Origin of the sequence: Chromobacterium alticapitis (assembly GCF_002924365.1) — a bacterium.
Classification (GTDB): Bacteria; Pseudomonadota; Gammaproteobacteria; order Burkholderiales; family Chromobacteriaceae; genus Chromobacterium; species Chromobacterium alticapitis.
In genome coordinates this window covers 1-55,816 of the sequence record NZ_PQWB01000189.1, presented here as the reverse complement: position 1 = coordinate 55,816, position 55,816 = coordinate 1, and the positions used below count along the sequence as shown (strand labels likewise).

The 55,816-nt window shown below is 63.6% G+C and carries 53 protein-coding genes (1 of these 53 cut by a window edge); 17 read left to right on the top strand and 36 right to left on the bottom strand.

Annotation, left to right across the window (positions count from 1 at the left end):
• Positions 1-32, top strand: partial view of a hypothetical protein gene (locus C2I19_RS21190; RefSeq protein ID WP_103904553.1) — the final stretch only. Its footprint begins 1,048 nt before the window's first position; only the last 32 of its 1,080 coding nucleotides appear in the window; its start codon lies beyond the left edge, outside the window; it ends in the stop codon at positions 30-32.
• Positions 33-82: 50 nt separating this feature from the next.
• On the opposite strand, the gene C2I19_RS21185 is transcribed toward C2I19_RS21190, so the two are convergent.
• Entirely contained in the window at positions 83-1,003 is a 921-nt protein-coding gene (locus C2I19_RS21185; RefSeq protein ID WP_103904552.1) for a LysR family transcriptional regulator, read from the bottom strand.
• Between the two features lie 171 nt (positions 1,004-1,174).
• On the opposite strand from C2I19_RS21185, the gene C2I19_RS21180 reads away from it, so the two are divergent.
• Both C2I19_RS21180 and glyA read left to right on the top strand, forming a co-directional pair.
• Positions 1,175-1,876: a pirin family protein gene (locus C2I19_RS21180; RefSeq protein WP_103904551.1), complete on the top strand. Its 702-nt coding sequence runs from the start codon at positions 1,175-1,177 to the stop codon at positions 1,874-1,876.
• A gap of 103 nt (positions 1,877-1,979) precedes the next feature.
• Positions 1,980-3,227, top strand: a complete 1,248-nt coding sequence (glyA, locus tag C2I19_RS21175) for a serine hydroxymethyltransferase (protein WP_103904550.1) — start codon at positions 1,980-1,982, stop codon at positions 3,225-3,227.
• A 275-nt stretch (positions 3,228-3,502) separates the two neighbouring features.
• Here glyA and C2I19_RS21170 read toward each other — a convergent pair whose 3' ends face one another.
• Together C2I19_RS21170 and C2I19_RS21165 are read right to left on the bottom strand one after the other, a co-directional pair.
• Positions 3,503-4,633, bottom strand: coding sequence for a M14 family metallopeptidase (locus tag C2I19_RS21170; protein ID WP_103904549.1), 1,131 nt, complete (start codon positions 4,631-4,633; stop codon positions 3,503-3,505).
• Positions 4,634-4,762: 129 nt separating this feature from the next.
• Entirely contained in the window at positions 4,763-5,317 is a 555-nt protein-coding gene (locus tag C2I19_RS21165) for a phasin family protein (protein WP_103904548.1), read from the bottom strand.
• A 187-nt stretch (positions 5,318-5,504) separates the two neighbouring features.
• Between C2I19_RS21165 and phaR the strand changes: the two genes are divergently transcribed.
• From phaR to C2I19_RS21150, 3 genes are all read left to right on the top strand, one after another.
• Positions 5,505-6,068 carry a polyhydroxyalkanoate synthesis repressor PhaR gene (gene phaR, locus C2I19_RS21160; protein WP_103904547.1) on the top strand — a complete coding sequence of 188 codons (564 nt, stop codon included), beginning with the start codon at positions 5,505-5,507 and terminating at the stop codon, positions 6,066-6,068.
• Between the two features lie 86 nt (positions 6,069-6,154).
• Positions 6,155-7,480, top strand: a complete 1,326-nt coding sequence (locus C2I19_RS21155; RefSeq protein WP_103904546.1) for a methyltransferase domain-containing protein — start codon at positions 6,155-6,157, stop codon at positions 7,478-7,480.
• Positions 7,481-7,599: 119 nt separating this feature from the next.
• Positions 7,600-8,682 carry an RICIN domain-containing protein gene (locus C2I19_RS21150; RefSeq protein WP_103904545.1) on the top strand — a complete coding sequence of 361 codons (1,083 nt, stop codon included), beginning with the start codon at positions 7,600-7,602 and terminating at the stop codon, positions 8,680-8,682.
• A gap of 22 nt (positions 8,683-8,704) precedes the next feature.
• Here the strand turns inward: C2I19_RS21150 and C2I19_RS21145 are convergent, their stop codons facing one another.
• From C2I19_RS21145 to C2I19_RS21125, 5 genes are all read right to left on the bottom strand, one after another.
• Positions 8,705-9,604, bottom strand: coding sequence for a hypothetical protein (locus tag C2I19_RS21145; RefSeq protein ID WP_103904544.1), 900 nt, complete (start codon positions 9,602-9,604; stop codon positions 8,705-8,707).
• Positions 9,605-9,628: 24 nt separating this feature from the next.
• Positions 9,629-10,201, bottom strand: coding sequence for a LemA family protein (locus C2I19_RS21140; RefSeq protein WP_103904543.1), 573 nt, complete (start codon positions 10,199-10,201; stop codon positions 9,629-9,631).
• 179 nt (positions 10,202-10,380) lie between these two features.
• Positions 10,381-11,442 (bottom strand): DUF475 domain-containing protein, encoded by a 1,062-nt coding sequence (locus C2I19_RS21135; RefSeq protein WP_103904542.1) that lies wholly within the window; start codon positions 11,440-11,442, stop codon positions 10,381-10,383.
• Between the two features lie 108 nt (positions 11,443-11,550).
• Complete coding sequence (locus tag C2I19_RS21130; RefSeq protein ID WP_103904541.1) at positions 11,551-12,741, bottom strand: DUF1615 domain-containing protein; 1,191 nt, start codon at positions 12,739-12,741, stop codon at positions 11,551-11,553.
• Between the two features lie 88 nt (positions 12,742-12,829).
• Entirely contained in the window at positions 12,830-13,534 is a 705-nt protein-coding gene (locus C2I19_RS21125; protein WP_103904540.1) for a peptidoglycan DD-metalloendopeptidase family protein, read from the bottom strand.
• 56 nt (positions 13,535-13,590) lie between these two features.
• Between C2I19_RS21125 and C2I19_RS21120 the strand changes: the two genes are divergently transcribed.
• Positions 13,591-14,319 carry a substrate-binding periplasmic protein gene (locus tag C2I19_RS21120; protein WP_103904539.1) on the top strand — a complete coding sequence of 243 codons (729 nt, stop codon included), beginning with the start codon at positions 13,591-13,593 and terminating at the stop codon, positions 14,317-14,319.
• 55 nt (positions 14,320-14,374) lie between these two features.
• Here C2I19_RS21120 and ettA read toward each other — a convergent pair whose 3' ends face one another.
• The 8 genes from ettA to gpmI form a co-directional block, all read right to left on the bottom strand.
• Positions 14,375-16,042: an energy-dependent translational throttle protein EttA gene (gene ettA / locus C2I19_RS21115; protein ID WP_103904564.1), complete on the bottom strand. Its 1,668-nt coding sequence runs from the start codon at positions 16,040-16,042 to the stop codon at positions 14,375-14,377.
• A 110-nt stretch (positions 16,043-16,152) separates the two neighbouring features.
• Positions 16,153-16,632, bottom strand: a complete 480-nt coding sequence (locus C2I19_RS21110) for a DUF456 domain-containing protein (RefSeq protein ID WP_103904538.1) — start codon at positions 16,630-16,632, stop codon at positions 16,153-16,155.
• A gap of 3 nt (positions 16,633-16,635) precedes the next feature.
• Positions 16,636-18,714: a polyphosphate kinase 1 gene (gene ppk1, locus C2I19_RS21105; RefSeq protein ID WP_103904537.1), complete on the bottom strand. Its 2,079-nt coding sequence runs from the start codon at positions 18,712-18,714 to the stop codon at positions 16,636-16,638.
• A gap of 68 nt (positions 18,715-18,782) precedes the next feature.
• On the bottom strand, positions 18,783-19,055 hold the full coding sequence (locus C2I19_RS21100) for an oxidative damage protection protein (RefSeq protein ID WP_103904536.1): 273 nt from the start codon (positions 19,053-19,055) through the stop codon (positions 18,783-18,785).
• A 96-nt stretch (positions 19,056-19,151) separates the two neighbouring features.
• Positions 19,152-20,459, bottom strand: coding sequence for an amino-acid N-acetyltransferase (argA, locus tag C2I19_RS21095; protein ID WP_103904535.1), 1,308 nt, complete (start codon positions 20,457-20,459; stop codon positions 19,152-19,154).
• Positions 20,460-20,601: 142 nt separating this feature from the next.
• The gene (locus C2I19_RS21090) at positions 20,602-22,014 is read right to left on the bottom strand and encodes a S41 family peptidase (RefSeq protein WP_103904534.1); all 1,413 of its coding nucleotides are present in this window, start codon (positions 22,012-22,014) and stop codon (positions 20,602-20,604) included.
• Positions 22,015-22,057: 43 nt separating this feature from the next.
• Positions 22,058-23,395: a murein hydrolase activator EnvC family protein gene (locus C2I19_RS21085; RefSeq protein WP_103904533.1), complete on the bottom strand. Its 1,338-nt coding sequence runs from the start codon at positions 23,393-23,395 to the stop codon at positions 22,058-22,060.
• 73 nt (positions 23,396-23,468) lie between these two features.
• The gene (gpmI, locus tag C2I19_RS21080) at positions 23,469-24,992 is read right to left on the bottom strand and encodes a 2,3-bisphosphoglycerate-independent phosphoglycerate mutase (RefSeq protein ID WP_103904532.1); all 1,524 of its coding nucleotides are present in this window, start codon (positions 24,990-24,992) and stop codon (positions 23,469-23,471) included.
• Positions 24,993-25,099: 107 nt separating this feature from the next.
• Here gpmI and C2I19_RS21075 point away from each other — a divergent pair, with 107 nt between their 5' ends.
• Positions 25,100-25,396 (top strand): ArsR/SmtB family transcription factor, encoded by a 297-nt coding sequence (locus C2I19_RS21075; RefSeq protein ID WP_043620752.1) that lies wholly within the window; start codon positions 25,100-25,102, stop codon positions 25,394-25,396.
• A gap of 66 nt (positions 25,397-25,462) precedes the next feature.
• Here the strand turns inward: C2I19_RS21075 and C2I19_RS21070 are convergent, their stop codons facing one another.
• Entirely contained in the window at positions 25,463-25,921 is a 459-nt protein-coding gene (locus C2I19_RS21070) for a DUF4442 domain-containing protein (RefSeq protein ID WP_103904531.1), read from the bottom strand.
• 276 nt (positions 25,922-26,197) lie between these two features.
• Here C2I19_RS21070 and C2I19_RS21065 point away from each other — a divergent pair, with 276 nt between their 5' ends.
• The 7 genes from C2I19_RS21065 (at position 26,198) to trhA (ending at position 30,673) form a co-directional block, all read left to right on the top strand.
• Positions 26,198-26,812, top strand: coding sequence for a MotA/TolQ/ExbB proton channel family protein (locus tag C2I19_RS21065; RefSeq protein WP_103904530.1), 615 nt, complete (start codon positions 26,198-26,200; stop codon positions 26,810-26,812).
• A 2-nt stretch (positions 26,813-26,814) separates the two neighbouring features.
• A complete protein-coding gene (locus C2I19_RS21060) occupies positions 26,815-27,231 on the top strand; it encodes an ExbD/TolR family protein (protein WP_103904529.1) in 417 nt (138 codons plus the stop codon).
• A 12-nt stretch (positions 27,232-27,243) separates the two neighbouring features.
• The gene (gene lpxK, locus C2I19_RS21055; protein WP_103904528.1) at positions 27,244-28,263 is read left to right on the top strand and encodes a tetraacyldisaccharide 4'-kinase; all 1,020 of its coding nucleotides are present in this window, start codon (positions 27,244-27,246) and stop codon (positions 28,261-28,263) included.
• Positions 28,253-28,435 (top strand): Trm112 family protein, encoded by a 183-nt coding sequence (locus tag C2I19_RS21050; RefSeq protein ID WP_103904527.1) that lies wholly within the window; start codon positions 28,253-28,255, stop codon positions 28,433-28,435. Before lpxK ends, C2I19_RS21050 begins: the two co-directional genes overlap by 11 nt.
• Positions 28,432-29,190: a 3-deoxy-manno-octulosonate cytidylyltransferase gene (gene kdsB, locus C2I19_RS21045; protein WP_103904526.1), complete on the top strand. Its 759-nt coding sequence runs from the start codon at positions 28,432-28,434 to the stop codon at positions 29,188-29,190. Before C2I19_RS21050 ends, kdsB begins: the two co-directional genes overlap by 4 nt.
• A gap of 39 nt (positions 29,191-29,229) precedes the next feature.
• Complete coding sequence (adk, locus tag C2I19_RS21040) at positions 29,230-29,886, top strand: adenylate kinase (protein ID WP_103904525.1); 657 nt, start codon at positions 29,230-29,232, stop codon at positions 29,884-29,886.
• A gap of 169 nt (positions 29,887-30,055) precedes the next feature.
• A complete protein-coding gene (trhA, locus tag C2I19_RS21035) occupies positions 30,056-30,673 on the top strand; it encodes a PAQR family membrane homeostasis protein TrhA (protein WP_103904524.1) in 618 nt (205 codons plus the stop codon).
• Positions 30,674-30,738: 65 nt separating this feature from the next.
• Here the strand turns inward: trhA and C2I19_RS21030 are convergent, their stop codons facing one another.
• From C2I19_RS21030 to C2I19_RS20960, 15 genes are all read right to left on the bottom strand, one after another.
• Positions 30,739-32,328 (bottom strand): DUF3369 domain-containing protein, encoded by a 1,590-nt coding sequence (locus tag C2I19_RS21030; protein WP_103904523.1) that lies wholly within the window; start codon positions 32,326-32,328, stop codon positions 30,739-30,741.
• On the bottom strand, positions 32,325-33,848 hold the full coding sequence (locus C2I19_RS21025) for a sensor histidine kinase (protein ID WP_158253797.1): 1,524 nt from the start codon (positions 33,846-33,848) through the stop codon (positions 32,325-32,327). Before C2I19_RS21025 ends, C2I19_RS21030 begins: the two co-directional genes overlap by 4 nt.
• A 109-nt stretch (positions 33,849-33,957) precedes the next feature.
• Complete coding sequence (locus C2I19_RS21020; RefSeq protein WP_103904521.1) at positions 33,958-34,881, bottom strand: DMT family transporter; 924 nt, start codon at positions 34,879-34,881, stop codon at positions 33,958-33,960.
• A gap of 71 nt (positions 34,882-34,952) precedes the next feature.
• Positions 34,953-36,419, bottom strand: a complete 1,467-nt coding sequence (locus tag C2I19_RS21015) for an NAD(P)H-hydrate dehydratase (RefSeq protein WP_103904520.1) — start codon at positions 36,417-36,419, stop codon at positions 34,953-34,955.
• 2 nt (positions 36,420-36,421) lie between these two features.
• Positions 36,422-37,030 (bottom strand): flavin prenyltransferase UbiX, encoded by a 609-nt coding sequence (locus C2I19_RS21010; protein WP_103904519.1) that lies wholly within the window; start codon positions 37,028-37,030, stop codon positions 36,422-36,424.
• A gap of 44 nt (positions 37,031-37,074) precedes the next feature.
• Entirely contained in the window at positions 37,075-37,917 is an 843-nt protein-coding gene (rapZ, locus tag C2I19_RS21005; protein WP_103904518.1) for an RNase adapter RapZ, read from the bottom strand.
• Positions 37,898-38,854 (bottom strand): HPr(Ser) kinase/phosphatase, encoded by a 957-nt coding sequence (gene hprK, locus C2I19_RS21000; protein ID WP_103904517.1) that lies wholly within the window; start codon positions 38,852-38,854, stop codon positions 37,898-37,900. Before hprK ends, rapZ begins: the two co-directional genes overlap by 20 nt.
• Complete coding sequence (gene ptsN / locus C2I19_RS20995; RefSeq protein WP_103904516.1) at positions 38,847-39,308, bottom strand: PTS IIA-like nitrogen regulatory protein PtsN; 462 nt, start codon at positions 39,306-39,308, stop codon at positions 38,847-38,849. The genes hprK and ptsN overlap by 8 nt, the downstream gene beginning before the upstream one ends.
• A 122-nt stretch (positions 39,309-39,430) precedes the next feature.
• Positions 39,431-39,757: a ribosome hibernation-promoting factor, HPF/YfiA family gene (hpf, locus tag C2I19_RS20990; protein ID WP_103904515.1), complete on the bottom strand. Its 327-nt coding sequence runs from the start codon at positions 39,755-39,757 to the stop codon at positions 39,431-39,433.
• 70 nt (positions 39,758-39,827) lie between these two features.
• Positions 39,828-41,231, bottom strand: a complete 1,404-nt coding sequence (locus tag C2I19_RS20985) for an RNA polymerase factor sigma-54 (protein WP_103904514.1) — start codon at positions 41,229-41,231, stop codon at positions 39,828-39,830.
• A gap of 3 nt (positions 41,232-41,234) precedes the next feature.
• Positions 41,235-41,963 carry an LPS export ABC transporter ATP-binding protein gene (lptB, locus tag C2I19_RS20980; protein WP_103904513.1) on the bottom strand — a complete coding sequence of 243 codons (729 nt, stop codon included), beginning with the start codon at positions 41,961-41,963 and terminating at the stop codon, positions 41,235-41,237.
• Entirely contained in the window at positions 41,960-42,502 is a 543-nt protein-coding gene (lptA, locus tag C2I19_RS20975; protein ID WP_103904512.1) for a lipopolysaccharide transport periplasmic protein LptA, read from the bottom strand. Before lptA ends, lptB begins: the two co-directional genes overlap by 4 nt.
• Positions 42,492-43,061, bottom strand: a complete 570-nt coding sequence (gene lptC / locus C2I19_RS20970) for an LPS export ABC transporter periplasmic protein LptC (RefSeq protein WP_103904511.1) — start codon at positions 43,059-43,061, stop codon at positions 42,492-42,494. Before lptC ends, lptA begins: the two co-directional genes overlap by 11 nt.
• A complete protein-coding gene (locus tag C2I19_RS20965; RefSeq protein WP_103904510.1) occupies positions 43,058-43,582 on the bottom strand; it encodes a KdsC family phosphatase in 525 nt (174 codons plus the stop codon). Before C2I19_RS20965 ends, lptC begins: the two co-directional genes overlap by 4 nt.
• A gap of 43 nt (positions 43,583-43,625) precedes the next feature.
• A complete protein-coding gene (locus C2I19_RS20960; RefSeq protein WP_103904509.1) occupies positions 43,626-44,606 on the bottom strand; it encodes a KpsF/GutQ family sugar-phosphate isomerase in 981 nt (326 codons plus the stop codon).
• A gap of 116 nt (positions 44,607-44,722) precedes the next feature.
• On the opposite strand from C2I19_RS20960, the gene C2I19_RS20955 reads away from it, so the two are divergent.
• Complete coding sequence (locus C2I19_RS20955) at positions 44,723-46,690, top strand: monovalent cation:proton antiporter family protein (protein WP_103904508.1); 1,968 nt, start codon at positions 44,723-44,725, stop codon at positions 46,688-46,690.
• Positions 46,691-46,765: 75 nt separating this feature from the next.
• Here the strand turns inward: C2I19_RS20955 and C2I19_RS20950 are convergent, their stop codons facing one another.
• Positions 46,766-47,779 (bottom strand): MBL fold metallo-hydrolase, encoded by a 1,014-nt coding sequence (locus C2I19_RS20950; RefSeq protein WP_199181321.1) that lies wholly within the window; start codon positions 47,777-47,779, stop codon positions 46,766-46,768.
• Between the two features lie 95 nt (positions 47,780-47,874).
• On the opposite strand from C2I19_RS20950, the gene C2I19_RS20945 reads away from it, so the two are divergent.
• Positions 47,875-48,807: a LysR family transcriptional regulator gene (locus C2I19_RS20945; RefSeq protein ID WP_103904507.1), complete on the top strand. Its 933-nt coding sequence runs from the start codon at positions 47,875-47,877 to the stop codon at positions 48,805-48,807.
• 533 nt (positions 48,808-49,340) lie between these two features.
• On the opposite strand, the gene C2I19_RS20940 is transcribed toward C2I19_RS20945, so the two are convergent.
• The 3 genes from C2I19_RS20940 to C2I19_RS20930 all read right to left on the bottom strand — a co-directional run.
• The gene (locus C2I19_RS20940; protein WP_103904506.1) at positions 49,341-50,117 is read right to left on the bottom strand and encodes a GNAT family N-acetyltransferase; all 777 of its coding nucleotides are present in this window, start codon (positions 50,115-50,117) and stop codon (positions 49,341-49,343) included.
• 911 nt (positions 50,118-51,028) lie between these two features.
• Positions 51,029-53,881: an adenosylcobalamin-dependent ribonucleoside-diphosphate reductase gene (locus C2I19_RS20935; RefSeq protein WP_103904505.1), complete on the bottom strand. Its 2,853-nt coding sequence runs from the start codon at positions 53,879-53,881 to the stop codon at positions 51,029-51,031.
• Between the two features lie 164 nt (positions 53,882-54,045).
• Positions 54,046-55,816, bottom strand: a 1,771-nt coding sequence (locus C2I19_RS20930) for a DUF748 domain-containing protein (RefSeq protein WP_146056915.1), incomplete at its 5' end; no start/stop codon positions are given.

Below are 55,816 nucleotides of genomic sequence, written 5' to 3'. Positions count from 1 at the left end.
TGCCTCTGTTCTTCACCGCTGACGATCTCTAAGTTTCTTCGCCGTTTCGTTTACAGCCCCGCCTTGCGCGGGGCTTTGTATTTCAGCCAGCCGAGCGGGCCCACGGCGAGCCGGCCAGCCGCTGAGCCAGGTAATCCATCAGCGCCTGTGCCCGCGCCGGGCGGCCGCGGCCCGGCGGCGTCAGAATGTAGAGTGCCACCGGATCGACCTGCCACTCCGGCATCGCCGTTTCCAGCAGGCCGTCCTGCAAGTCCTGCCAAGCCAGGAATTCCGGCTGCAGGGCCAGCCCCAGGCCTGCTCGCAGTGCCGGGGCCAGCGCGTCGGCGTTGTTGACGCGCAGCGGCGCGCTCATCTCCAGCGCAAATTCGCCCTCACTCGCATGGCGGAAGCGCCAGTAGCGGCCGCCTTGCGCATTGCTGTACTGCAAGGCGCGGTGCCGCGCCAGTTCCGCCGGGTGGCTCGGCTTGCCGTGGCGCGCGAAGTAGGATGGCGCGCCCACCAGCAGGATGCGCACCGCGCACAGCCGGCGCGCCAGCAGGCTGGAGTCGGCCGGAGAGGCGATGCGCAGCGCCAGGTCCATCCGGTCCGCGACCAAATCCACTTGTTCGTCGCTGAAATGCAGATCCAGCTCCACTTCCGGATGTCGCGCCATGAAATCCGGCAGCAGCGGCGCCAGGTGGGATAGGCCAAAAGACATGGGGGCGGCTACGCGTATCCGTCCGCGCAAAACGCTGGATTGCTCCGCGATGTCCGCCTCTACCGCCTCTCCCTCGGCCAAGATGCGGGAAGCCCGCTCCAGCGCCGCGGCGCCGGCCTCGGTCAGCGTCAATTGGCGCGAGGTGCGATGCAGCAGGGTGGTTTTCATTCGGGCCTCCAGCCGCGACACGGCTTTGGACACCGTGGCTTGGGACAGCCCCAGCTCTTCGGCGGCGCGGGCGAAGGCGCCGCATTCGGCCACTTTGGCGAAAATGGCCCAGGCTTCCAGATCGGGCAGTCGTTTCATGAAGCATCCATTAGCATGTCGGCTTGAGGGGCTATCTCATCGTTCCAACAGAGTGAAGGCCGCTCAATTATCTAAAAAATGGAAAGCATGATATTCCATATATTCCATTAATGTTGGATTGGCGTTTGTTTATAGTGGCTACATCCTTATAGCGCCAAACAGGAGCCTGCCATGATAGAACGCCGTCCCTTCGCCAGCCTGGGCGCCGCCCAGCACGGCTGGCTTGACGCCAAGCACCATTTTTCCTTCGCCGACTACCGCGATCCCGAGCGCATGCGCTGGGGCAGACTGCGGGTATGGAACGACGACACCATTGCCGCTGGCACCGGTTTCGATCCGCATTCTCATTCCGATATGGAAATCATCACCTATGTCCGAGAAGGCGCGATCAGCCACGAGGACAGCCTGGGCAACCGCGGCCGCACCGAGGCCGGCGACGTGCAGGTGATGAGCGCCGGCAACGGCATCGTTCACTCGGAATTCAATCTGGAGCCGGTGGCCACCCGTATTTTCCAGATCTGGATCTATCCGGACCATCATGGCGGCGAACCATCCTGGGGCAGCAAGCCGTTTCCCAAGATCGACCGCTCCGGCGCCTTCATCGCGCTGGCCAGCGGCATGGATGGCGACGCCGACGCCCTGCCGATTCGCGCCGACGCCCGCGTGCTGGGCGCGGTATTGCAGGCCGGGGAGGAGGCCGCCTACCGTTTGGCTGAGGGCCGGCGAGCCTACTTGGTGCTGTCCGGCGGGGAGGCGCAAGTGAACGGCGTCGCCTTGCAAGCGGGCGATGGCGCGGCGATTCGCGGCGAGGAATGGATACGCGTTTCGGCGAGCCGGGAGGCCGAGCTGATCCTGGTGGACACGCGGGAATGAGCGGCGGCGCATGCTCCGGCGGGCTTGCTTCACGTTAAGGTTTCGCTTGAAGCATTTCGTGTAGAATGGCCGAATCGTTAACCCTTTGATGGATGAGTCAAAGATGTTCGCTGCTGACCAGACGATCGCCAAATTCGACCCAGAACTCGCCGCCGCCATTGCCGCGGAATGCCAACGCCAGGAAGATCACATCGAGCTGATCGCCTCGGAAAACTACACCAGCCCGGCGGTCATGGAAGCCCAAGGCTCCCAGCTGACCAACAAGTACGCCGAAGGCTACCCGGGCAAGCGCTTCTACGGCGGTTGCGAGCATGTGGATGTCGTCGAGCAGCTGGCCATCGACCGCGTCAAGCAGCTGTTCGGCGCCGAGTACGCCAACGTGCAGCCGCACTCCGGTTCCCAGGCCAATCAGGCGGTGTACTTCTCCATCCTGAAGCCGGGCGACACCGTGATGGGCATGAACTTGGGCCACGGCGGCCACCTGACCCACGGCTCCCCGGCCAACCTGTCCGGCAAGATGTTCAACATCGTCGCCTATGGTCTGAACGATAAGGAAGAAATCGACTACGACGACATGGAGCGCGTGGCGATGGAAACCAAGCCGAAGCTGATCATCGGCGGCGCATCCGCTTACGCTCTGCGCTTCGACTTCGAGCGCATGGGCCAGATCGCCAAGAAGGTGGGCGCTTACTTCATGGTGGACATGGCTCACTACGCCGGCCTGGTGGCCGCGGGCCTGTATCCGAACCCGGTGCCGCACGCCGACTTTGTGACCTCGACCACCCACAAAACCCTGCGCGGCCCGCGCGGCGGCATCATCCTGGCCAAGGCCGAGTTCGAGAAGAGCATCAACAGCAATGTGTTCCCGACGCTGCAAGGCGGCCCGCTGGAGCATGTGATCGCCGCCAAGGCCGTGGCCTTCAAGGAAGCGCTGCAGCCGGAGTTCAAGGCTTATCAGGAACAAGTGATCAAGAACGCCGCCATCATGGCCAAGACCCTGGCCGAGCGCGGCTTGCGCATCGTGTCCGGCCGCACCGAGAGCCACGTGTTCCTGGTCGATCTGCGCCCCAAGGGCCTGACCGGCAAACAAGCCGACGCGCTGCTGGGCCGCGCCCACATCACGGTCAACAAGAACTCGATCCCGAACGATCCGGAAACCCCGTTCGTCACCTCGGGCGTCCGTATCGGCTCCCCGGCCATCACCACCCGCGGCTTCAAGGAAGCCGAGGCCATCGAAGTGGCCAATATGGTCGCCGACGTGCTGGATAACCCGAACGACGACGCGCTGATCGCCCGCATCGCCGAGAAGGCCACCGCGCTGTGCCACCGTTTCCCGGTGTACGCCAAGTAAGCCTGCTCTTCCAGATGCAAGCCAGCCGCCCTTGACCGGGGATGCCGTTCGCTTATGCAAGCGAGCGGCATGCTTGTTGCTCAGTCCGATTTCAACAGCCCTGCCGGCGTAAGCTGGCAGGGCTGTTTCCTTTGGTAGCGTGCGCTAGCGAATGAATTGGCGCGGATGGAGCGGGCGATCCTCGCCCAGGGCGGTCAGCGCCGCCCGCATTTTCGCGCCGCAACGTAAAAACCGCCGGGAGATGACCCGGCGGTAGGTGCAGGCCTGCTTTTGAGTTAGCGGCCCAGCGCGTTGAGGATGGCGTAGATGGGCGACAGGGCGGCTTCGCCCAGACGCAGACTGCGCTGGCCGCTCCAGCCGAAGTCGTCGTCCGGCAGATTGTTATTGTCCTTGAACGGCATTTCCAGCGTGAAGGCGAGGCAGCCGAACTGCTCGCATACCCAGTTGGTGGCGATGCCCATATTGGCCTTGCCCGGCTCGTTGCGCGGGTAGCCGTGCTCGGTCTGGAAGTCCGGGCTGGCCAGCAGGAAGTGGTGGCGGAAGCTGTCGGCCAGGCTTTCCAGCTTTTCGTTCCAGGACGGCGCGCCCTCGGTGCCGGCCAGGAACACATAGGGGATGTTCTCGTCGCCGTGGATGTCCAGGAACAGGTCCACGCCGGTTTCCAGCATTTTTTCGCGCACCGCCAGCACTTCCGGGCTGTTTTCCGGGCTGGGGTTGGACCATTCGCGGTTCAGATTGGCGCCGGCGGCGTTGGTGCGCAGATTGCCCAGCACGGAGCCGTCAGGGTTCATGTTCGGCACCACGTAGAAGGTGGCGCGGTCCAGCAGCGCGCGGCTGGTCGGATCCTGCGGGTCCAGCAGGCGGTTCAGCAGGCCTTCGACGAACCACTCGGCCATGGTCTCGCCCGGATGCTGGCGCGCGGTGATCCAGATCTTCAGATCGGATTCCACTTCATGGCCTATGGTCAGCAGGTTCATGTCGCGGCCCTGCACGGTGGAGCCGAGATCCGATACCTGGCACAGGCCGGAGCCTTGCGCCTGGCCGATCAGGTTCAGGTGCTGTTCGTAGGAATAGGGCTCGAAATAAGCGTAATAGATGCTGCCGGACAGCGGCACGTGCTCTATCACCATCACACCGTCCTCGTAGCGCGTAGGCACGCGGAACCAGTTGATGCGGTCGTAGGAGGCCATGGCCTGGTAGTCCACCCAGCCTTGCGGATAGGCGCACTCGGCGGCATTGAGGAAACGGAAGGAGCAGTGTTGGTAGGCGGCCCCTTGCACGCGGAAGTAGAACCATTGCGCGATTTCGGCCGCGTTGTCGCGGCGGATGCGCAGTTGGATGTCGTCAAGGTTGTCGGCGGAGACGATCTCTATGCTGCCGGCGTCGAAGTTGCTGCTGATCTTCATGAGGGGAACCCGTGGTGCTTGCTCAATCTCTTAAAGCGCGATTGTAACCCCGTAGCGGTCGGACGCGCATCCGTTAAAGCGAAACCCCGCCGGTTTAGGGCGGGGTTGGGGACGGATTCAGCGCATGGCTCAGACAGTGGTGCCGCGCTTGGCCGAATTTTTCACGGCGTCTGCGGTGGCGCTGGTGGCGGCCTTGACGCTGCTGTCGGTGAATTCCGCTACTTGCTGGGCCGCCTTGCTGAAGGTGTTGACGGCTGCGGCTGCGGCTGCGACGGAGGTCTTCACCGCGTTCAGGGTGGCGTCGGAGCCGGCCGGCGCGTTCTTGGCGAACGATTCGATGGAGCTGATCAGCGACTTGTTGTACAGGCCGACGCTCTCTTCCACCAGCTTGTTCAGTTCGCTCTGCACGCCGGACACCACTTCGTATACATTGCGCGAGTGGTTCACTGCCTTGTCTACGGCCTGGGTGGCCACCTTGCTCAGATGGTTGACGGCTTCCTGAGCGTCTTTGAAGCCGGCCAGTTGCTTGGCGGCCTGGGTTTGCTCTTCCAGCGACTGCTTGGACGCATCCAGTTGCAGCTTGACCAGGCGCTCGGTGCTGTCGAGAGCGATCTGGGCGAAGCGCAGCGAGGATTCGATGCCGGTCAGAGCCAGTTTGTTCAGTTGTTCATTGTTTAAGGACATGGTGTAAAACCTCCATTACGTGGAAAATGGGGTCAAACGAAAGTCTTGCGTGATTAATTGTGCATTGCACAATGACGTCGAAATGTAGCACGCGAGGTGGGGTATTGGTAGTAGATTTGCTCTACTCTGTTGTATTTATGTTAGATTGCCAGCGCACAACACCACGACAATAAACCAGGAGTGTTAAATGAGTGTTGAGAAACGGGTCATCAAGAAGTACCCGAACCGTAGACTGTACGATACCGCCACCAGTTCCTACATCACGCTGGGCGACGTCAAGCAGCTGGTTCTGGACAATGTGGACATCCAGGTGGTGGATGCCAAGACGCAGGAAGACATTACCCGCAGCGTGTTGCTGCAGATCATTCTGGAAGAAGAAAACGGCGGCATGCCGATGTTCAGCTACGAGGTGCTGACGCAATTCATCCGTTATTACGGCCAGGCGATGCAAGGCATGATGGGGCCCTTCCTGGAGAAGAACCTGCAGCTGTTCTCGCAGTTACAGCAAAAAATGCAGGAGCAGACCCGCGCGATGTATGGCGACAACGCCATGCTGAACAGTTCGCTGTGGGGCGAGTTCATGAAGCTGCAGGGGCCGGCCATCCAGAACATGATGGCCAACTATATGGAGCAGAGCACCGGCATGTTTCTGGAAATGCAGAACCGCATGCAGGAGCAGACCAAGCAGTTGTTCGGCGGCTTCGGCTTCCCCGGCTATCCCGGCGGCGAAGACGACAAGAACAAGCCCTGAGGCGGCGGTTCGGGGCATCAGCAAAAAGCCGGAGGCAGCATGCCTTCGGCTTTGTTTTTATGCGGCGCGGCCGCGAGTGAAACGATATGACGACGAGCGAACGGGATTTACGGGACGCGCAACGTTTGCATTTGGCTGGCGAGGCGGAGGCGGCGGAAGCGGCCTATCGACGCTTGCTGGACGATGCGCAGCTGGGGCACGCCGCGCGGCACTGGCTGGGTTTTCTGCTGTTGCAGCGGGACCGGCCGGCAGAGGCGAAGCGCGAGCTGGCGCTGGCCGTCGCCGGCGAGAGTGGCCACGCGGAATGGCATTTTAACTTGGGCATGGCCTGCGCGCGCCTGGGAGAGGCGGCCGAGTCCATCGCGGCCTGGCGCGCCGCCGCGGCGCTTGATCCCGGGCGTTACGTCTATTGGAGCCAGCTGGGCGCGCAATTGGCGCGGGCGGGGATGGACGAGGAAGCCGAGCGCGCGCTGCGGCGCGCCATCTCGCTTGACCCGGGCTGCCCGGAAGCATTTTATCTGCTGACGGAATTGCTGTTGCGGCAAGGGCGTTACGCCGAGGCGCGGCGCTGCAACGCGCAGGGCGTGTTGGCGGAGCCTGCGGGCCGGATGGACGCCATCGCGGTGGCGCAGGCCTTGTGCGAATTGGATCGTTTCGATGAGGCCAAGGCATTGGCGCGGGACTGGCTGGCGCTGCGCCCAGGCGATCCGGTGGCCGCGCACATGCTGGCGGCGTTCGGCGGCGCGGGCGCGCCGCAGGCCTGCCCGGACGACTACGTCAGCCAGGCGTTCGACGCGGCGGCGGCAGGCTTCGACCGGGCGTTGGCGCGGCTGCGCTACCTGGGGCCGCAATGGCTGGCGGGTTGCCTAGCCGGCCGCGGCCTGGCCGAACGCTCGCTGCGCGCGCTGGATGTGGGCTGCGGCACCGGCTTGGCCGGCGCGGCCTTGCGCCGCTATGCCCGCCGGCTGGAGGGCGTGGATTTGAGCGCGGGCATGCTGGAACAGGCGCAAGCCAAGCTGGTGTACGACGACTTGCATCAGGCGGACATTCTCAGTCATCTGCGCGAACGGACGGACCGTTGGGATTTGATCGCCTGCATGGATACGCTGCCCTATATCGGCCGGCTGGAGCCCTTGTTCGAAGCGTTCGGCGCGGCGCTGCCGGCCGGCGGCCTGTTGTTGTTCAGCACTGAGCGGCTGGAGGAGGCTGGCGAGGATTTTCGCTTGCACCACAGCGGGCGCTATCGCCATGCCGCGAGCTATCTCGACGGCTTGCTGGCGAAAGGGTGGCGCGTGTTGTCGCGGGAGCGGCTGCCGGTGCGGGACGAGGCGGGCTGTCCGCTGGAGGGCGAGTTCGTTTGCGCGCTCCGCGTGGAGGGGGATAATATTTTTAATCATTTAAATGGCAAATAACGGTTTATTTGTAAATATTACGTATTGATAACCGGCGCGGAGGCAGCTATTCCTATTGCTGTCCCGCCAGGCCGGCCGCTCCGGCGCGGGCATTCTCCAATCGATGCAAGGATGCCGAAATGAAAGCCAAAGCCGCGCTCCCCCTGTTGTGGATGCTGGCGCTGTCCCCGCTGCTGCATGCGGCGGGCAAAACGCCGGGCACCTATACCAACTATCGTTTCCCCGCCGGCGTGGCAGGCTTGGACGCCGTGGACTTCGCCATCACGGTCAACAGCGATCCCGGCCATGCCGCCAATGTCTACTGGGCCAACCAGTTCGATCTGGTGGGCACGTCCGGCGCGTATGCCGGCATGCAGAGCAATGGCGGCAGCCCGCGCACTTTCCTGTTCTCCGCCTGGAACACCACGGACGCCAAGACCGGCAGCCCAGGCAGCTATTGCCTCACGTTTTCCGGCGAAGGCACCGGCCGTAGCTGCCGCATCCACGTGGACTGGAAGCAGGGCCACCGCTATCGCTTCCATATCGCCTACGAGGCGGACAACTGGCTGGGCGTAACCGTGGTGGACCAGACCGATGGCAGCTCGTTCAAGCTGGGCAGCATCAGGACGGCGGCCAGCAAGATTTCTCCCAATAATATGGTGAACTGGACGGAATACTTCGAGTGGAATAATGACAGAGCAACCTGCCTTGGCCAGCCGTATAGCCAGGCCACGTTCGGTTTGCCGGTCGGCATGGCTAACGGCCGGCAGGTTTCGGCCAGCGTCAGCGGCACTTCGGTCAGCCAGGCTTGCCCGGACTTCTCCAAAGTCAGCCGCGTGGCCAGCGGCAGCGCGCAGGAAAACGGCATCGGCAATAGCGCGCGCGGCCCCATCGTCAATGGCGGCCAATGTCTCGATGCCAGCGGCGGCATCCAGGAGGGCGCGGCCGCCATCGCCTACGGATGCACGGGCGGCGCCAACCAGGCCTGGGTGAAGGCGCGAGACGGCTCGCTGCAACTGCAAAACGACTACTGTCTGGAGGAGAACGGCGGAGGCGTGGATGTGCGGACTTGCAGCGGCAAGTCCCGCTGGAAGTTGGACGGCGGCGCGCTGCGCAGCGCGGCTAGCGGCTTATGCCTGAGCGCCAACCAATCGGGACAGCCGGTCAGCTTGCTGAAATGCGACGGCACGGCCCGCCAAAGGTGGACGCTGTCGGCGCGCTGAGCGCGTTGGTCGAGCGCCTTGCCTAGTGCTGAAAGTATTTCTGCCACAGCAGCAGAAACAGGAGCGCGAGGCCTGCGTGCAGCCAGGCGCGCAGGCGGAAGCCGCGCGCGCACTGGGCGGCGCTCAGCGTGGAAATCAGCATGGGCAGGCCATCCTGGGCGCGCTGCAGGATGAGGCCGGGGCCTGCGGCGGCGGTTTCGCTGTCGCTCACTTCGCGCTTCGCCGCCTGCACCACCTGCTCCCATTCCTCGGTTGAGAACGGACCGTCGTCGGGAAGCTGGAACCTGAGCCGCAGCGCCTTGGGGTCTTGTTTCCACTGCGCCAGCTTGGCGCCTACATCGATGATGAAGGCCGCGCCGCCGGCCGGCCCGCCCAAGGCGCTCAACTGGCCGGATATATACAGCGCCTCGCCTTCTTCTATCCAGGATTCGGTGAATTCATAGCCGTCCTCCACCCATTTCCGGCTATGGCTGGCCTGCACTTCCGCGGCCTCAGGGAGCACCAGCGCTTCCGCCGCGCCATCGCGCAGCAGGAAGCTGTCGTCGCTGGTCTGGCGCTCCCGCTCGGTTTCTGTTTCGAGCAGGCGACGCCAATCCCAGTCCGGCGAGCGTTCCATCCGGCGCTGGCTGCAGCTGTACCAAACGCAGCGGCGGCCGGACAGCGGGCTGATGTTGGGCGCGCCGGGGTGGCAGAAGGCGCGGCCGGACAGTTCCACCCTGCCCAGGGCGGCGGAGGCGATGCGGGAGCTGGGGGTGTCGGCCACCAGGCGGTAGCGGCGGTAATTGAGCCACCAGGCCAGCATGCCGAACAGCGCTAGCGTGGGCAGGGCATAGCGCCAGAAATGGCCTGTTTTCAGCTCAGCCCACGCGGCGATGGCGAGCAGATAAGGCAGGAAAAACAGTTTGTCCGTGCGGCTGAGCATCAGGCGAGCGAGGCAACTGCCATCTTACGGCTGGCGAAACAGCGAGGAAACGTCCACATCGCATGTTTCGTGGCTTTCGAAACGCAGGGGATGGGCGCCGGCGAAGCCGAACAGGCGGGCGATCAGCAGATCGGGGAATTGCTCGATCCGCATATTGTTGAGGTTGACGGCTTCGTTATACAGCTCGCGCCTGTCTGCTATGCTGTCCTCCAGCGCGCTGATGCGGCGAGACAATTGGCTGAACTGCTCATTGGCTTTCAATTCAGGATAGGCCTCCGCCACGGCGTTCAATTGCGCGATGCCGCGGCGCAGCAGGCCCTCCGAAGCGCCCAGGCGAGCGGCGTCATGGGCGGCGGAGCTGCTGGCGACGGCATTGCGGGCCTCCATCACCTTGAGCAACGTTTGTTGCTCGAACTGGGCGTATTGTTTGCAGACTTCGACCAATTTGGGGATTTCGTCATGCCGCTGCTTGAGCAGCACGTCGATATTGGCCCAGGCCTTGGCGACCGAATGCTTCAGACCGACCAGGCCGTTGTACAGGACGATGAAATAAAGCGTAAGCGCCAGAGCGGCGCCTATGAGAAGTGGCGAGCGCATGTCGAACCTTCCGCACGTCCTGTGCTGATATCAGACAGCCAGTATATCGACAGGCCGGACGGGGGCATCAAATTTGTCGCGCGGCGCCTTTTCCAGACAGTGCGCCTGTTGCATGAGCCTCCGCGTAAGCGCCGCGCGCACGATGTTCCGCTTTTTTCAGGCGGTTTGGGCCCGAACGTTTAACCGGTGCTGTCGGTTCTATCTCCGCGCTGTTGAGGCTTGGCGCGCGAGGGCAGGCTGGTCAGCACGCCCAGACCGATGATGGCGACGCTGATCAGGCCGGTGGCCACTTCGCCCAGCTCAACGTGCAGCGCGGCGGCGTACATGATGGCAACCAGCGCGGCGATAGCCCAGAATGCCGATACCTCCAGATAGCGGAATTGGCCTATCACGTCGCGCTCCACTAGGTATAGCGTCAGCGAGCGCACGAACATCGCGCCAATGCCTAGACCGGCGGCGATCAGCCAGAAGTCGCCGGTGATGGCGAAGGCGGCGATCACGCCATCCATGGAGAAGCTGGCATCCAGCACTTCCAGATACGCGAAGCCGATCAGGCCATTTTTGGCCGCCGCGGTCTTGATGTCCATGCCGCCGAACAGCTGCTTGAACATATGCAGCGCCATGAACACCACATAGCCCCAGAAGCAGCTGCTGATGAAGGCCAGCTTCTGTCCCGCAGGCACGAAGGCGGCCACGGCCGCCGCCGCCAGAATGACGAGCAGCGATTGCGCGTTCTCCACGCTGCCCAGCCGGGCCAGCAGCGGCTCTATGCCGGGCAGCCAGTGCTCGTCCTTCTCATGCTGCACGAAGTATTCGATCACCACCATCAACAAAAAGGTGGCGCCGAAGCCCATGATCATCAGATGGCTGTCATGCATGATTTGCCGGTAGCGCAGCGGCTGCTCCGTCGCCACGATGAAAGATTCGCCCAGCGGCACGCCGCCGGCGGTGGAAACGATCAGCAGCGGAAACAGGATGCGCATGCCGAACACAGCCACCGCGATGCCTACGGTCATGAAAACCCGGCGCCAGCGCGGGCTCATCGCTTTCAGAATGCCGGCGTTGACTACCGCGTTGTCGAAAGAGACGCTGGTTTCCAGCACCGCCAGCACCAAGGCGGTGAGCAGGAAGGAGCCGGCGCTCTCGGCGCCGCCGGCCTGGAAGCCGTACCAGGCGACGGCGGCCAGCGCGGCGACGCTGAAGGCCAGCGAGCCGCGGAAATACGAAAAAGTGGAAGACATGGGATAACCTGAGCAAGTGCGGCGTCGCCGCTGTATTTTTGGTATGGGCGGACAGCCGGGAAACCGGCTGTCGCAGCGGAATTATATGACGATGTCAGGCTGCGCGCATCAAGCGGCGGCCGCCACTCGGGACAGGCATTGGCGATAACGGCCATCTACCCGGTCGGCGAACCATTGCGTGGTCAGCTTGCGGGTGATCTTGGGGCTTTGCAGATTGATTTGCGGCATGACGGCGCGCGGCAGCGGCTTGCCGTCGCGGCGTTCCGCCAGCGCGAAGACCTGGCGGTGCAACTCGCTTTGGCCGAAGGCCGACGTCTTTTCCTGCTTCAGGTCGCGCAGGATGGCTTCCCGGCTCATGGCCAACTGGCCGGCAATGGCCAGCGCCGCCTGCTGGCTGCCGGAGGGCTGGCCGCCTTGATAATTCAGCAAGTCGCCGTCCAGCGCCAGCTTGCGGCCGCTCAGCCGCGTCAGCGCGGCCTGGAACGCCGCGTTGCGGCTGCTGTAGCGGCCGGCGTTGAAGTCGGCGAAGCGGTAGCGCATCTCTTGGTACGGCGCCGGGTATTGCAGCAGGATGGCCGCGCCGAAATAGACGCCGCCGCGCCGGGTAAACACCTCGTGGCGGATGCTGTCGCGGCGCGGGTAAGGATAGGGCCAGGCCTTGACGTGGGATTCGGCGAACTCCACGCTGACTTGCATGGGGCCGCCGGTCCGTATCGGATTCTTCATTTCCATGGGCAGTCCCATCTGCTTGGCCTCGCGCGCCATGTCTTCGAACAGCAGATTCATTTCGCGCTCGGTGCGCAGCGTATCTATCCGCGCCTTGTAGCTGCGGCCGTTGGGCGAGGTTTTCATCAAGGCTGCCTGGACCACGGGCAACGGCACCAAGTAGCGATGGGCTTTCTCTTCTATTTTGCCCCAGACGATCTTGGGCAGGCCCGGCACGACCGGGTCGCTCTGCCAGCTGGATTCCTGTTTGATCACAGCGGCCAACGCGCAAGCGTTCTCTGCTGTGGGCGGAATCCGCAAGTGGCGGAAGGCGCTGTCTATGTCGGCTATCCAGCCCTGGCGCTCGCGCACGCCGGCCGGCAGCGAGGCGGCGACGTAATTGCGCGGCGGCGCGGCGGTTGGCGCGACGACTGGCGGCGCGGCCACGGCTGGCGCGGGCTTTGCCGGCGCCTCCTGCGGCGCAGGGAGGGCCGAGGCGGGCGCTGTAGGAACGGTCTGCTCGGCCTGCCGCGGTTGGGCGGCGCAGCCTGCCAGCAGCGCCGCCGTGATGGCGAAGAGAAAGGTGCGGTTCATATTGTTATCGGATAGAGAAAGCGTGCGCCACAGAGTAGGGCGAACGCGGAACGGCCGCAAGCCGCGGCTTATGGCGCCGAGCGAACGTTCAGCGAGGCGGCAGATAGGCGGCCGGATTGACCACCTGAGTGCCCAGGCGCAGTTCGAAATGCAGCTTGACGCGGTTGGCGCCGGAGTCGCCCATGGTGGCGATCTGCTGGCCCGCGGAGACTTGCTCGCCTTCCTGCGCCAGCAGCTTCTGGTTGTGGGCGTAGACGGTCAAGGTGCTTTCATTGTGCTTGATGATCAGCAGGTTGCCGTAGGCGCGTATGCCCTTGCCCGAATAAACCACCTTGCCGGCCGCCGCGGCGCGCACAGGGTCGCCGGCGCTGCCAGCGATGTCCAGGCCCTTGTTGCGATTGCCGTCGAAGCCGGCGATGACGGGGCCAGAGGCGGGCCATTGCAGCGCGATGGTCAGTTTGGCCGGCGGTTGCGGCGGCTTCTCGGCCGGCTTGGCCGGCGCGGGTTTGGGCTTCGCCGCCGCGGATTTCCCCGCGTTGGCCGAGGGCTTGCCGGCGGAAGCTGCCGGCTGCACGCGCAGCAACTGGCCGGCCTGGATGACGGCGCTGTCCGCCAATTGGTTCCAGCGCGTCAGATTGCCCACGCTCTGCTTTTGCTGGCGAGCGATGCGGTACAGCGTATCGCCGGGCTGCACCCGATAATAGCCGGGCGGCGCCGGGGCATCGGTCTGCGGTGGCGTGGCGCAGGCAGCCAGCGCTAAACTGCTACAAAGAATCAGGGCTCGCAAAGACATGGCCGGAGTTTACACTGTCTGGACAATGCTGAGGGAGCGAGTCTGCTGGAGACGCAATGAAGAAATGGTTTTGGCTGGCATTGGCCTGCCTCTTGTCCACGCCGTCATGGGCGGCGCCGGAGCGGATGGTCATCAATCTGTATGGTCTGGATTATCCGCCATTCGTCATGAAGGTCGATGGCGGCGAGCGCGGCATCGCGCTGGAGGCGGTGGATAAGGTATTGGCGCGAGCGGGCATGCGCGGGCAACTGGTGATGCTGCCATGGAAGCGCGCGCAACTGCAGGCGCAGGGCGAGGAGTACGCCTGCCTGCTGCCGCTGACCCGCTCGCCCAAGCGCGAGGCTTTGTATCGCTGGATAGGCCTGTTGGACAACAGCGATCAAACCTTGTTCGTGTTGGCGGGCAAACCATCGCGCATCCATTCTCTGGAAGACCTGAAAGGCAAGCGGGTGGTGGCGCTGCTGGGATCGTCCATGTCGGATTGGCTGCGCATGCATCAGGTGGAGTTTGCCGAGTTGCCGACAACGGAAGACGCCTACCGAGAATTGAGTCTGGGCGTGGCGGATGCCTGGGCCGTGCATGCGCCGGTGGCGCGCTATCTGGTCAAGCAGCAAGGACGCAATGCGGTGCCCATCCAGCCCGCGCTGCGCTTGCAGGAAACCCATTTGTACCTGGCGTGCAGCAAGCGCATGCCGGAAGCCGTGGCGCAGAGGCTGTCCGAGGCCTTCAAGCAAGTGCGGGAAAGCGGCGAACTGGAGCGGATCACCGCGCGCTATCTGGAGTGAAAGATAGAAAAAGCCCCCGCCGAGGCGGGGGCTTGGCATGGGATGGGCGAGCGGATCAGCGGGTGATCGGCTTGTAGCGCAGGCGCTTGGGCTTGGCGCCTTCCTCGCCCAGGCGCTTCTTCTTGTCGGCTTCGTATTCCTGGTAGTTGCCGTCGAAGAAGGTCCATTGCGATTCGCCTTCCGCCGCCAGGATGTGGGTGGCGATACGGTCCAGGAACCAGCGGTCGTGCGAGATCACGAACACGGTGCCGGCGTATTCCAAGAGCGCGTCTTCCAGCGCGCGCAGGGTTTCCACGTCGAGGTCGTTGGACGGTTCGTCAAGCAGCAGCACATTGCCGCCCTTGAGCAGCGTCTTGGCCAGGTGCAGGCGGCCGCGTTCGCCGCCGGACAGCATGCCGACCTTCTTCTGCTGGTCCGCGCCCTTGAAGTTGAAGCGGCCCAGGTAGGCGCGGCTGGACATCTCGAACTTGCCTACGGTGAGGATGTCGGCGCCGGCGGCCACGTCTTCGAACACGGTCTTGTCGCCGTCCAGGCCTTCGCGGCTCTGCTCGACGAAGGCCATCTGCACGGTCTGGCCGATTTTCACGCTGCCGCTGTCCGGTTGTTCCTTGCCGGCTATCATTTTGAACAGCGTGGACTTACCGGCGCCGTTGGGGCCGATGATGCCGACGATGGCGCCCGGCGGGGCCTTGAACGACAGATTGTCGATCAGCAGGCGGTCGCCGAAGGCCTTGGACACGCCTTCGAATTCGATCACTTCATTGCCCAGGCGCTCGGCCACCGGGATGAAGATTTCCTGGGTCTCGTTGCGCTTCTGGGTTTCAAAGCTGGACAGTTCCTCGAAGCGGGCGATACGCGCCTTGGACTTGGCCTGGCGGCCCTTGGGGTTTTGGCGCACCCATTCCAGCTCCTGCTTCATCGCCTTCTGGCGTGCGGCTTCGCCCTTGGCCTCCTGCGCCAGGCGCGCTTCCTTCTGCTCCAGCCAGCCGGAGTAGTTGCCCTTCCACGGGATGCCTTCGCCGCGGTCCAGTTCCAGAATCCATTCGGCGGCGTTGTCCAGGAAGTAACGGTCGTGGGTCACGGCCACCACGGTGCCGGGGAAGCGCACCAGGAATTGCTCCAGCCATTCCACGGACTCGGCGTCCAGGTGGTTGGTCGGCTCGTCCAGCAGCAGCATGTCCGGCTTGGACAGCAGCAGCTTGCACAGCGCCACGCGGCGCTTCTCGCCGCCGGACAGCGGGCCGATCTTGGCGTCCCACGGCGGCAGGCGCAGCGCGTCGGCGGCGATTTCCAGCTGGTGTTCGACGTTGTCGTTGGCGCCGGCGGCGATGATGGCCTCCAGCTTGGCTTGTTCTTCAGCCAGCGCGTCGAAGTCCGCGTCCGGGTCGGCGTAGGCGGCGTAGACTTCTTCCAGGCGTTTTTGCGCGCCCATCACTTCGCCCATGCCGCTTTCCACCTCCTCGCGCACGGTCTTGTCCGCATCGAGCTGCGGCTCTTGCGGCAGGTAGCCGATGTTCAGCTTGGGCTGCCATTGCACTTCGCCGTCGTATTCCTTTTCCACGCCGGCCATGATTTTCAGCACGGTGGATTTGCCCGCGCCGTTCAGGCCCAGCAGGCCGATCTTGGCGCCGGGGAAGAAGGACAGCGAGATGTCCTTGATGATTTGCCGCTTGGGCGGGACGATCTTGCTCACGCGGAGCATCGACATCACGTATTGGGCCATGGATTCGTTCACATTGGTTGCTATGACTAGACGCCGATTCTACCAAAATAGGCGATCAAAACCAGATAGCCGAACGGCCGGCATAGGCCGGCCGTGAAACGGGAAGGGGATCAGAATGCCAGCGCCAGCGCGGCGGTGGCCAGCATGGCGAAGGCGCAGGCCACTTTGGCCACGGCGCCGACGATAAAACCGATGAAAGTGCCTACACCGACCTTGCCGGCCTGCAGGGCATCCTTGCGAGCCAGGAACTCGCCTATCACCGCGCCGACCAGGGGACCGAGGATGACGCCGGCCAGGCCCAGAAACATGCCGACCAGGCTGCCGATGAAGGCGCCCCACAGGGCCTGGCGGCTGGCGCCGGTGGCCTTGGCGCCCAAGAGGCCGGCGACGAAGTCTATCAACAGGCCCAGCGCGGCCAGCACTGCGAGTATGCTCAGGCTGATGGCGCCCAGGTGCTGGAAGTTGTCCAGCCACGAGGCCAGCAGCAGGCCGCCGAACAGCAGCGGCAGGCCGGGAATGGCCGGCAGGATGGTGCCGGCGAGGCCGGCGACCATCATCAGCGCGGCCGCCAGATAGCCCAGTATCGTCATCGGCTACTCCGCCTGCGGCCCGGTGTACAGCGCCAGCAGCTCAAGCTGCGCGCAGTGAGGCTTGCCGCGGCCGCCGCGGCGCTTGTAGCCGCCGTCCGGCTGCATTTCCCAGCTGTTGACGTTGTCGTCCAGATAAAGCCGCAGCGCTTCCTTGATGATGCGGCGTTTCAGCTTGCTGTCCAGAATGGGCACGCAGGTTTCGATGCGGCGGAAGAAGTTGCGGCCCATCCAGTCGGCGCTGGACATCAGCAGGTCTTCCTTGTGGTCGTTGTAGAAATAGAACACGCGCGGGTGTTCCAGGAAACGGCCGACGATGGAACGGACCGAGATGTTGTCGGACAGGCCCGGCACGCCCGGACGCAGCGCGCACACCCCGCGCACGATGAGCTGAATCTTCACGCCGGCCTGGCTGGCGCGGTATAGCGCGTGGATGACTTGCGGTTCCAGCAGCGAGTTCATCTTGGCGATGATCTGCGCCGGCTTGCCGGCCTGGGCGTGCTCGATCTCGCGCTCGATGGACTGCATGATCATGCTGTGCAGCGTGAACGGACTCTGGAACAGGTGCTTCAGGCTGCTGGCGCGGCCCAGGCCGGTCAGCTGGACGAAGATGTCGTTGACGTCGCTGGCGATTTCCTCGTTGCAGGTCAACAGGCCGAAGTCCGTGTACAGCCGCGCGGTGCGCGGGTGGTAGTTGCCGGTGCCCAGGTGCACGTAGCGGCGCAGGCCGTGCGCTTCGCGGCGCACCACCATCAGCATTTTGGCGTGAACCTTGTAGCCGATCACGCCGTACACCACGTGGGCGCCGGCGTCCTCCAACCGGCTGGCCCAGCTGATGTTCGCTTCCTCGTCGAAGCGCGCCATCAGCTCCACTACCACCGTCACTTGCTTGCCGGCGCGGGCGGCGGCGATCAGCGACTCCATCAGAACGGAGTCGGTGCCGGTGCGGTACACCGTCATCTTGATCGCCACCACGTGCGGGTCGGTCGCCGCCTGGGTCAGGAAGTCGATCACCGGCTGGAAGCTCTGGTAGGGGTGGTGCAGCAGCACATCGCCCTTGCGTATGGCCTCGAACAGAGCGGGAGACTTCGGTTTCTTCTGCAGCAGAGTCGGCAGCGAGGGGGAGAAGGTCGCAAACTTCAGGTCCGCGCGGTCCACCAGATCCGGCACTTGCATCAGCCGCACCAGGTTAACCGGACCATTGACGCGGTAGACATCGCGCGGCTGCAGGTTGAACTGGGTCAGCAGGAAGGATTCCATATGCTGCGGGCAGGTGTCGGCGATTTCCAGCCGCACGGCGTCGCCGAACTGGCGCTGGCGCAACTCGCCCTGCAGCGCGGTGCGCAGGTTCTTGAAATCGTCGTCTTCCACCGACAGCTCGCTGTCGCGCGTGACGCGGAACTGGTAGCAGCCCTTGACCGTCATGCCCGGGAACAGTTCGTGCACGTGGGAGTGCAGGATGGAGGACAGGAAGACGAAGCAATGGGAATGGCCATCGCAGACTTCGGCCGGCAGCTTGATCACGCGCGGCAGGATGCGCGGCGCCTGCACGATGGCGGTGCCGGAGGCGCGGCCGAAGGCATCGCGGCCTTCCAGCTCCACCGCGAAGTTCAGCGATTTGTTCAGCACCTTGGGAAACGGGTGCGAGGGATCAAGCCCGATAGGCGTCAGGATGGGCATCAACTCGCGGAAGAAATAGTTCTGTACCCATTCCTGCTGTTGTTCGGTCCACTCGCTGCGGCGCAGGAAAATAATGCCCTGCTCGCGCAGCGCCGGGAACAGCACCTCGCTCATCACCGCGTATTGCTCGCGCACCAGCTGGTGGCTGGCGCGGGACACTTTAGCCAGAGCCTGCCCCGGCGTGGAGCCGTCCGCCAGGATGCGTTCCGGCGTGGCATGGGCCGCTTCCTGCAGCCAGGCCACGCGGACTTCGAAGAATTCGTCGAGGTTGGAAGAGACGATGCACAGGAACTTCAGCCGTTCCAGCAGCGGCAGGTTCGGGTCTTCCGCCTGGGCCAGCACGCGGCGGTTGAATTCTATCAGTCCCAGTTCACGGTTCAGCAGCAGGTCTTGCGGTTGTGACATACGGTGTGTGAGCCAAATTCGAAAGGTGGAGACAATAAAGCCCTCGCTTGGAGGGCTGGATTTCGCAATTAGTTCTGCGGCGGCGTGTAGCCTGCCGGCGCATCGGCGCCGGCGCCGAAGAAGTAGGCCTCCAATTGGGCGGCCAGATATTGGCGGGCGCGGGCATCGGCCAGGCTGAGACGGTTTTCGTTGATCAGCATGGTCTGGTAGCGCAGCCAGCCTTGCCAGGCTTCCTTGGAAACGCTCTCGAAAACGCGCTTGCCCAGTTCGCCCGGCAGCGGCGGAAAGTCGAGGCCTTCGGCTTCGCGGCCCAGCTTGACGCAATTGACGGTTCTGCTCATCGCTTAATCCTTGCTTGTATTCTGATTGGCACAGCGGACTATTGTGTCACAGCGGCCGCGCGCTTCCAACCGTGGCGGCATCATGGCTTCAATCTGTTACAGCTGTTTTACAAACACCTTGGAGCGGCGCTGGTAATTGTAGAACTGCTGGCGCGCCAGCGGCAGCGAGCTCTTGTCCGCCTCGGCGAAGCCGCGCTCGACGAACCAGTGAGAGGTCTGGGTGGTCAGCACGAACAGCGACAGCAGGCCGCGGGTGCGCGCCTGGTATTCCACGTGCCTGAGCAGCATCTCGCCGAAGCCGCCGTCGCGCTTTTCCTGGGACACGGCCAGGCAGGCCAGCTCAGCGGTTTCGGCCTCGGGAAACGGATGCATGGCCACGCAGCCGTAGATCTTGCCGTCGTGCTCCAGCACCGAGTATTCGCCTATCTCCACTTCCAGCCGCTCGCGGCTGCGCCGGACCAGAATGCCTTGTTCTTCCAGCGGGCGGATCAAGCCGAGGATGTCGCCCACGTCTTCTATGCTGGCGTTGCGCACCCGCACCAGCGGCTCGCGCGCGATCATGGTGCCGTTGCCGCCTCGGGTGAAGTGCTCCAGCAGCAGCGCGCCGTCCTGGTGGCGGCTGACCAAGTGGGCGCGCGGAATGCCTTCGCGCGTGGCGCGGATGCAGTAGGGCAGGTAGGCGGCCACGTCTTCCGGCAGGCTGCCGGATTCCAGCATCTCCTCGGCCTGGTGCGAGGTCAGCGAGCTGATCAACTGGCCGTCGCGCTCCACCACGCCGCGTCCTTCTACCACATAGATCAGCTTTTCTGCCTTCAGCGAGATGGCGACGTGGGTGGCCAGCTCTTCCATGGTCAGGTTGAAGCTCTCGCCGGTCAGCGAATAGCCCACTGGCGTCAGCAGCACCAGCTCGCCGGCGTCCAGCCGTTGGCGGATGCCGGCGGCGTCCACGCGGCGCACCTGGCCGGTGTATTGCATGTCCACGCCGTCCAGCACGCCCAGCGGCTGGGCGGTGACGAAGTTGCCGCCGGCCACCCTGAGGTGGGAGCCGTGCATCGGAGAGTGCGGCATGCCCATGGACAGCCTCGCCTCGACGTCGTGGCGGGTGGCGCCGGCGGCTTGCTTGACCGCTTCCATGGTTGCGGCATCGGTGACGCGGCGGTCTCGGTGGAACAGGCGGGCGATGCCGTGGCGCTTCAGCAACGCCTCGATCTGCGGCCGGATGCCATGCACCAGCACGATGCGCACGCCCAGGCTGACCAGCAGATTGATGTCCTGCGCCATGCTGGAGAAGTCGCCGTCTATCAGGCTTTCGCCGCCCAGGGCCAACACGAAGGTCTTGCCGCGGTAGGCGTTGATGTAGGGCGCGGCTTCGCGGAAGGTGAGAACGAAATCGTTGTTGAGCATGGCGGCGGCCTCCTGCGTAGAACAACCAACAAGCATATCAGGATTGTCGGCGAGGCGTGTGTCGGAACGTACGAGGCGGGGAGGGATGGAAAAATGAAAACGCCGCCCCAGCGGGGCGGCGTTAGGCGAGGCGCGGCCAGCGTCAGTTGGCGCGCTTCTCCAGGATTTGCTGCACTTTCAGCACGTTCAAGGCTTGCGACAATTGGTAGTCGTTCTTGACGCTTGGCTCGCGCGGACCGAACTGGCCGCCTTCTTCCGGCTTGGCCGGCTCGGCGCCCTTGTCGGTCTGCGGCGGCGTAATCAGTTTGGGCGCGGGCTTGGCGGCCTTGGCCGGCTTATCGTCGCCGTTGGGGTTGGCCAGGTGGTTCTCCAGGTCCGCTTCGCGGACGCGCAACGCCTGGTCGGCCGCGGTCAGCGTGGCGTCTTCCACTACCACGTCCGGCGTGATGCCTTTGGCCTGGATGGAGCGGCCGCTAGGCGTGAAGTAACGCGCCGTAGTCAGTTTGATGCCGCCCTGGCTGCCCAGCGGCAGGATGGACTGCACCGAGCCCTTGCCGAAAGTCTGGGTGCCGACCAGCACCGCGCGCTTCTGGTCCTGCAGCGCGCCGGCGACGATTTCCGAGGCCGATGCGGAGCCGCCGTTGACCAGCACCACCATGGGCACGTTGCGCGACTGCGCAGGCAACGCAGCCAGCGGATCGGTGCCGTTCTGGCGCGCGTAGTTCTGCAAGGTGGCGGTCAGGCGCATCTTGGCGTCCGGCGTGCGGCCTTCGGTGTAGACCACCAGCTTGTCCTTGGGCAGGAAGGCCGCGGCCACGCCGACGGCGCCGTTCAGCAGGCCGCCCGGATCGTCGCGCAGGTCCAGCACCAGGCCCTTCAGCGGCTGCTTGTTGTCCTGGTACAGCTTGTGCAGGCCGGCGGCCAGGTCCTCGGCGGTGTGCTCCTGGAACTGGGCGATGCGGACGTAGCCGTAATCAGGTTCCAGCATCTTGTATTTGACGCTCTTGGTCTTGATCACGGCGCGCGCCAGCGTGAACACCAGCGGCTTGGTTTCGTTCTTGCGGGCGATGGTCAGCGTGACCTTGGTGCCCGGCTTGCCGCGCATTTTCTTCACGGCGTCGTTCAGCGACAGGCCGCGCACCGGCGTGTCGTCGATCTTGATGATCAGGTCGCCGCTCTTGATGCCGGCCTTCTGCGCCGGGGTGTCCTCGATGGGCGAGACCACCTTGACCAGGCCGTCCTCGGCGCCGATCTCGATGCCCAGGCCGCCGAACTCGCCCTGCGTGCCTTCGCGCAGTTCTTTGAACTCTTCCGGCTTCATGTAATCGGAGTGCGGGTCCAAGCCGGTCAACATGCCCTTGATCGCCTCGTCTATCAGCTTTTTGTCGTCCACCGGCTCGACATAGCTTTGCTTGATCAGGCTGAACACCTCGGCGAAGGTGCGCAGCTCGTTCAGCGGCAGCGGCGAGGCCTCTTTGTCGGCCAGCGCCTGCATGCTGAGGGTCAGGACGCCGCCGGCCATGGCCCCTGCCACCAACCAGGCGATCTTTTTCATTCTTTGGCTGCTCATGCTTTGCTGATTCTCCGTACCCGGCACCTTAGCGTGTCCAGGCTTGCGGGTTGAGGGTGCGACCCAGATGCCGGATTTCAAAGTACAGTCCGGCCTCTCCGTTGTCCAGTGTACCAGTGTTGCCGAGTGTGTCACCGGCCTTGACGCCGCTGCCGTTGGATTTGGCGATGGCGGACAGGCCGGTGTAGACCGTCATGTAGTTGCCGCCATGGTCGACGACGACGGCCTTGCCGTAGCCCCTCAGCTCATCTGCATATACTACCGTGCCATCGGCCACGCTGTGTACTGGCTGGCCAGCCGCGCTGCGGATGAACACGCCCTTCCAGGTGGTGCCTTCACGGCGCGGTTTGCCGTAGCCGCCCGTGATTTGTCCGGCCACCGGCAGCTTCATCTTGCCTTGCAGGCTGGCGAAGGCGCGGCCGGCGGCGCTGTCGTCGGCCACATCGTCCACTTTCTGCGCCGGCTCTTCCTTGACCACGACTTGCTTCTTGGCTTCCTCAGGCACCGGCTTGCCCTGCTTCTTGGCTTGCTCGGCCAGCTTGCGGCGGCGTTCGTTTTCCTTGCGCGCGGCTTCGCGGGCGGCGGCCAGCTTGGCCTTGCGCGCCTCGGCGGCCTTGCGCGCGGCTTCCGCCTTGCGGCGCTGGATTTCGCGGTTGATCTGGGCGATCAGATTGCTCAGGTGCTTCTCGTCTTCCTGCAACTGGGTCAGCTTGCCCTGGCCCTGTTTGATCTCGCCGGACACCTTGTTCAATTGCTGCACCTGCTGGGTCTTGCCTTGCTCCAGCTGGCTCTTTTCCTGGGTCTTGCGGCTGGACAGCTTGTTCAGCTGCGCCAATTGCTGTTCCAGTTGCGCGGATAGGGTTTCCAGCTGCTGCTGCTGGCTGAGCAGCTGTTGCACCAGCAATTGCTCGGCGCGGGCAATGTGCTGGTAATAAGTCAGATCGCGCGCGCTCTGGTTGGGATCGCCGTCGTTCAGCATCAGCTTCATCGCGTCATGCTGGCCGTTCTTGTATTGCCGCACCAGCATCTGGCCGACGCGCTCGCGGGTATGACCCAGTTTGCCGCGGGTTTGTTCGATCTGGGCGCGCAGGGCATCCAGTTGCTGCTCCGAGCGGTTTTGCTTCTGCTCCAGCGTGGCCAGCGCCTGCCGGGTCTGGCTGATGGCCTGCTCGGACTCCTGGATGGCGGACTGCGCCTCCTGCTTGATGGACTGCTTCTGCGCCAGGTCTTTCTTCAGGCTGTCGATTTCCTTGCGCACGTTTTTCAAGTCCTGCTGGTGCGGGGCGGGCGACAGAGCGGAGGAGGAGGTCGTGTTGGCCGCCTGGGCGGCGCCGGCCAGCAGGGCCAGCAGGAGATAGCGTTTCATTCCTTGGGTGTTCTTTCGCTTGAGGCAAGCGCGGCGGCCATGCGGAAACATGGCCGCCGCGGCTGCGTGGCGATTACTGGAAGTCGATCAGCGATTGACCAGTCATCTCGGCCGGTTGTTCCAGGCCCATCATGGCCAGCAGCGATGGCGAGATGTCGCGCAGCGAGCCGCCGGCGCGAATCTTGGCCTGACGGCCGATGTACAGGAAGGGCACTTGGTTGGTGGTGTGCTGGGTGTGCGGCTGGTGATGCTCGCCGTCGTACATCTGTTCGCAGTTGCCGTGGTCGGCGGTGATCAGCACCTCGCCGCCTGCGGCCAGCATGGCTTCCACGCAGCGCTCGACGCAGCCGTCCAGCGCTTCCACGGCTTTCACGGCGGCATCGAATATGCCGCTGTGGCCCACCATGTCGCCGTTGGCGTAATTGCAGAAGATGGCTTGGTACTGGCCGGACTGGATGGCCGCGACGATTTTGTCGGTCACTTCGCCGGCGCTCATTTCCGGCTGCAAGTCATAAGTGGCCACCTTGGGCGACGGCACCAGGATGCGGTCTTCGCCCGGGTACACCTGTTCCTCGCCGCCGTTGAAGAAGTAGGTGACGTGCGGGTACTTCTCGGTTTCGGCGATCCGAAGCTGCTTCATGCCCTGGGCCGACAGATATTCGCCCATGCCGTTGCTGATCTTTTGCGGCGCGTAAGCCACCGGCAGCGCCGAGTAAGCTTCGCCATAGGAGGTCAGGGTGGCGTAGCAGCCGAACTTGGGCTGGCGCGCTTGGAAGCCGTCGAAGGCCGGGTCGGTCAGCGCGGTGGTCAGCTGGCGGGCGCGGTCGGCGCGGAAGTTCATGAAGATCACCGCGTCGCCGTCCTGCATCTTCACCGGCGCGCCTATGCCGGTGGCTTTGACGAATTCGTCGTTCTCGTCGCGGGCATAGGCGGCTTGCAGCGCTTCCAGGCCGGTTTCGGCGTGGAACAGGCCTTCACCCTCCACCAGCAGGCGATAGGCGGGCTCGACGCGCTCCCAGCGCTTGTCGCGGTCCATGGCCCAGTAGCGGCCGGTGACGGAGACCAGGCGCGCGTTCGGGCACTCGGCCAGCACGGCGTCCAGCCGTTTCAGATAGGTTTCCGCGCTGCGCGGCGGCGTATCGCGGCCGTCGAGGAAGGCGTGGACGTAGATCTTGGGCACGCCGGCGGCCTGGGCGGCGCGGATCAGCGCATGGATGTGGTTCTCGTGGCTATGCACACCCCCGTCGGATAGCAGGCCGAACACATGCAAGGCCGAGCCTTGAGCTTTGCTCATGGCTTGTTGCAGCGTGTCATTCGAAGCGAAGCGGCCATCCTCGATGTCGCAATCGATGCGGCTGATGTCCTGCTGGACGATGCGGCCGGCGCCGATGTTCAGGTGGCCCACCTCGGAGTTGCCAAACTGGCCGGAGGGCAGTCCGACAAAGTTTTCCGAAGCATTGATGGTGCCATACGCGTACTGCTGGCGCAGGCGGTTCCAGTTGGGCATGTCGGCGTGCAGGATGGCGTTGTCGTCGCCTTCCGTGCGGTGGCCGAAGCCGTCGAGGATTAATAGCAACACCGGGGTGGTTGATTTCATGGCATTCGCATTCAGAATATTAGAAAACCTTGATAGTATCGAATTTTGCCGATACTATTGTCACGCAGTCAAATCAATAAAATTCGAGCTACATTAGGAGAAAAGCTTTGCTGTTCAACGACGACCAGATCGAGCAGACCTCGCGGGCGATGAAGGCCATGTCGCACCCGCTGCGTCTGAAGATCATATCGGTGCTGGAAGACCGGGAAGTGAGCGTGCAAGACATTGTCGAGCAGGTTGGCACTTCCCAGAGCAATATTTCCCAGCACCTCGCCATTATGCGGGACAAGGGCGTTTTGCGCACGCGCAAGGACGCCAATCGCGTGTTCTATCGCGTGGGCGACATCCGCACGCTGGAAGTGCTGAAGATGATGCGCGAAGTGTTCTGCGGTTTCGGGGAGTGATCGCCGGCCGCTGAGAGCCAAGAAAAAAAGCCGCTAGCGCGGCTTTTTTCGCATGCGGGCCGCGCGTCAGCGCCGATCCGGCTTTTTGCGGACGTACAGCGTCTTGTGCACGGCGGCCACCAGCTCGTCGTCGGCGTCGCGGATTTCCACCGTCATTTCCGGCAGATGCTTGTCGCCGGCCGCGGTCTGCGCGCGGATTTCGGCCAGTTGCTCGTCCGTGAGGCGGAACATGGCCCTGACCATGCCGCGGCCGGGTTTGATGTAGTCGATGCGGCCGGCCTTGTCCCATACGTAGTAGTCATTGCCGAGCTGGCGCAGCAGCATCAGCATGTAGAATGGGTCCGTCATCGCGTACAGACTGCCGCCGAAATGGGTGCCGACGTAATTGCGGTTGCCGACGCCGAGCTTCAGCCTCACCTCGGCCTGGCGGAAGTCCGGCGACAGCTTGTGCACGCGGATGCCGGCGCCGAGGAAGGGGGGCCACAGATTGAACAGCAGCTTGATCAGCCAGATGGGTAGGTTCATGTTTCATTCAAACGATTGTTTGGATGCTTCATCGTCGGCAATGGTTTGATCCTTGTCAATGCTGGCATGGCGCGGGTCGCTGGATGACGTGAAATTTATCCACAACAATCGCGGAATAACCTTGTGGATAAGTTGTGGAATACGCCGATGGGCAGGCCTTTTGGCTGGGCATGCCCAAAAAAGCGGCAATGCTGGGGAATTTTCCGGCTTTAAGGTTGCCTCACGCCGTTTGAGGTAATAAAGTCTTACGTTTGTATTGATTACGGAGAGCGCTTCGTGTGGGCTATCGTTGAAGCGGCCGGTTGGCCGATCTGGACCATTATCGCCGCTTCGGTGGTTTCGCTGGCCATCATTCTGGAGCGCCTGTTCACCTTGCGGCGCGGCGCGGTGGTGCCGGTTGGCCTGCTGGCGCAGACGCTGCAGGAATACCGCCGCGTGGGCGATCGCGACGATCTGCTGCAGAAGCTGCAGCAGCATTCGCCGTTGGGCCGTTTGTTCGCAGCCGGCCTGCGCAATGTCCATGGCAGCCGCGAGGTGATGAAGGAGTCCATCGAAGACGAGGGCCGCCAGGTGGCGTATCAGCTGGAGCGCCTGCTGACCTCGCTCGGCACCATCGCCGCCATGGCCCCGCTGTTGGGCCTCTTGGGCACCGTGATCGGCATGATAGAAATCTTCGGCTCCCAAAACGGCAACGGCGCCAATCCGCAGCAGCTCGCGCACGGCATTTCGGTCGCGCTGTACAACACCGCCTTCGGCCTGATCGTGGCCATTCCCAGCATGATGTTCTACCGCTACTTCCGCTCCAAGGTGGATGGCCTGTTGGTGGAGATGGAAGCGCAGGCCATCAAGCTGGTGGAAGTGGTGCACGGCGAGCGCAAGAACGGGAGCTGAGCATGAATTTTCGTCGCGGACGCGGCCGGGACGAGCCGGAGATCAATTTCATTCCCTTGATCGACGTGCTGCTGGTGATCCTGATTTTCCTGATGGTCACCACCACTTATTCCCATTTTTCCGAACTGAAGATCAATCTGCCTAGCGCCCAGGGCGAGCAGCAGAAGAACAAGACCACCGAGATCAACGTCGCGGTGGCGGCGGACGGCGCGATGGCGGTGGGCGACGCCAGGCTGGCCGGCGGCGACAAGGCCGGGCTGGTTGCCAGGCTGAAGGCTGCGGCCTCCGGCAAGAGCGACGTGGTGGTGGTGGTCAACGCCGACGCCAAGTCCACCCACCAATCTGTGATCACCGTAATGGAGGCCGCGCGCGAGGCCGGCCTGTCACAATTGACCTTCGCCACCCAGAACCTGCAATAAGCCTGGAGCGGCATGAATCTGATTGAACAACACTGGTATCGGCCGCGAGGCTGGTTGACAGCCCTTCTGGCTCCGCTGGAAGGGCTTTTTGCCTTGCTGGCGGCGCTGCGCCGGCAGGCCTTCCGCCTCGGTTGGAAAAAGAGCGAGCGGCTGCCGGTCCCGGTGGCCGTGATAGGCAATATCAATGTCGGCGGCGTCGGCAAGACGCCGCTGACGCTGGCGCTGCTGGAGGGCTTCGCCGCGCGCGGCGTCAAGGTGGGCGTGATCAGCCGCGGTTATGGCGGCAAGGCGGACGCGCCGACCGAGGCGAGGCGGGACAGCGATCCCGCCCTGGTGGGCGACGAACCGCTGCTGTTGGCCGCCGCAGGCGCTCCGGTGGTGGTGGGGCGGGACCGCGTGGCCGCAGGCCGCCATCTGCTGGCCCTGCATCCGGAGGTCCAGCTGATACTCAGCGATGACGGCCTGCAGCATTACCGGCTGGCGCGCGACCTGGAAATCGCAGTGCTGGATGGACGGCGCGGCCTGGGCAATGGCCGTCTGCTGCCCAACGGCCCTCTGCGCGAGCCGGCTTCCCGCTTGAGCAGCGTGGACGCCGTGGTGGTCAACGGGACGGGGGCCAATCTCGCGCTGCCGGCGCGCCTGCAGCGCTTCGCCATGACGCTGAGCCCTGGCCTATGCCATGCGCTGGACGACGCCTCGCGCACGCGCCGCGCGGCGGATTTTGCCGGGTTGCGGGTGGCCGCGCTGGCCGGCATCGGCCATCCGCAGCGCTTTTTCGACACGCTGGCAGGGATGGGCGTGGCGGTGGAGCGCCGGCTGTCCTTCCCCGATCACCATCCTTTCTCGGCCGCGGACATCCCCGCCGACGCCGACGCGGTGATCGTCACCAGCAAGGACGCGGTCAAGCTCGCTCGCGCGCTTCATGACGCGGCGCAGCGTGCTAGACTATGGGTTTTGCCGGTTCAGGCTACGCTGGCGCCTGATCTGTGCGACTGGATACTAGCCCGCTTGAAGATGGAACATGGACGCTAAATTTCTGGAAATCCTGGTATGCCCGCTGTGCAAGGGCCCGCTGGTGTTCGACAAGAGCAAGGACGAACTGATCTGCAAGGGCGACCGCCTGGCCTTCCCGATCAAGGACGGCATCCCGATGATGCTGGAGAGCGAGGCGCGCGAGCTGCCGCCGGAAGAAGAAGTCCAATGAATGAGTTCGTGGTGGTGATCCCGGCGCGGCTGGCGTCCAGCCGCCTGCCGGGCAAGCCGCTGGCCGACATCGCCGGCAAGCCCATGGTGGCTCGCGTGGTCGAGCAGGCGGCGAAGAGCCGCGCAGCCCGCGTCGTGGTGGCGACTGACCACGCCGATATTCTGGCCGCTTGCGCCGAGCATGGCGTGGAGGCGGTGCTGACCCGCGCGGACCATGCCAGCGGCACCGACCGTCTGGCCGAAGTGGCGGAGTCGCTGCAACTGGCCGACGACGCCATCGTGATCAATGTGCAGGGCGATGAGCCGCTGATCGCGCCCGCGCTGATAGACCAATTGGCTGATCTGCTGGCGCAGGTCGAAGCTCCGGTGGCGACGCTGGCGCACGCGCTGCATGACGCCGCCGACCATTTCAATCCCAATGTGGTGAAAGTGGTCTTGGACAAGCATGGCCGCGCGCTGTATTTCAGCCGCGCGCCGATCCCGTATGCGCGCGACGGCTACGCGTCGGACCGCTCGACGCTGCCGGCGGGCCTGCCGGTCTACCGCCACATCGGCATGTACGGCTATCGCGCCGGTTTCCTGAAAACCTACGCCGGCCTGGAGGCTTCGCCGCTGGAGCAATACGAGGCGCTGGAACAATTGCGCGTACTCTGGCATGGTTACAGCATGATTGTGGCGTTGGCGAGCGAGGCGCCCGCCGCGGGGGTGGACACGCCGGAAGACCTGGAACGGGTGCGTCGGCTGTTTGCGCGATGAACAAATACAATTAAATCGAAACAGACTGGAGTCAAACACATGCGATTGATCCTGTTGGGCGCGCCGGGCGCCGGCAAAGGCACTCAAGCCAACTACATCCGCGAAAAATTCGGCATTCCGCAAATCTCCACCGGCGACATGCTGCGCGCCGCGGTGAAGGCGGGCACGCCGCTGGGTCTGGAAGCCAAGGCCATCATGGATGCGGGCGGCCTGGTCCGCGACGACATCATCATCGGCCTGGTCAAGGAACGCATCGCTCAAGGCGATTGCGCCAACGGCTTCCTGTTTGACGGCTTCCCGCGCACCATCCCGCAAGCCGAGGCGATGATCGCCGCCGGCGTGGACATCGACTACGTAGTGGAAATCGACGTGCCGGATGAGGCCATCGTCGACCGCATGGCGGGCCGCCGCGTCCACGTGGCTTCCGGCCGCACCTACCATGTCAAGTACAATCCGCCCAAGGCGGAAGGCAAGGACGACGAGACCGGCGAAGCGCTGATCCAGCGCGACGACGACAAGGCCGAAACCGTCATGAAGCGTCTGGCTGTCTATCACGAGCAAACCGAAGTGCTGGTGGGCTTCTACGGCAAGCTGGCAGCCGGCGGCAGCGACAAGGCGCCGAAGTATGTGAAGATCGACGGCACCCGCGCGGTGGAAACCGTGCGCGACGACGTGCTGAAGGCGCTGGGCGCCTGATCCGGATCGCATCCGGCCAGCGAGCGGGCCATCGGCCCGCTTTTTGTTTGCGCCAACCGCTGGTTTTGCCGCGGCCGAAGGCGGACAATGGAACCCTGAGGAGCCGCAAGGGTTCCAATTGTTTTATCTGATCGAGCCGGCTGGAAGCCGGCCAAGGAAAAATAAAATCATGTATCGCGGGGAACGTTTCAACGGCTATTCCCATCTGGCCGGCACGGTGCTGGCGATAGTCGGTCTGGTGGTACTGGTGGTCGAGGCGGCGATGCAGCGCGATCCATGGAAAATCGTCAGCTTCAGCCTGTACGGCGGCACGCTGGTCACGCTCTATCTGGTGTCCACGCTGTATCACAGCTTCAAGGGGAAGGCCAAGGCCATCCTGCAGAAGTGCGACCATTCGGCCATCTATCTGCTGATCGCCGGCAGTTACACGCCGTTCGCGCTGGTGACGCTGCGCGGCGCCTGGGGCTGGACGCTGTTCGGCCTGAGCTGGGGGCTGGCCTTGTTCGGCATCGTGCAGGAACTGACGCTGGGGCGGCGCACCCGCGTGTTGTCCATGATCCTGTACGTGGCGATGGGCTGGCTGGTGCTGATCGCGATCAATCCGCTGATCGAAGCGCTGGCGCCGGGCGGCCTGTTCTGGCTGGCGCTGGGCGGCATGCTGTACAGCGTGGGCATCTACTGGTTTCTCAACGACGAGAAGATACGCCACGGCCACGGCATCTGGCATCTGTTCGTGCTGGGCGGTAGCATCTGCCAGTATCTGTGCGTGCTGAACTACGTGGCCTGACGCGGGCGGCGCGATGAAAAGCGAAACGGCAGCCATGGGCTGCCGTTTGCGTTTGCTACGGGGGACTATTCGCCGAACTTGACCGGCAGTCTGTCCTCATCCACCAGCAGGCTCAGCGCCTCGACCACCAACGGGTCGAACTGGCTGCCGGCGCGGCCCTTGATGTATTGCATGGTGTCTTCCAGTTTCCATGGCTCCTTGTACGGCCGCTTGTTCATCAGCGCGTCGAATACGTCCACCACCGCCACGATGCGCGCGGACAGCGGAATATTCTGGCCCAGCAGCTTGCCGGGGTAGCCGTTGCCGTCGAAGTGCTCGTGGTGGCCGCCGGCGATCTCCGAGCCCAGCGACAGATAGCTGGTGCCCTCCACCATCTGGGCCGACTTGGCCAGGATGTGCGCGCCTATCGAGGCGTGCTGCTCCATGATGGCGCGCTCCTCAGGGTCCAGCTTGCCGGGTTTGAGCAGGATATGGTCCGGCGTCGCCACTTTGCCGATATCGTGCAGAATGCTGGCCATGCCCACCATGTCCAGGAACTCGCGGCTCATCTGCTCCGGGTAGTCGTTGCGCATCAGCATTTCCTGGGCGATGGCGTCGGTCAGCTTCTGCACGCGCAACACGTGGTCGCCGGTGTCGGTATCGCGGAATTCCGCCAGGTCCGCCAGCGCCACCACAGTCGCCTCCTGGGCGCTGCGCAGTTGGTGGTACAGGTAGAGATTGTCGTAGGCGGCGGAAATGCGCTGGCAGAACACATCCAGCAGATCGCATTCCACCGTGTCCAGCGGCCATTGCGGCATGAAGTGCACGGCGAACTCGCGCCGGTTGCGCGAGGCAATGTACAGCACGTCATATGGGTGCTGGTAGATGCTGCGCTTCTCCTTGAATACCTGCATGATCACCGACTCCAGCTTGGGCTCGCTGGATAGGTCGCCTTTTTCCGCCAGGTATTCGTAGGAGCCGGAAACGGCCAGGATTTCCAGCTCCGGCCTGCCGCTGTGGTTTTCATTGCGCACGCATAGAATGCCGTCGGTGCCGATGTCGAGCAGGGCGCTGATCTGGCGCAGCACGCCGGAGGCGAATTCGCGCAGCGAGTGCAGCTGGTACAGGTCGGACGCGCTTTCCAGGATCTTGGCCAGACCCTGGCGGTTCTTCTCCAGCGACACCATGTTCTCGTAGGCGCGCAGCGAGGCGATGGTGGTGGTGAACAGCTTTTGCGTGGTCAGCTCGGTCTTGGTCTTGTAGTCGTTGATGTCGTAGTTGAGGATGACTTCCTGTTCCGGCGCCTGGCCGGGCTGGCCGGTGCGCAGCACGATGCGCACCACGCCGTTGTTCAGTTCCTCGCGGATGCGGTGCACCAGCCTCAGGCCGGCGTCCTCGCTCTCCATCACCACGTCCAGCATGATCAGGGCGATGTCGTTATGCTGCCGCAACATCTGGAAGGCCTCGGCGCCGCTGTAAGCGCTCAAGAGTTCCAGCGGACGCTCCTTGTAGCTGATGCCGCGCAGGGCGATGCGGGTGGCGGTGTGGACGTCGCGCTCGTCGTCCACGATCAGCACTTTCCACGGCTTGCGCAGCTCGGAGGGGCGGACCGCGTTGTCGTCGCTATCGTCCAGCAGCCAGTTGTCTTCGTCGGGAGGCAGGATTTTGCTGCTCATGCCACGTTCTCCTTATGCTGGACGGTCGGCGCGATGCAGGGCATGTCCAGCTTGAAGCGGGTGCCTTGCCCCAGTTCGCTGTGAACGTCGATATTGCCGCCCAATCGCTGCCGCACGATGTTGTAGACGATGTTCAAACCCAGGCCGCTGCCGCCGCTGCCGCGGCGCGTGGTGAAAAATGGGTCGAAGATTCGCCCCAGATTTTCCGCCGCGATGCCTTTGCCGTTGTCGCTGACGCTCAGCGACACATGCTGGTCGTCGTTGCGATGGGCTTCAATCACGATGGTGCCAGCAATCTCGCCGCTTTCATAGCCGTGTATCAGGGCGTTGACCACCAGATTGGTCAGCACCTGGGCCAGCGCGCCGGGATAGCTGTCCAACAGAATATCCTCCTCGCATTGGATGTCGATTCCGACCTTGGTGTGCTTGAAGCGCGGCTTCAGGCTGGTGATCACCTCGTTCAGATAATCGTGCAGGTGGAAGCTGCGCCGCGCCTCGCTGGTCTGGTCCACGGCCACTTGCTTGAAGCTGTGGATCAGATTGGCGGCGCGTTCGGAGTTGGACAGGATCAGCTCGCAGCACTCCTGGGCGGTTTCCAGATAGCTCTGGAAGTCGCTTTTCTTGACGTTGCCGCTCCCCAGTTTGCCGGTAATGTGCGAGGTGGCGGTGCCCAGGTGGGACGCGGCGGTCAAGGTGATGCCGACCGGCGTGTTGATTTCGTGGGCGACGCCGGCGACCAGGCTGCCCAGCGAAGCCATTTTCTCGGCTTCCACCAGCGTTTCCTGGGTGGCGATCAGCTGGCTGTAGGCCTGCTGGGCTTTTTCCTTTTCCTCGCGCGCGATCGCCTCGGCCGCCGTCCGCTTCACCAGGTCGGCGGCGGTGCGCGCCACGATGCGGTTGAAGCCGTTGACGATGCCGCCGATTTCGTCGTCCGCCAGGTGGGTGATCTGGGCCCCGCTGGCGTCCGGGGCGCGGATCGCGGTGTTCAGCGCCTGCTGCAGCCTGGCCAGCGGTTGGAAAATGAAGCGCTGCAGATTGAACGACATGATGAAGAAGATCATGCCGTCCAGCAGCACGATCTGCGCGATGATGGTGATCAGGTGCTGGTTTTCGCGCGCGCGCAAGGCGTCGTGCGACAGGTAAACCGTAGCGGTGCCCAGGTGCTCCTTGCCCTGGTAGATGATGGGAATGCTAAGCACGTCGTCCGCCTTGGGATGCTCATTGGGCAACATGTCGCGCAGATTGCCGTTGCCGTCTCGGGTGCGGCCCAGATTCAGGCCGCTTTCGCCCTTGACGTTGATGGCGATCACCGACGGCCAGCTCAACTCGCTGTCCAGCGCCAGCCGCACGTTTTCATCGTCCAGCTGCCAGATGCCGTGAGGCAGCGACAGCGACAGGCGGGAGCGCACGGCGGTGCGCTGGGTCTGGAAGTCGCTCTGGTCTATCCCGTAGTCGTGTAGGTAGAAATACAGCCCGGTGCTGCCCAGAATGGCGGTGATCCAGGCCATCAGCCATAGCATTAACCTTGTCTTGATGCTTTTCATGGTGCCTGTTTAGTCATGCCCTCAAAGTCAATCGTAGGCAGAGCGAGCGCGAATTGCCATGCGCGATCGCGCCGCTTGCCGGGAATCAGTCCTTGCCTGCGGCCAGTCGAGCTTGGCTGCCTCGGCCCCGCGGCAGTTTCTGCGCCGCCAGTCCGCCCAGGATCAGCGCCAGTCCTAACAGGGTGGACGGCAGGATGGCTTCGCCGACGATCAGATGGATCAGCAGCAGCGAAACCAGCGGCGACAAGAAGATCAGGTTGGCGATGCTGGCGGTGCTGCGCGTCAGCTTCATCGCAGACAGCCACAGCACGAAGGTGAAACCCATTTCCAGCGCGCCGACGTAGGCTGCGCCGGCCAGGCCTTGCCAGGCCGGCAGCGCCAACTGGCCGTGCCAGGCGCACCAGGCCAGGCTCAGCGGCAGGCTGCAGGCGAAGTTCAGCGTCAGGCCCAGCACCGGCTCGCGCGCGTCGCGCGTGTTGAAAATCCAGTAGCCGGCCCACAGCAGGGTCGAGGCCAGCGCCAGCAGCACGCCCTGTTGATTGGAGAAGTGCAGTTCCAGCAACTGGCCGCGGGTGCCGATGACCAGCACCCCGAGATAGCAGATCAGCGCCGCCGTGGCGTCTTGCAGCCGCAGCTTTTGCTTCAGCAGCGGCACGGCCAGCAGCGTCATGGTCAGCGCCCAGGTGTAGTTGATCGCTTGCGCCTCCTGCGCCGGCAGCAGCGAATACGCTTCGAACAGCACGAGATAGTAGATGAAGGGGTTGACGGCGCCGAACAGCAGCGAAGCCTTCCAGTGCGCGCGAAAGGCGGCGATCAGCTCGGACAGCCGGCCTTGCCAGGCCAGGATGGACAGCAGACAGAGCAGGGAGGCGAGGCTGGCGTACAGCACCAGTTGCATAGGCGACAAGTATTGCAGGCTGAGCTTGAAGGCGCTGGCGACGGTGGACCAAGCCAGCACGGCGCCGAGGCCGAAGGCGTAGGCTTTTTTCTGATTATGGGCGGATGACAAGACGGCTCTCCGGTGTGTGGGCTTGCCGGTCGATGTTAACCACAAACCGCCGTCATCGGCAAAGGCGGCGTTCAGCGCGGCGCGAGCAAGCGATTGGCGACGCGCGCCACTCTTTCCGCCGTGGCGGAGGCGGTCAAGCCTATGGGGCCGCCGGTTTCCCTCTGGTAATCGTCTCCGGCCAGACCGTGCAGATGCGCGGCCAGCGCTGCCGCATCGAAGGCTGGCAGGCCCTGGGCCAGCAGTGCGGCGATCAGGCCGGTCAGTACGTCGCCCTGTCCGGCGGCGGCCAGCATGGGGCCGCCGCTGGCGTTGAGCAGATAGTAGCCGTCCGGACGGGCGATCAGGCTGCCCGCGCCCTTCAGGATGACCACGCAGTTGAAATGCGCGGCCAGGCGCCGCGCGTGCAGGACGCGATCGGCCTGCACGGCGGCGGCATCTGTCCGCAGCAGGCGCGCGGCCTCGGCCGGATGCGGCGTCAATATGGCGGGCCGAGAGCGTTTGGCCAGCCGTTCAGCCAGCGCATGGCGCTGCGCCAGCAGATTCAGCGCGTCGGCGTCCAGCACCAGAGGCTGCGGCTGTGCTAGCGCTTGTTCCAGCAAGGCTTCGGCCGGCTCCTGCAAGCCGAGGCCGGGACCGATGGCGACGACGTCGGCCCGCGGTAGCTCGGCCATCTCATCCAGAGGCCGTATCATCAGCTCCGGCGCGGCCGGATCCACCGGCAGCCTGTCGTCCAGCGGGCACAGGTAGACCTTGCCCGCTCCGCCGTGCAGCGCGCCGCGGCCGGCCAGCAGGATGGCGCCCAGCATGCCGGGCGCGCCGCCTATGATGGACACCGTTCCATAGCTGCCCTTGTGGCTGTCGCGGGCGCGGGCCAGCGGCGAGATGTCCGGCGCGTTGAGCGCGCCTTCGGCCGGCGGGTACAGCTCGGGCGGGCACGCCAGCGCGTCAAGGACGACCTGGCCGGCCAGATCGGCGCCGCGGCCGGTGAGCAGGCCGGGTTTGTGGCACAGAAAGGTCAGCGTGGCGTTTGCGCGGAGGGCCGCGCCCAGCGCTTGGCCGGTGTAGGCGTCCAGGCCGCTGGGGCAGTCCAGCGCCAGCTTGGGGCAGGGCAGGGCGTTCAATGCCGCGATCAAGCGCTGCCAGCCATCGTCCAGCGGGCGGGATAGGCCGATGCCGAACAGGCCGTCCATCAGTAGTTGCGGCGGCGGATAGTCCGCTGGCAGCGCTTGCCGGACGGCAAGGCCGGCTTCGTCTATTTGCCTGCGGGCTTCGCGGCAGGCGGCGCTGGCGGGGGGCGCGGGTTGCAGGATGTCTACCCGATAGCCGCGGCCATGCAGCTCGAGCGCGGCGTATAGCGCATCGCCGCCGTTGTTGCCGGGGCCGGCGCAGATCAGCAGCGGGGAGCCGGCGGGCAGCCGCGCGGCGGCCCAGTTGGCGGCGGCCTGCGCCGCGCGTCGCATCAGCCGCAGCCCGGCGGCGTCGGCCGCGCGTTCCAATTGGCGCAAAGCCTCCAGGCTTAGTATCGGGCCGGCATCCATTGTCACTCTCCCCAGCGCGGCGTCAGCGTTTGCGCTATGCCCAGTTGGTCCAGCACGCGCGAGACGACGAAGTCCACCATGTCGTCCACGCTCTGAGGATGAGTATAGAAGCCGGGGGACGGCGGCAGGATCACTACGCCCAGTCGCGCCAGCTCCAGCATGTTTTCCAGATGGATGGGCGACAGCGGCGTTTCTCGCGGCACCAGCACCAGCTTGCGCTGCTCCTTGATGCAGACGTCGGCGGCGCGTTCGATCAGATTGTCGCTCATGCCGTGGCGAATGGCCGCCAGCGTGCCCATCGAGCATGGGCAGACCGCCATGGCGTCGGGCGGATTGGAGCCGGAGGCGGCCGGCGCGAACCATTCCTCGCGGCCGTAGACTTCGAGCAGATCCGGCGCGGCCGGGTAGCGTTGCAGCAGCCAGGCTTTCATCTCGGCGGGGCGCGACGGCAGCGTCAGCGCCATTTCCTGCTTGGCGACGATTTGCGCGGCTTGGGAGTAGAGCACCCAGACGCGGACGCCGGCGGCGAGCAGGGCCTCGATCAGGCGCAGGCCATAGGGCAGGCCGGAGGCGCCGGTCAGCGCGACGGTAATGGTTTTGCGGCGGGACATCGGACGGTCTCCAGGGGCGGGCGATCGTCGCCCGCGCGCCCTGTTCAGTAGTCGGGATAGAGCTGGCGGTGGCGCACCAGCACTTGCTTGTCGGCGAAGGCCCGGGCCAGGTTCTCGATGATGAATACCGAGCGGTGCTGGCCGCCGGTGCAGCCGACGGCAACCGTCAGATAGCTGCGGTTTTCCTTGGCGTAGCACGGCAGCCATTTGGCGATCAGCGCCTGGATGTCGGCGATCATCTCGGCCACGTCGGCGTGCTGGGCGAAGAAATCCACGATGGGCTGGTCGCGGCCGCTCAGCGGGCGCAGCAGCGGGTCGTAATACGGATTGGGCAGGCAGCGCGCGTCGAAGACGAAGTCCGCGTCCTGCGGCACGCCGTGCTTGAAGCCGAAGGACTGGAAGATCAGCGTCAGACGGCTGCTGTCGGCGTCCACCAGCTCCCGCACCCAACTGCGCAGCGCATTGGCCGATAGTTCGCTGGTGTCGATGCGAGTGCCCAGCTCCGGAATGTCGCCCAGCATTTCCTGTTCGACCTGTATGGCTTCTTCCACCGTGATGCCGGCGCCGGACAAGGGGTGGCGGCGGCGGGTTTCGGAGAAGCGCTTGACCAGCGTTTCCGGCCGGGCTTCCAGATACAGCAGCCGCACATCCATGCCCTGGCCGCGCAACTGTTGCACCACATGCGGCAGCGCGCCCAGCGAGGGGCCGGAGCGGGTGTCCACGCTGATGGCGATGTCCTGGTAGCCGAACTCCTCGTACATGGCCATCGCTTCCGGCAGCATGGTCGCGGGTAGGTTGTCCACGCAGTAGAAGCCGTAATCTTCCAGCGCGCGCAGAGCGATGGATTTGCCGGAGCCGGACAGGCCGCTAATCAATATCAGGCGCATTTTCCTGGTCTCGCAAGAAATTGGTGTGTCGTTCGATGAATTCGCGCGTGCTGTCTATGCCTCTGAGCTGCAGGATGTAGTTGCGCACGGCAGCCTCAACCAGCACGGCGAGGTTGCGGCCGGCGGCGACGGGCAGCACTACCTTGCGTACGGTGACGCCGATGATTTCCTGCGTTTCGGACTGGATGTTGAGCCGGTCCAGCGCCTGCATGGCCTGGTCGTTGGCCTTGACCAGGTGGATGATCAGCTTCAGCACTTTCTTGGGGCGGACGGCGGTTTCGCCGAAGATGGTGCGGATGTTCAGAATGCCCAGGCCGCGCACTTCCAGGAAGTCCCGCAGCAGCGGCGGGCAGCGGCCTTCCAGCGTGTCGGGGCCGATGCGGTACAGCTCGACGGCGTCGTCCGCCACCATGCCGTGGCCGCGCGAAATCAGTTCCAGTGCGAGCTCGCTCTTGCCCATGGCCGAGTCGCCCATGATCAGCACGCCGATTTCGAATACGTCGAGAAACACCCCATGCAGCACGGTGGACACCGCCAGCGCCCGCGCCAGATAGATGCGCAGCACGTCCATCAAATAGGGGCTTTCCAGCGTGCTGGTCATCAGCGGCACATTGTGGCTGTGGCAGTAGTCGCGCAGCAGCCGCGGCACGGGCTGGTTGTTGGCCACCACCACCACCGACATGCTCTTGTGGAACAGCTGGTCCAGCGCGGTCTTGGCCGCGGACTGCTCCAGCTTGTTCAAGTAGTCCACTTCGGCCAGGCCCAGCACCTGCACCCGGTTGGGGTGGATGAAGTTCAAGTGGCCCACCAGCGCCAGGGTGGGGCGCTGGTCATCGTTGCCGATGACATTGTCCGAGCCGCCGGTGCCGGCGACCCAGGTCAGGTTCAGCTTCTGCTGGTTCTCCTGATACAGGCGGCGTACGGTGATGCTAGGCATTGGGGGTCCAATCGCAGAGCTGCTGGTAGAGTTCGTCGCGCAGCGAAGCGCCCAGCATTTTCTCGCGCATCTGGCGGCTGGAGAACAGCTGCGCCAGTTCCGATAGAACCTGCAGGTGCAGATCGGTGGCGTGCTCCGGCACCAGTAGCACGAACAGACACTGCACCGGCTTGCCGTCAGGCGCGTCGAACGGGATCGGCGCCTTCAGCCGGATGAACACGCCGGTAGCCTCCTTCAGACCGCGCGCGCGGCCGTGCGGTATGGCCACGCCCTGGCCCAGGCCGGTGGAGCCCAGCTTCTCGCGGCTGAACAGGCTGTCGAAGATTTCGCTGCGGGCGATGCCGCGGGTGTTTTCCACGAGAAGCCCAACCTGCTCGAATACCCGCTTCTTGCTGGAGACGTCCAGATCCAGCAATACATGGTCCGGAGTCAGTATCTTGCCGATGAGATTCATATTGGATTATGCATGCGGCTCTTTGATAAACCCGGAATTCTACGTTGCCTTGATAGTACTGAAAACCGGCAAGCGCAAAGAAAAACGGGAACCGTCCGGTTCCCGTTGTTTTCAGCGTCGCGTCACAGCGAGGTTTGCGAAACTTCGCCGGAGCTTTGCGCGCGATGCTCGGTCTGCTTTTCCTTGTGCTTCAGCACTTGGCGGTCCAGCTTGTCCATCAGCAGGTCGATGGCGGCGTAGAGATCGGCCTCGGTCGCTTCGATGTGGATGTCCTTGCCGGACAGGTGCACATTGACTTCAGCCTTTTGAACCAGTTTGTCCACAGACAGGGTGACGGAGATGTCGATCACGTTGTCGACGTGGCGGGTAATGCGCTCCAGTTTGTTTTCGATGTATTCGCGCAGCGACGGAGTGACTTCCAGGTGCAGGCCAGTTACTTTGAGGTTCATACCCTAGCTCCTTCTGGTGTTGACCGCCCGGGCGGGTTGTCGGGCGGCATGTATTCTTGTCGTCGGCTCCTCACAGAGCCTTGCGCAGACTCACCGCCGGAATCTGCATGGCTTCACGATACTTCGCTACGGTGCGTCTGGCAACCTGTATTCCCTGCTTGGCCAGCGCGTCGGCGATGGCGCTGTCGGACAGCGGTTTCGCGCGGTTTTCGCCTTCTATCATGCTGCGGATGTGCGCCTTGATGGCGGTGGCGGAACATTCATCGCCGTTTTCAGTTTCCAACGAACTGCCGAAGAAATACTTGAGCTCGAACAAGCCTCGCGAACACAGCAGGTATTTCTGGCTGGTGGAACGGGAGATGGTGGATTCGTGCAGGCCCAGCTCTTCCGCGATATCGCGCAGGATCAAGGGCCGCATCGCCACTTCGCCTTGTTCAAAGAACAATTGTTGACGCTCGATAATAGCTTCCGCCACTTTCAGGATGGTGTCAAACCGCTGCTGGATGTTCTTGACCAGCCAGCGCGCCTCTTGCAGCCGGGCGGACATTTCGCCGCCCTGGCCGCGGCTGTCGGCCAGCATGCGTTCGTACAGCTGATTGACGCGCAATCTGGGCACGGCGGAGCGGTTCAGTTCGGCTACCCAGCGGCCCTTGAACTTGCGCACGCTGATGTCGGGAATCACGTAGTGGGTGTCGCCTTGATGGAAGCCGGTGGCGGGATGCGGGTTGAGCCGAGCGATCAGCGCCTGCGCCGCGCGGAGCTCGGCGTCGCCGCAGCCCAGCAGCTTCTTCAGCTTGGCGTAGTCGCGGCTGCCCAGCAGCGGCAGGTGAGCGCGCGCGATGGCCAGCGCAAGGGTGTGGCCCGGCTCGCTCTCCGGCAGCCTGTGCAATTGCAGCTGCAGCGATTCGGCCAGGGTGCGCGCGCCGACGCCTGCCGGGTCGAACTGTTGCAGCAAGGCGAGGCCTACAGCCAGCTCGTCGCTTTCCAGCTGCAATTCCAGCGGCAGATGGCTGGCCAGTTCGTCCAGGCCGAGCGGCAGATAGCCGTCGTCGTCCAGCTCCTCGATCAGCAGCCGCACGATGGCTTCGTCGCGGCGGGGCAGGGCGATTTCGCCCAGCTGCGACAGCAGGTGCTCGCGCAGGCTGACCGGGCAGGGCACGTTGAGCATGGGGTCGTAGTCGCTGTCGCCGCCGCGGCTGCCTGCGCCCCAGTCCAGCAGCTCGCCGGCGCTGTCGTCGCGGCTGTCAGCCGGCTCGTCGGCTGCGGTTTCGCTATGGTCCGCGCTCTCGGCCGCAGCTTCTCCGTCGCCGTCGCGCGGCTCGTCGCCGCGTTCCAGCAACGGGTTGTCCAGCAGGAAGCGCTCCACCTCGGCCTGCAGGTCCAGCGTGGACAACTGCAATAGTTTGATGGACTGCTGCAACTGCGGCGTCAGCGTCAGCTGTTGCGAAACCTTGAGCTGTAGTGCCTGCTTCATCGCTTACAGATGGAAGTGCTCGCCAAGGTAGACTTTGCGCACCTTGTCGTTGTTGACCAGTTCCTCGGGTTGGCCGGAGGCCAGCACCGAGCCGTCGCTGATGATGTAGGCGCGGTCGCAAATGCGCAGCGTCTCGCGCACGTTGTGGTCGGTGATCAGCACGCCTATGCCGCGCTCTTTCAGGAAGGAGATGATTTTCTGGATGTCGATCACCGCGATCGGGTCCACGCCGGCGAAGGGCTCGTCCAGCAGGATGAAGCGCGGCCGGGTGGCCAGCACGCGGGCGATCTCCACGCGGCGGCGCTCGCCGCCGGACAGCGCCAGCGCGTTGCTGTCGCGCAGATGGCCGATATTGAGGTCGTCCAGCAGCAGGTCCAGCTCGGACTCCAGCTCCTTGCCCTTGAGGCCGGAGATCTCCAGGATGGCGGCGATGTTTTCCTCCACCGTCATGCGGCGGAAGATGGACGCCTCCTGCGGCAGATAGCCCAGGCCCAGCTGGGCGCGCTGGTGGATGGGGAAACGCGTGATGGATTGCTCGTCGAGGCGGATGTCGCCGTCGTCGGCGCCGATCAGGCCGACGATCATGTAGAAGCTGGTGGTCTTGCCGGCGCCGTTGGGACCGAGCAGGCCGACGACTTCGCCGCTTTCTATGCTCAGCGAAACGTCTTTGACCACGGTGCGCTTCTTGAAGCGCTTCTTCAAATTGGAAACGGTGAGGACGCTGCGCTTCATGGCTTGGCGGTTCCGCTGGCGGGCTGCGAAGCGGCCTTCTTGGGCTGGATGATCACGACGGAGCGGCCCTGGCCGGAGGCGGACGCGCCGCCGCCGACGACTTCGAAAGTTTCAGCCAGCGTGTTGTAGCGGATCACGTTGCCTATGGACAGGTCGCCGTTGCGCTTGACGCGGGCGTTGCCGGTCAGTACCACCAGGTGCTGGGCGCTGTCGTAGTCGAGCTGGCTGGTCTGGCCTTCCACCCAGCCGCCGTCGCGGTCCATTTTCTGGCGGAAAGTGACGATGCGGCCGGTGGCGCGCATGGTCTGATTGCCTTGCTTGTCCTGAGTGACGACCAGCTTGTCGGCATTCAGGCGCAGCGTGCCCTGGATCACCACGACATTGCCGTTGCAGGTGGACACGCCTTTGATCTGGTCCATGATGCAGCCGTTGTCGCTGGTGATCTCTATCGGTTTGTCGCGGTCGGCTTGTTCGGCTTGGGCCAGCGCGGAGGCGGCCAGCAGCAGGCTGGCCAGCAGGATTCGGGTCTTATTTGGCATAGACGATCTTGGTAGTGGACAGCAGAGTGAGCAGGCCCAGCGGCTCCTGATAGGTGAAGCCGATGGAGTGGGCTACCGAATTGCCCTGGTAGATCACTGACGGCGCCTTGGAGCTGGCGAAGCGCTTGCCGGTATCGACGAACATCGCGCTGCTTTCCAGGCGGGTTTCCGGCTGGCGGCTGTCTGGGGGTTTGATCAAAGTGACTTTCTTGTCGAAGTAGGCCTGTTGGGTTTTATTGTTGTAGCGGCCGGTTTCGCCGATGACGTGGTATTGCAGCGCGCCTTGCTGGAACTGGTACAGGTCCGGCTTTTCGAAATACGCTTCCGGCTTGCCGGGGTATTGCCACATGCGGCTGGCGATCAGCCGGTCCAGCAGTTTGCCGTGCTCGTCGTAACGCGTGGCCACCAGGTTTTCCGCCACGTATTCCGGTTTGTCGGGGTCAAGTTCGCGGTGGCGGGTGTCCCAGCGCGAGATCTGGTCCAGCCATAGGGTCAGCATGGCGGTAAGGCCGATCAGCAGCACCGGGAACAGCCGGTGGGAACGCAACAGCCGCATCATTCCAGGTATTCCGCGACGATGGCGTCGAAAGTGCCTTGCGCCTGCATGATCAGCTCGACCAGCTCGCGCACCGCGCCGTGGCCGCCCGGATTGCCGGTCACGTAGTGGCAATGCTGGCGCACCTGCGGAGGCGCCTCCGGCACCGCTACCGCCAGGCCGACTCGGGTCAGGATGGGCAGGTCTATCAGATCGTCGCCGATGAAGGCGCATTCCTCGGGCCGAAAGCCGGTTTTGGCGAGCAGATCGGCCAGCGCCACTTTCTTGTCATGCACGCCGCCGTAATAGTGGTCTATTTTCAGCGCGCGAGAGCGGTGCTCCACGCAGCGGTCGGCGCGGCCTGAGATGATGGCCAGCTGCACGCCGGTGCGGCTGAGCAGACGCAGGCCTAGGCCGTCCTGCACGTAGAACGATTTGCTTTCCTCGCCCTGGGCGTTGTAGTAGATGCGGCCGTCGGTCATCACGCCGTCCACATCCATGATCAGCAGTTTCACCTTGCGGGCCTGCTCGGAAATCATGCGCATTGTCTGTCCTTGCGGCCGCCAGTCTCGCGACTGGACGGCTGAGTTAAAACACGCCGGCGTGCAGCAGGTCGTGCATGTGCAGCACGCCGGCCAGCTTGCCTTGGGCGTTGACGACCACCAGGCTGGTGATCTGGTGCTGTTTCATCAGGAAGCCGGCCTCCGCGGCCAGCTTGTCGGGCTGGATGGCGCGCGGCTGGCGGCCCATCACCTCGTCTATCGTCAGGCGGTAGACGTCGGCGCCCTTTTCCAGGGTGCGGCGCAGGTCGCCGTCGGTATAAATGCCATGCAGCGTGCCGTCGGCGTCGCTGACGGTGACCATGCCCAGCCGCTTGCGCGACATTTCCAGCAGCGCGTCCTTCAGCAGCGTGCCGGGCGCGACGCGGGGCAGGGCGTCGCCAGCGTGCATCAAATCCTTGACGTGCACCAGCAGGCGGCGGCCCAGGCTGCCGCCGGGATGGGACAGCGCGAAGTCGCTCTGGCCGAAGCCGCGCACTTCCATCAGCGTCACCGCCAGCGCGTCGCCCAGCGCGATTTGCGCCGTGGTGCTGGTAGTGGGCGCGAGGTTCAGCGGGCAGGCCTCCTTGTCCACATGCGTGTGCAGCAGGATGTCGGACTCCTGCGCCAGCGTGGATTCGGGCCGGCCGGTCATGGCGATCAGCATGCCGCCCTTCAGCTTCAGCGCGGGCAGCAGGGACACCACCTCGGCGGATTCGCCGGAGTTGGACAGCGCGATCACCACGTCGCGGCCGGTGATCATGCCCAGGTCGCCGTGGGCGGCCTCGGCCGGATGGACGAAGAAAGCCGGCGTGCCGGTGCTGGCCAGCGTGGCGGCGATCTTGCGCGCGACATGGCCGGATTTGCCCATGCCGGTGACGATGACGCGGCCCTCGCAGGCGAGGATGGCCTCGACCGCGGCGAGGAAGTCGCCGTTCAGCCGCTCTGCCAGCGTGCTCAGCGCGGCGGACTCGGCATGCAGGACTTCGCGCGCCAATTCCAGGCGCCGGGTGTCTTGTATTTTTTCCATAAGGTAAAAGTATATCAAAGGTTATAATCGATTGACGCGCGAGCTGGTGCAACTTTTGCTTGGCCGTCGTTTTTTGATGTTTCCATTTCTTGCCCGTCCAGGAGATCCCGCCGCCGATGCATTCCATGGCTCCCATCGTTCTCGTCCTGTTGGCCGCCGTGCTGGTGGTGACTTTGTGCCGCAGCCTGAGAGTGCCGGCGATGCTGGGCTATCTGGTGGTGGGCTTCCTGGCCGGACCGGGCGTGGCGCGGCTGATTCCGCAAGGCGAGGAAACCGCCTTCCTCGGCGAAATCGGCATCGTCTTCATGATGTTCAGCATTGGGCTGGAGTTTTCCCTGCCCAAGCTGAAAGCCATGCGGCAGCTGGTGTTCGGCGTCGGCCTGGCCCAGGTGGCGGCCACCATGCTGCTGGTGGCGCTGGCGATAGGCTGGCTCAGCGGCAGCCCGTTGACCGGCCTGGCCATAGGCGGCGCGCTGGCGATGTCGTCCACCGCCATCGTCAGCAAGCTCCTGACCGAACGGCTGGAACTGAACCAGCCGCACGGCCAGTTGGCGATAGGCGTGCTGCTGTTCCAGGACATTGCCGTGGTGCCCTTGCTGATTCTGTTGCCGGCCTTCGCCGGCGGCAGCGACACCTTGTGGCTGGATCTGGCCAAGGCCGGCGGCAAGATCGTGGTGGTACTGGCCCTGTTGTTGTTCTTCGGCCAGCGCCTGGTGCGGCCGTGGTTCCACCTGGTGGCGCGGCAGCGCTCCGGCGAACTGTTCATGATCAATGTGCTGCTGGTCACGCTGGGCGTGGCCTGGCTGACCGAGCTGTCCGGCCTCAGCCTGGCGCTGGGCGCCTTCGTCGCCGGCATGCTGATCTCGGAAACCGAATATCGCTATCAGGTGGAGGAGGACATCAAGCCCTTCCGCGACATCCTGCTCGGTTTCTTCTTCATCACCGTGGGCATGCGCCTGGAGCTGTCTGTCCTGTTCGAGCATTGCGGCGTGGTGCTATTGCTGCTGGCGCTGCTGCTGCCCTTGAAGCTGGGCGTGGTGTTTGGCCTTGGGCGCTTGTTCGGCCACCGCGCCAACGACGCGATGCGTTCTGCGTTGGCGCTGGCCCAGGGCGGCGAGTTCGGCTTCGTGCTGCTGGCCTTGTCGATGAATCTGAAGCTGGTGCCTGCGGTCATGGCCCAGGCCGCCATCGCCGCCATCCTGATATCCATGCTGATCGCGCCCTTCCTGATCCTGTACGGCGAGCGCATCACCCGCAGGCTGATCAAGCAGGACTGGATGCTGCAATCGCTGGACCTGCACCAGATGCTGGTGGCCAGCATGAGCAAGAATGAGCACGTGCTGATTTGCGGCTACGGCCGCAGCGGCCAGGCGCTGGCGCGGCTCTTGGAGACCGAGAACATCAATATGTTCGCGCTGGACATGGACCCCGAGCGCGTGCGCGAGGCGGGAGAGGCCGGCGACCAGGTGGTGTTCGGCGATGCCGGCAAGAAGGAAGTGCTGATCGCCGCCGGCCTGATGCGGGCCAAGGTAGTGGTGGTGACCTTTGCCGATACCCATGCCGCCCTGCGCATTCTGCATGCGGTGCGCGAGGCCAGGCCGGAGTTGCCGGTCATCGTGCGCACGGTGGACGACAGCGAAATGGACGTGCTGCGCCGGGCCGGAGCGGACGAGGTGGTGGCGGAAGTGATGGAGGGCAGCCTGATGCTGGCCTCCCAGGCGCTGCTGGAAGCCGGCGTGCCGCCCAGCCGCGTGCTGCGCCGCATCCGCGCGGTGCGCGAGGAGCGCTACGACCTGTTCCGCGGCTTCTTCCGCGGCAGCAGCGACGAGGTGGAGAGCCTGGAGGAGGCGATGGTGCCCAGGCTGCTCAGCGTGCAAGTGTGCGGCGGCTTCGCCGTCGGCCAGCCGCTGGGCGCCCTGCGCCTGGAGGATCTGGGCGTGGAAGTGAAGGCCATCCGCCGCCAGCGGGCGCGACGGACCGATTTCGACGCCAGTTTCGAAATCCAGGCCGACGACATCCTGGTCTTGCTGGGCACGCCGGAGCAATTGGCGCAGGCGGAGTCGCGCATCTTGCAGGGCGAGTGAGCCGTCGGCTGACGGCGGTTTGGCCATGCTGAGAGGAAGGCCGCGGGTTTTGCCGCGGCCTTTTTCACGGGCGCCTCAGTTCAATCCGTCCTGGCTGTAGTTGGCCGGCGCCCAGGCGAAGGCCTTGCCGGCGCGGCGGACATGGCCGAAGCCGGGGAAGGAAACGTGGGCGGGCGCGACCCAATAGCCTTGATCGGCGGCATTGGCCAGCGCCTGGCGCCGCAGCTTGATCGCGGCGGGAGAGTCCACGTCGAAGCGGATGGCCACCTCGGGGTGGGCGAACTGCGCGGCCTGGGCGTGGATGACGTCGCCCCAGAACTGCATGCGCTGGCCCTGGCTTGCCGCCTCATAGAACACATGCCCAGGCGTGTGGCCCGGCGCGGCGATGGCGCGCACGCCGGGGAACAGTTCGGCGCCGTCGGCGAAGGTTTTGACCTTGCCGGCCGTCAGATACGGCGCCAGCGTGGCCTGAGCTTGGTCGAAGCCCTTGCGCTGGTCGAATCCCGATTTGCCGTCCGCCTTCATGCCGGCCTTGTTGGCCGGATGCAGCCAGAAGTCGGCCTCTTTTTCGCTTAGATAAACGTCGGCATTCGGAAACACCGCCTTGCCGGCCTCGGTAAGGCCGCCGGAATGGTCCAGATGCACATGGGTCAGCAGCACCGCGTCTATGTCTTCCGGCTTGTAGCCGGCGGCGCGCAGATTGGCCGGCAGCTGTCCCGCCACCTTAGGTCCGAACAGATGGCCGGCGCCGGTGTCCACCAGCAGCAGCTTGGTGCCGGTGTTGATCAGGAAGGCATTGATCGAAGTTTCCGCCTGCGAGGGCTTCTGGAAATCGGCGGTCAATAGCTGCCGCACCTGTTCCGGATGCTCGCTGGTCAGCAGCTTGTCCAGCGGGATTTTCACCGTGCCGTCGGATAAGGCGGTGATTTCGAACTGGCCCAGCATCATTCGGTAATAGCCGGGCGCCTGGGCGCGGACCTGCGGCGCGGCGGCGTAGGCGGAACTGGCCGGCAGCAGCGCGGCGGCGGGGATGGCCATGCCCAGGCTGGCGACGAAGGCGGAGAGGACTCGGATGCGTTGGAAAATCATGCTGGCTCCTGAAGGGTGTGCCGCAGCGGTTTGCTTGCGGGAGTGCAGCCATGTTCCAATACGCAGTCATATCATTCAAATTGATTGAAAAGATAATGACTATCAGCGAAAGAGATTTTCGTGCGGTGGATTTGAATCTGCTGGTGACCTTTTTAGTGCTGATGCGCGAGCGCAGCGTATCGCGCGCGGCCGAGCGCTTGTTCATCGGCCAGCCGGCGGTGAGCGGCGCGCTGTCGCGGCTGCGCGGCCTGTTCGACGACGAGCTACTGGTGCGCGGGGTGAACGGCATGGAGCCGACATCGCGCGCCTTGAAGCTGGAGGCGGAGCTGCTGCCGGCGCTGCAAAGCGTGCAAACGGCTTTGTTCCAAACGGAGCGCTTCGATGCGGCCAGCGCCGAGCGCACGTTCACGCTGGCCATGCCGGATTGGGTGGAAGTTTGGCTGATGCCGCGGGTATTCGCCGAATTGCGCCGCCAGGCGCCGCGGGTCCGCGTCGCCGTCAAGACTACCGATCCCTTTCAGGGCGCGGCCATGCTGGAAAGGCACGAGATGGAGCTGGGCGTGGCGACGCTGCCGGAACGGCCGGGCTGGATGCGCAGCGAGTCCCTGGCCGAGATGGGGTTCAGCTGCCTCCACCATGGCGACAGGCTGCGCCTGGCCGGTCCGCTTACCCTGCAGGATTACATCGCTCATCCGCATGTGCTGGTGACGTATCGCGGCGCGTTCCAGAGCGGCATAGACCGGCTGCTGGAAGAGCGCGGCCTGCTGCGGCAGGTGCAGTACACCACTCAGCAATTCAGCACCTTGCCCAGCTTGCTGCGCGAGGTGGCGGCGCTGGCCAGCGTACCGGCCGCGTTGGCCGAGCATTGGGCGGATTGCCAAGGCCTGATCGCGCATCCGCTGCCCTTGCCGTCGCCGACGTTTGAAATCTCGATGTTCTGGCATGCGGCCAAGGACAAAGACCCGGCGCTGGCGTGGCTGCGCGGCGTGGTGGCCGAAGCCGCGCTCGGCGCGCCTTCAGGCGCGTGAAGGCCAGGTAGCGCGGCTTGGCCGCAGGCCATACCCGCGATCATTTCGAGGGCGAGGTTGGCCTGCTTCTCTAGCGATGGGATGGCTGTTTTGTCCATGTGACGCACAGTTCGCGGGTATGGCCTTTGGCCAACCCGCGCTACGCGCTATGCCGGGATTCCGCCCTACGGCAGGGGTGATCCGCCATAAGTTTCAGCATGGTGTGGGTGACAGCATAAGCTGCGACTAGGCATCAATTAAAATCAATAACTTACAGACAGCCTAACCAGCATAAGTTGCAATCAATTGCCGGCAAAAGCTGCGATTTTCTCCTGAAATTTACGCATAAGTTGCGATTTCCCCATGAGAAAGAGCATTTTGCCCACAAAAAACATAACAACATGATTTAAAAAAAATATTCAACAAAACATGTTGATATCGACTTTGGACTCTAGCCACTAACGGTAGAGGATGGAGGTAAGTGGCTGATGCCCAAGCGATGGCGATGAAGTGCGGTTGGGTAGCCGACAGGTATCGGCTCATTCCCGTGCAACTCATTTCTCTTTGAATCTCTTTGAATAAATATTATTTTCAAAAAGAGGCTCAAATCCCAATTTTTCATAGACCCCAACCCCATGACTGGATGATTCTAAAAATGAATATTTTGCGCCTAATGTTTTTGCCTTGGATAGCACATAATGCACAAGATGAGTTGCATACCCTTTTCCTTGAAACTCAGGCAATGTTCCTACATCATCCACCCTCGCAATACCGTTATTAAGTGAAACAGTAATGGATGCAATTGGCTTTCCTTGTTTGTACAAACTGTAATGAGAAAGATTGACATTATTTTTTAAAGCGATTTCATGTCTGCCTGCATAGATCGAACAAGTTTCAAAAGTAGACTCAAATGCACCTGCCAATGGCACAATCCAATCACTTAATTTATCATCATTCGCCTTGATCACAGTTTCCGAATCAAAACTGGAAGTTCTATCAATTGCAAACTCATCCAGATTCACAATCATAGAAACGGATTTTTCTTGCTGTTCATAATCCATGGAATTTAAAATACTCACCACTTGGGAGTCACACCACTCTTGCGGGATGATAACGTCAAAAGAAAGATCATCTTGATCGTAAAACTGCTTTCCTTTGATTAAAATCTTATCAATACCGTTTGTGACTCTTGCAATGTAAATCAGATTTAGCCCAGCACCGCCTGTCATATAAGCAGTGGCTCCACAATCTAGATCCAAGCATTTGAATGAGATGCCTCTAAAAAAATAATCTTCGGCTTCGCGGTATGAGTTTATTAATGCAGCGTTCATATTTCAACTCTTTTTTGATTACAATGCATAGGCAATTCAAATGTTTGAGACCGCCTGTTTATTTGATTGATTGCCTCAGTTTATTTCTTGTGAGAATTTTGCAAAATCATAGACTTTATTAGTGGCTACCTATTTTAATGGTAGTGAAGTAAGACTTTTTTTATGAATATTAGTTCATTAGCCTGAAACTGTCCCTCCTCGCTTCGCTAGATATCTCGAGACCCATGTAGGCAATCCAGTTCTAGGAAATACCGCAATGTCCTATCTGTACACAGAACCGGACATCGGTTTTTGGACCGCTTATCGACCGCTTGGGCCGACCTGCTGTCGGTGGTTTGAGCACATGAGGAGCGGCTCCAAGCGGATAGCTGCCGTTGGCCCTCAGACGGCATGACAGACTGCAACGGGTCGGTAGCGGTCAGTGTGGGCTTTGGCTGGTTCGTCCGCTTTGGCCGACCAACTGACTATGAAGCAGCCCCGTCGGCGGCAATTCGGCTTTATGTGGAGCTTCACATAAGGCCGACGAGCAGCCCCTTCGACCCTCTCCCTTGTGCATCCTCAAACTCAACAATCTCAATCGAAAAGAGGCCCTTCCGGGCCTCTTTGCTTACTACTACTGGCAACAAGCAGATCATGTCATTGTCGTGAAATGCTTCATTGCCTCGTGACAGACTTGATTCTTTCTGATCACAAGTAAACCTTCAATCAGCTCGGCTCATTCTTTGGATTGCCGAGCTTTTTCACGCGGGAAAATCTATAGCCAACAAGAAAATGCCCCACGATCAAAAGATCGTAGGGCATTGTTATAAAACTACAGCGGAAGCGAAGATATGTTTAGTCGCAGCTTATGCTGGCAAAAGTCGCAGCTTATGCTGTCACTCACACACGGGCCGGACCGCCGCAAGGCGGTTTTAGCCGCAGGCTCCGACATGGCCGCAGGCTGTGCAGAATTCGCAGCCGTCCTTCTTGATCAGCGCGTGGTTGCCGCATTCCGGGCAGGGCTTGCCGGCCAGGGGCTTGAGCTGGGCCGGCGCTTCCTGGGCGAACAGGTCGCTTTGCTCCGGCGCCATCACGCCCATGTCCTCCACCGGCACGCCTTCCTCGGTCAGCACGCCCAGCATGGCGTAGCGGTGGATGATCAGGCGGGCGAGATAGGCCACGGTGGACGGCCAGCTTTGCGATTTTTCCAGGCCGGGGATGCGGGCGAAGAAGTCGCCTTGCGGCTCGGCGTAGTTGAGCAGCTTGCGCAGTTTCAGGCCTATCCAGGCCGGGTCTATCACCCGCATGTCCAGGGACAGCATCTTGCACAGCCCGTCCAGCTCGCGCGGGTAGGCGCCGGCCAGCCATACCGAATAGGGGCGGCGCTTGCCGTTGGGCAGCACCAGCTCCTTCAGGAACAGCACGAAGTCGTCGCCGGTTTGCGGATTGACCACGTCCACGGACCAGCTCATGGTGCCGTCGCTGCCGGATTTCGGCTCCTTGCGCGCGAACAGCGCGTCCATCACCGGCGTGGCTTCGCCGGCGTCCAGTTGCAGCGCGCCCAGCTGTTCCACGCGGTGGCGCACCACCTGGCCCAGCGCGGCGGCGGCGGAGGTGGCGTGTATGGTCTTGTCGCCCAGCGTGAAGCGGTAGCGCTTGTCGCCGTTGGCGCGGGACAGCGCGTCCAGCTTGGCGGCCAGCCAGGCGCGGTCGCGGCAGCGCATGTCCATGGACAGCGTCTTGGCGATGGCGGACAGGCCGCGCTGTTCATCCGTGGCGTTGACCCAGCATTCGAAGGGCTGGGCGCGGCCGTTTTCCATATGGCCCACCACCACGGCGAAATCGCCGGCGTCGCCTTCCACCATGAAAGTCCAGGACGGGTTGCCTTCCTTCAGTTTGGGGCGATTCGGCCATTTCAGGCTGGACAGGGCCGGCGTGGGCGCGGTGTTCAGCGTGACGCGGCGGTCCGGGTCGCTGGCGGCGCCGGACAGGTCTTGCGGCGCGGCGGCGGCTTGCGTCGGCTCCACCGACAGCACCGAGCCCAGCACATTGTTGGGCCGGTAGGTGGTGATGCCTTTGAGGCCGTTGCGCCAGGCTTCCAGGTACAGGCTTTCGAAGTCCTCGAAGGGGTAGTCGGCCGGCACGTTGACGGTTTTGGAGATGGCGGTGTCGACATAGGGCGCCACGGCGGCCACCATGCGCATGTGGTCCAGCGCGCTCATTTCCAGCGCGGAGACGAAATAATCCGGCAAACGGGCGGTGTCGCCGCCCTGCATGCGCCACACGCGGTAGGCGTGGTCTTCCACCAGGTATTCCTGCTGCGTGTCGTCGGCCATGCGCTTTTTGCGCGTGTAGAACCACGAGAACGGCGGTTCGATGCCGTTGGACGCGTTGTCGGCGAAGGCCAGCGAGATGGTGCCGGTGGGCGCGATGGACAAAAGGTGGGAGTTGCGGATGCCGTGCTTGCGTATCCGGGCCTGGATCTTGGCCGGCAGGCGGCTGGCGCAGTGCGGCGCGGCCAAGTATTTATCGGCGTCGAACAGCGGAAAGGCGCCTTTTTCGATGGCGAGGTCCACCGAGGCGTCGTAGGCGGCGTCGCGCATGCTCTCGGCGATGCGGGCGGCGAAGCGGCGGCCTTCCTCGCTGTCGTAGCGTATTTTCAGCATGATCAGCGCGTCGCCCAGACCGGTGAAGCCGAGGCCGACGCGGCGCTTGTTGGCCGCCTCGCGCGCTTGTTCCCGCAGCGGCCACACGGTCAGGTCCAGCACGTTGTCCAGCATGCGGACGGACATCCGCACCACTTTTTCAAACGATTTGAAGTCGAAGCTGGCTTGCTCGCCAAACGGCGCGCGCACGTGGCGGGTCAGGTTGATCGAGCCCAGGTCGCAGCAGCCGTAGTCTGGAAGCGGCTGTTCGCCGCAGGGATTGGTGGATTCGATGACTTCGCAGTAGGACAGATTGTTGTCCTGGTTGATGCGAGTCATGAACAGCACGCCCGGCTCGGCGTGGTCATAGGTGGAGGCCATGATCTGCCGCCACAGCTCGCGGGCGCGCACGGTGCGGTACACCCACAGGCCGTCTTCTCGTTGGAAGCTGCCGGGGAAAGCGTCGGAATTGGGCGCCACCGCGTGGGTGAGCTGCCAGTCGCCGTCGGCTTCAACCGCGCGCATGAAGTCGTCGGACACGCCCACCGAAATATTGAAATTGCGCAGATCGCCCTGGTCCTTGGCGTGGATGAAGTCCTCCACGTCCGGGTGGCTGATGTCCAGCACGCCCATCTGCGCGCCGCGGCGCGCGCCGGCCGATTCCACCGTTTCGCAGCTGCGGTCGAACACGCGCATATAGGACACCGGGCCGGAGGCGCGGCTATTGGTGCCCTTGACGTGGGCGCCGCGCGGGCGGATGCGCGAGAAATTGTAGCCCACGCCGCCGCCGCGGCGCATGGTTTCGGCAGCCTGCAGCAGCGCCTGGTAGATGCCTGCCTTGCCATGCTCGGTTTCGGACACGGAGTCGCCCACCGGCTGCACGAAGCAGTTGATCAGCGTGGCGGACAGCTCGGTGCCGGCGGCGGAATTGATGCGGCCGCCCGGAATGAAGCCATGGTCCAGCGCCTCGAAGAACAGCGGTTCGAAACGGGCCGGGTCTTGCTCCAGCCCCGCCAGCGCGCGGGCGACGCGGCGGCGCACTTCGCTGACGCTTTGTTCGCCGTTCTTGGCGTATTTTTCCAGCAACACCTCGCGCGAGATGTCTTGTTCCGCCATGGCGGCGATGTTTTCCTGCTGCATGGAGCGCTCATCCTTCTGAAACGATGTTCAACGACGATGGCATGGCTGCGTAGGCGTGAAAAACGGCGTAGCACACTATATGTTGTTACGCCGCTGGGGTGATAAACGCAAGCTGTTGTGTCGGGTGCCGGCTGCGATTGTAACGCAGCCGGCCCGGCCCGGGGCTATTTCGCGGTGATTTTCACCGCCAGTTCCACCCCGTCCCGATTGGCGGAAGTCTTCTGCGGCGCGGCTAGCGCCAGGCGATCCGCCAGTTCCGGGCGGTGTTTCAACATCACTTTTCGAGCGTTGTCTCCACGCAACTCGGCCAGCTTGACGAGGTCTGCCTGGCCCACTTTTTCCTCGGCCAGCAACTCGTCGCGCAACAGCTTGGCCTGCGCCTCGCCGGACGGGCCGCCCGGTTTCAGCATATGGCCCAGCAGCTTGATCCGGCCTATCTTGCGCCCGTAGACGGTCTTGATCGCCGCTTGGGTCTGCTTGTCCTTCAAATCCAGCGTCGGCAGCGGCTCGTCGTCCAGCGGCGGGTGGCCGGCGGCGGCCAGCACGGCGGAGTCGACGCGGGCGCGCGCCAGCTGCTTGGCGTCGTCGTCGGCGTAGCCGCCCGAGATGTCCAAGCGCATGCCGGGCCGCTTGGCCATCAGCTCCGCCACCTTGTCCAGCTTCTCGCGCTCGGGCGGGCTGACGTGGGCTTCGCCGGCGACGAAGCGGATGTCGTCGAAGCCTTCCCCGCCCAGCAGAGCGCCTAGCGCGCGGAAGGGCGCGGTGACCACCTTGGTGACGATATTGACCACGGCTTTCCAGATCACTTGGCCGTAGCTGAATTGCGGGTCGTCCAGGCTGCCGGCCACCGGCAGGTCCAGATCGATGCGGCCGTTGCTGTCTTCCAGCAGCGCCACGGCCAGCCGCAGGGGCAGGTGAGGGCCCTTGTCTCCCTTCAGCTCGTCGCCCAGCTGGATGGAGTCGATCACTACTCGGTTTTCGCCCTTGAGCTGGCGATGCTCCAGCAGGTAGCGCAATTCCAGCGACAGCTTGCCGTCCTTGACCTGCCAGCCGGCGAAGTTCATCGAGTAAGGATTGAGGCTGTTCAGCGCCAGATTATGGAAGTTTAGCGAGATGTCGGTGCTGTCGGTGGGAGACAGCGGCGACAGCGCGCCGCGCACCTTGACCTCGCCGTACTGATCCACCGCGCCGTCCAGCGTGATGCGGCCGCGGTTGCCGGCGCGGGTGGACAGATTCTGGATGCTGCCGCGCAGATGGTGCATGCGGGTGGCGAAGTCCGGCGTCATGCCGTGGTCGGCGAACTCCACCGCGCCGTTTTGCACGTGGATGCTGTGCACGTCGACCTGCGGCAGCGGCGCGGGCTTGCCGGACGAGGGTTTGCCGGACTGGGCGGCGAAGATGCGCTGCCAATTCAGGCGGCGCTGCGGGTCCAGCAGCAGGCGGGCGCGCGGCTGTTCCAGCCGCACGTCGTTGATGGAGAGCTTGAGCGGCATGCCCTGCGCCTGCAACTGGCTGAGGCTCAGCGTGTTCCAGCCCAGCAGCGGCAGCGGCTCGCCCGGCTCCTGCAGCGCCATCTTGGCCAGCTTGAGCTGGCCGGAGAGCTGCCATTTGTCGGACGAGGCGGCGTCTAGCTTCAATTCGGCGCTGGCTGCGCCGCCGGAGAGTTTCAGCGGCGTGCCGGCCAGCGCGTAGGGCGCCAGCGGAGACAGCGGCAACGCGTTCAGCTTGATGTCGCCGCGCGCGGCGGGCTTGGCCGGGTCCAGGTCCAGCTTGGCGGCGAGCCCGCCGTTGCCGGCGCGGGCCGAGACGTCCAGCGCCAGCCGCGGCCCATCGCCGGGCAGCACGCGGGCGTAGAGCTTGTCCAACTGGTAGTCCAGCGGTTTGGGCAAGCTGAGGTCGCGCCAGCGCAGCTCGCCGTTTTCCAGCTTGATCACG

What these genes read in the sequence shown, in the direction of transcription:
- C2I19_RS21185 (WP_103904552.1), bottom strand. Translation starts at nt 1,003, where the DNA reads ATGAAACGACTGCCCGATCTGGAAGCCTGGGCCATTTTCGCCAAAGTG.
- C2I19_RS21180 (WP_103904551.1), top strand. Translation starts at nt 1,175, where the DNA reads ATGATAGAACGCCGTCCCTTCGCCAGCCTGGGCGCCGCCCAGCACGGC.
- glyA (WP_103904550.1), top strand. Translation starts at nt 1,980, where the DNA reads ATGTTCGCTGCTGACCAGACGATCGCCAAATTCGACCCAGAACTCGCC.
- C2I19_RS21170 (WP_103904549.1), bottom strand. Translation starts at nt 4,633, where the DNA reads ATGAAGATCAGCAGCAACTTCGACGCCGGCAGCATAGAGATCGTCTCC.
- C2I19_RS21165 (WP_103904548.1), bottom strand. Translation starts at nt 5,317, where the DNA reads ATGTCCTTAAACAATGAACAACTGAACAAACTGGCTCTGACCGGCATC.
- phaR (WP_103904547.1), top strand. Translation starts at nt 5,505, where the DNA reads ATGAGTGTTGAGAAACGGGTCATCAAGAAGTACCCGAACCGTAGACTG.
- C2I19_RS21155 (WP_103904546.1), top strand. Translation starts at nt 6,155, where the DNA reads ATGACGACGAGCGAACGGGATTTACGGGACGCGCAACGTTTGCATTTG.
- C2I19_RS21150 (WP_103904545.1), top strand. Translation starts at nt 7,600, where the DNA reads ATGAAAGCCAAAGCCGCGCTCCCCCTGTTGTGGATGCTGGCGCTGTCC.
- C2I19_RS21145 (WP_103904544.1), bottom strand. Translation starts at nt 9,604, where the DNA reads ATGCTCAGCCGCACGGACAAACTGTTTTTCCTGCCTTATCTGCTCGCC.
- C2I19_RS21140 (WP_103904543.1), bottom strand. Translation starts at nt 10,201, where the DNA reads ATGCGCTCGCCACTTCTCATAGGCGCCGCTCTGGCGCTTACGCTTTAT.
- C2I19_RS21135 (WP_103904542.1), bottom strand. Translation starts at nt 11,442, where the DNA reads ATGTCTTCCACTTTTTCGTATTTCCGCGGCTCGCTGGCCTTCAGCGTC.
- C2I19_RS21130 (WP_103904541.1), bottom strand. Translation starts at nt 12,741, where the DNA reads ATGAACCGCACCTTTCTCTTCGCCATCACGGCGGCGCTGCTGGCAGGC.
- C2I19_RS21125 (WP_103904540.1), bottom strand. Translation starts at nt 13,534, where the DNA reads ATGTCTTTGCGAGCCCTGATTCTTTGTAGCAGTTTAGCGCTGGCTGCC.
- C2I19_RS21120 (WP_103904539.1), top strand. Translation starts at nt 13,591, where the DNA reads ATGAAGAAATGGTTTTGGCTGGCATTGGCCTGCCTCTTGTCCACGCCG.
- ettA (WP_103904564.1), bottom strand. Translation starts at nt 16,042, where the DNA reads ATGGCCCAATACGTGATGTCGATGCTCCGCGTGAGCAAGATCGTCCCG.
- C2I19_RS21110 (WP_103904538.1), bottom strand. Translation starts at nt 16,632, where the DNA reads ATGACGATACTGGGCTATCTGGCGGCCGCGCTGATGATGGTCGCCGGC.
- ppk1 (WP_103904537.1), bottom strand. Translation starts at nt 18,714, where the DNA reads ATGTCACAACCGCAAGACCTGCTGCTGAACCGTGAACTGGGACTGATA.
- C2I19_RS21100 (WP_103904536.1), bottom strand. Translation starts at nt 19,055, where the DNA reads ATGAGCAGAACCGTCAATTGCGTCAAGCTGGGCCGCGAAGCCGAAGGC.
- argA (WP_103904535.1), bottom strand. Translation starts at nt 20,459, where the DNA reads ATGCTCAACAACGATTTCGTTCTCACCTTCCGCGAAGCCGCGCCCTAC.
- C2I19_RS21090 (WP_103904534.1), bottom strand. Translation starts at nt 22,014, where the DNA reads ATGAAAAAGATCGCCTGGTTGGTGGCAGGGGCCATGGCCGGCGGCGTC.
- C2I19_RS21085 (WP_103904533.1), bottom strand. Translation starts at nt 23,395, where the DNA reads ATGAAACGCTATCTCCTGCTGGCCCTGCTGGCCGGCGCCGCCCAGGCG.
- gpmI (WP_103904532.1), bottom strand. Translation starts at nt 24,992, where the DNA reads ATGAAATCAACCACCCCGGTGTTGCTATTAATCCTCGACGGCTTCGGC.
- C2I19_RS21070 (WP_103904531.1), bottom strand. Translation starts at nt 25,921, where the DNA reads ATGAACCTACCCATCTGGCTGATCAAGCTGCTGTTCAATCTGTGGCCC.
- C2I19_RS21060 (WP_103904529.1), top strand. Translation starts at nt 26,815, where the DNA reads ATGAATTTTCGTCGCGGACGCGGCCGGGACGAGCCGGAGATCAATTTC.
- lpxK (WP_103904528.1), top strand. Translation starts at nt 27,244, where the DNA reads ATGAATCTGATTGAACAACACTGGTATCGGCCGCGAGGCTGGTTGACA.
- C2I19_RS21050 (WP_103904527.1), top strand. Translation starts at nt 28,253, where the DNA reads ATGGACGCTAAATTTCTGGAAATCCTGGTATGCCCGCTGTGCAAGGGC.
- kdsB (WP_103904526.1), top strand. Translation starts at nt 28,432, where the DNA reads ATGAATGAGTTCGTGGTGGTGATCCCGGCGCGGCTGGCGTCCAGCCGC.
- adk (WP_103904525.1), top strand. Translation starts at nt 29,230, where the DNA reads ATGCGATTGATCCTGTTGGGCGCGCCGGGCGCCGGCAAAGGCACTCAA.
- trhA (WP_103904524.1), top strand. Translation starts at nt 30,056, where the DNA reads ATGTATCGCGGGGAACGTTTCAACGGCTATTCCCATCTGGCCGGCACG.
- C2I19_RS21030 (WP_103904523.1), bottom strand. Translation starts at nt 32,328, where the DNA reads ATGAGCAGCAAAATCCTGCCTCCCGACGAAGACAACTGGCTGCTGGAC.
- C2I19_RS21025 (WP_158253797.1), bottom strand. Translation starts at nt 33,848, where the DNA reads ATGCTATGGCTGATGGCCTGGATCACCGCCATTCTGGGCAGCACCGGG.
- C2I19_RS21015 (WP_103904520.1), bottom strand. Translation starts at nt 36,419, where the DNA reads ATGGATGCCGGCCCGATACTAAGCCTGGAGGCTTTGCGCCAATTGGAA.
- C2I19_RS21010 (WP_103904519.1), bottom strand. Translation starts at nt 37,030, where the DNA reads ATGTCCCGCCGCAAAACCATTACCGTCGCGCTGACCGGCGCCTCCGGC.
- rapZ (WP_103904518.1), bottom strand. Translation starts at nt 37,917, where the DNA reads ATGCGCCTGATATTGATTAGCGGCCTGTCCGGCTCCGGCAAATCCATC.
- hprK (WP_103904517.1), bottom strand. Translation starts at nt 38,854, where the DNA reads ATGCCTAGCATCACCGTACGCCGCCTGTATCAGGAGAACCAGCAGAAG.
- ptsN (WP_103904516.1), bottom strand. Translation starts at nt 39,308, where the DNA reads ATGAATCTCATCGGCAAGATACTGACTCCGGACCATGTATTGCTGGAT.
- hpf (WP_103904515.1), bottom strand. Translation starts at nt 39,757, where the DNA reads ATGAACCTCAAAGTAACTGGCCTGCACCTGGAAGTCACTCCGTCGCTG.
- C2I19_RS20985 (WP_103904514.1), bottom strand. Translation starts at nt 41,231, where the DNA reads ATGAAGCAGGCACTACAGCTCAAGGTTTCGCAACAGCTGACGCTGACG.
- lptB (WP_103904513.1), bottom strand. Translation starts at nt 41,963, where the DNA reads ATGAAGCGCAGCGTCCTCACCGTTTCCAATTTGAAGAAGCGCTTCAAG.
- lptA (WP_103904512.1), bottom strand. Translation starts at nt 42,502, where the DNA reads ATGCCAAATAAGACCCGAATCCTGCTGGCCAGCCTGCTGCTGGCCGCC.
- lptC (WP_103904511.1), bottom strand. Translation starts at nt 43,061, where the DNA reads ATGATGCGGCTGTTGCGTTCCCACCGGCTGTTCCCGGTGCTGCTGATC.
- C2I19_RS20965 (WP_103904510.1), bottom strand. Translation starts at nt 43,582, where the DNA reads ATGCGCATGATTTCCGAGCAGGCCCGCAAGGTGAAACTGCTGATCATG.
- C2I19_RS20960 (WP_103904509.1), bottom strand. Translation starts at nt 44,606, where the DNA reads ATGGAAAAAATACAAGACACCCGGCGCCTGGAATTGGCGCGCGAAGTC.
- C2I19_RS20955 (WP_103904508.1), top strand. Translation starts at nt 44,723, where the DNA reads ATGCATTCCATGGCTCCCATCGTTCTCGTCCTGTTGGCCGCCGTGCTG.
- C2I19_RS20950 (WP_199181321.1), bottom strand. Translation starts at nt 47,779, where the DNA reads ATGATTTTCCAACGCATCCGAGTCCTCTCCGCCTTCGTCGCCAGCCTG.
- C2I19_RS20945 (WP_103904507.1), top strand. Translation starts at nt 47,875, where the DNA reads ATGACTATCAGCGAAAGAGATTTTCGTGCGGTGGATTTGAATCTGCTG.
- C2I19_RS20940 (WP_103904506.1), bottom strand. Translation starts at nt 50,117, where the DNA reads ATGAACGCTGCATTAATAAACTCATACCGCGAAGCCGAAGATTATTTT.
- C2I19_RS20935 (WP_103904505.1), bottom strand. Translation starts at nt 53,881, where the DNA reads ATGCAGCAGGAAAACATCGCCGCCATGGCGGAACAAGACATCTCGCGC.